Origin of the sequence: Ferdinandcohnia sp. FSL W7-1320 (assembly GCF_038050315.1) — a bacterium.
In the GTDB taxonomy this organism is placed as follows: Bacteria; Bacillota; Bacilli; order Bacillales; family Bacillaceae_L; genus Ferdinandcohnia; species Ferdinandcohnia aciditolerans.
The window spans coordinates 2157988-2215658 of the sequence record NZ_JBBPAM010000001.1; the positions used below are offsets into that span (position 1 = coordinate 2157988).

Below are 57671 nucleotides of genomic sequence, written 5' to 3' on the forward strand. Positions count from 1 at the left end.
ATTTCGAGTAAATTTTTCATGATTTCCCCCTTCACCTAGTCCTTAATTTCTCTGAAGAGCTCATAAGCTTTGTTCCGAGCTTCGATAAGAACGGAATTTCCTTTATCTGTTGTGGTATAATACTTTCTAATTTTTCCTTCTACATTTTTTTCTTCTTTTTCTAATAGACCATCTGACTCCATGCTGTGGAGGATTGGATAAAGTGTTCCAGAACTTATCACATATCCATGCTCTCTTAGTTCTTCGAGCATCCATGCTCCAAAAATAGGGTGTTCTTTTGCATGGTGTAAAATATGAATCTGGATAAACCCTAGAAAAAGCTTTCTCACTATTTTATCTTCCACTATAGTAACCACCAATCATATTAATATAGAAAACCAATATCGGAAAACGATATCGAAATTATAGCATGCAAACAAAGATACCTAAAGTCTATAATGAAAATTTACAAAAACTTAACAATCTGAAACCTTTTTACTAGCCTATACGTATAAAAATAAACGAAAGGATGTGGGGGATATGAGTAAATATTCAATTGCGGAATTTATAAAAAACACGGAACAAGAAGATAAAGGGGAAGGGTTGTTTGAGTTAGAAACTCCCAGAATGCTTGAAGTAAATTTGAATGGCATGATTTGGGCAAAAGCGGGGTCGATGGTTGCTTATAATGGAAAAATTAAGTATGAACGAGAAGGAATCCTTGAACATGGACTTGGAAGTATGTTTAAGAAAGCGTTAACAGGCGAAGGGGCCTCGTTAATGAAAGCCAATGGGCAAGGGAAACTGTACTTGGCTGACGGCGGGAAAAAAATTATTATCCTGCAGCTTCAGAACGAATCAATATATGTAAATGGGAATGATCTTCTTGCCTTTGAACCATCCTTGAAGCATGAAATAAAGCTTATGAAGCGGGTAGCGGGTATGATGGCTGGTGGATTGTTCAATGTTCGCTGTGAGGGGAGTGGAATGCTTGCGATTACGACTCATTATGAGCCACTCACATTGCGGGTAACGCCAGGAAAACCAGTGATTACAGATCCGAATGCAACAGTTGCATGGTCTGGAAATCTTCGCCCTGAGTTCCAAACGGATATTTCGTTTAAAACATTTGTAGGTCGTGGAAGTGGTGAATCGATTCAAATGAGATTTGAGGGAGATGGCTTTGTCATTGTACAGCCGTATGAAGAGGTTTATATGCAGCAATCGAATAGCTGATATTGGAAAAGAAGCATAAGGGATTATACTTAAGTAGTTCAGTTTTTGTGGAGAAATATTCTAAATAGCATAGTAAATAGAGGGTTAAATCGCATACTGATTTAACCGTCTATTTTTGCCTATATATCAGTGTTTTATGTTAGAATATCCATAAAAAAGTAGTTGAAATCGCACGCTAAATAACAATGTGACAATAACTATTGTCAGGATGAAAATTGAGTTGCTAATTGCAATGCTAAATCTACTTGAACTTCATCTTAGGGTTTTTGGATTAAATGTTAAACTTAATAGATAGATTACCTGAAATATTTGATTAATGAGGCATCACTCATTAAAAGGGGAAGAATATGAAAAAGTCTTTAATTACTATAATAGTGTTAATTCTGTTAGCAGTTGGGATTTATTTCGTTATAGGGCTATTTAGTGTAAAACCACCTTCACCAACAATAACTGTCGGAGATAAAAAGGTTGGAGTAGTACAAGGTTCGTATTGTTGGGATGGATTAATTAATTCAGTTTGTGCTGATGCAAGTTCTCCGCCAGAAATCATTAAAAATCAAGACATAAAACCTATTGTTGTATCTCCGCAATCTAAACTGAAAATAGGGTTTAAAAACAAACCGCAAGAGGATACATTAAATGTAAATCAATGGCTTACCAATGAAAAAACAGAAAATGTTTCAATAAATGATAATGTGATTCCGTTGCCAAAAGAAAAAGGCATTTATGTGTACGATGTTTCTGCAAGGTGGGAAAAAGGAAGTTCAAGTTATGTCTTTGTAATTGAAGTTGAGTAAATGTCTTAATTTAACAATACCAATTTAAAAATGCTTGGGAACATCCCAAGCGTTTTTATGTGTTAAATACACTGATATTTATTTTGCAAATTCAGATGCTTTTTGGTAAGTGTTTTACACTGTTATTTTAAGTTTTCTCCACATTATCTGAACTACTTAGATTATACTTACGCTTCTTTTTTTGCATTCATATTTTTATTATGGTCTCCATAGGACATCAACGAGTTCACGTTTGAAAAGGTTTGTGTCGATGTTACAACTTTCAGAGTCTAAACCGTATTGCCAGCCCCATGCAAGTGAACCTTCTGGAGCACTCGGATTATATTTTGGTGCTTTGGTTTCTGCTGTTATTCCGACACTAGGTGCAGCTGTCCAAATATAGTTCTGTTCAAGGATGGCGCCTTTGCTTTTTCCGGCCTCTTGATAGGCTTTAAACAAAGCTTGTTCTGGGTCAAATACGCCATAGATTCCAGATTTATACGAAGAGCCATCGATTGTTTCAAACCATCCTTTAATAAACTCTGAATCAACTGGGTAGGTTGGTTCAATATCTGCAAAAATAGCAACTCCTTCTGGGATACTGATATCACCAGCTAGTTTAATTGCTTCCTTTGCATGCGCGACCCCATTGTCATAACCTGTTGCCTCATTAAAATGATTATAGATTGGTAAGATAAAATCGCCTTCAGCATGGATAATCTCCACCTGCTCAGCTGTCAGTCCTACTGAGATTCCTTCGCGCTCGCCAAGATAACGACCAAATACAACTGGATCACCAAAATTCTCTTTTACACATGCATAAAAATCCTTTGTCGTTTCACTTGCTGAATCAATTCCCCAAACAATTTCTGGGAGTTCATCGCTAGGCTTTGCTTTATCATTGTTGTTTTGTTTTTCATTGTTCTGTTTTTCTTCTTCTTTTTGTTTATCTTCTTCATTTTGCTTATCTTTTTCACTTTGTTTTTCTGAATCTGTTTGCTTAGCAGGTTCATTATTCTTTTCTTGATTTTGTTGTTCCTGGTTATTGGCTGGTGGTTCTTTCTTACCTGTATTGGAAGGAGGGGGAGTTGTCGGTGCTTCGGACGTTGGATTTGATGTTGCGGGTTTTGTGTTGTCTTCGGTTATATAGAAAAACACCGCACAGCTTAATAGGAATCCGATGATTACGGATAGTAGGATATTAAAAATTTTCTCTGTCATGTTATCACCTCACCTTAGATACCCTTTATATATATGTAAGGTGACAGTGTGCGGTGTGGGCTTGGAATTCTGAAGTTTAAACCGAGATTTCCGATACGGAATTTTTATACGTAGCACGGTGAAGTTGCATCATATACCTCAGACATAGAAAAACTTCAACCACTATTAGACTTAAAATGAGCCAAATACCAAAAGAAAGGACAAAATGCCGGATATGCAAAATAATGGCGATATCTGTTTGAAGACGGAATGTAAATGTATCAAACATGGCAAAGGTAAAAATCCGACTCCACTGGGTGACATCGTAAATAAAAATTCCTTTTTTAATTCCAAAATCCTTAAGTCTTAAATAAAGTCGGATGATCTCAATTGTCTCAACAATTAAATAAAGAGCAAAGACGATAATCCAGACCGTGACGATGATAGTAGGATCAACATTTCCGGATACAATGCAGGCAATTCCGGATATGGACAAGGCCCCGTGGAGAATACAGTTTGTGTTATTCCAGTCATCCTTGATGGACCAGTTTTTTCGAATATATCTTTTACCGATAAAATATATCCCAACACAATAAAAAAGGAAACCAATCATTAGCAAGGTTGTGTTCAAGTAGGTTGGTACATCAGGATATATGGTGTTTATTAAAAGGATTAATGATTGTGTACTAACTGTGGTTAGTAGTAGAATACCGTGAACCTTATGATAGGAATTGGTTTTGTGGATTTCGAAAAAGGCTACTATCGAGATAATTATATAAAATAGCCAGAAACCAAAATTTACAAGTGAGACGAGCATCGCTGGAATAAACCAATCGTTATAAATGTAAAGTAAAATCCCGCAAATGGAGGAAGCGGCTACCCAGGTTCCAATCCCAAATCGATTAATGGGATTTTTGATATGGAGTTCAATAAATTTTCCATTCCATATGGTCAATCCTAAAGAAAAAAGAAATGACAGCCATAGTGTAATGTTGATCATCACAATAATTTCACTATAAACATTAAAGCCTGTCGTGAAATAGTTGGATAAAACCCCTCGAGTCATAATTCCAATCGCCATTACAACGGCTAATGTTGAAGTTTTAACGAAAAGATTTGTGTACTTAATATAGATAATTCCAATTAAAATGAGCAGTACCCATAACAAAAACAATATGATCACCTTTTAAATCTAATTAATTACTAATCTATTTTACCATGTTATGCCTGAATGTGAAAAATCCGTTCAATGGATGAACGGATTTATGTATGTTATTAGATTCCAGTTTTAATGCCAAAGCCGACAAGGATTAAACCGGTTGATTTTTGGAATGCTTTGTTGAATTTCGGATTGTTGAACCACTTTTTTGCGTAATCAAGAATTGATACGAGGAGTAAAAACCAGACAATGGCAAGGATGGACATAATAAGGCCCATTATAATTAATTGTTGATTTATGTTCTCCTTCAAATCAATAAACTGGGGCATGATTGTGATATATACGAGAACGGTCTTTGGATTAAGTATGTTACTAAGTAACCCTTGCAAAAATGATTCTTTATGATGCTTTTTTGTAGGTGTAACCTGATTCTTTGCTTGTTCTTGAAGTTCATTCAATGACAAGGAGCTTTTTGTGAAGAAGCTTTTGATTCCTAAATAGATTAAGAAGGCAGCACCTGCATATTTAATAAAACTAAACAGAAACACGGACTTTGCAATTACAACGGATAACCCAAGAACGGCAATAAGTGTCCAAAAAGCGAGTCCCATCGACGTTCCAAGTAAAGTGTAGCGACCAGCTTTCGGACCGTATGTAAGTGTGTTTTTGATGATTAACATCGTGTCCACTCCAGGAATTATAACCATCATAGCTGCAATTGGTAAATAGGCAATTAGGTTATCCATTTTCTGTAGACCTCCATATTCGTTTTAGTGACTACTACAGTAACTACTTAAAGTTATTGTAGCAGAAATGATTGGAATGCATCAATACTTTTTGTTAGTATATTAGTTACAAAGGTAGCGACTAATTTGGAGGAAGTAAATGGATAATATTTTTGATACCTTAAAAAATTTACATTTTACGGAGTATGAGGCGAAGGCATATTTAAGCTTATTGGAAGAATCTCCATTAACAGGCTATGCGGTTGCAAAAAATTCTGGTGTACCTCGTTCGAAAATTTATGAGGTATTGGACAATTTGGTCATGCGTGGCGATATATTGGTCAGTCCAGGTAATACACCACAATATACGCCGGTTCCTGCCAAAGAACTGATCCGTAACCGTCGTACGAAGGCAGAGGAAAATTTTGATAAGGCAGAGAAGTTTTTTGAGAACTTTGAGCGTTCGGTTCATGATCGTGAAAATATTTGGAATATCACAGGAGATACAGAAATTCTTGATAAAGTACGGACATGTATTGAAGCAGCTAACAAACGAATTTTGTTAGAAGTATGGAAAGAGGAGTATGAGGTATTAGCAGATGATTTAAGAGCGGCTGCTAAAAGAGGTGTCAATGTTACGATTATAGCGTACGGAGAGGTTGAATCAGACTTTGCCAATGTGTATTTACATGATATGAGCCTGGATATTACGGAAGAATATGGCGGTAGATGGCTCGTATACAGTGGTGATGATTCAGAGGTCGTAGCTGGAATCGTGTCTTTAGGTAAAGATAGTCGCGCAGCTTGGACGATGCATGTTGGACTAGTCATGCCAATAACAGAGGTTATCATTCATGATTTATATTTGATGGAACTGTTAAACAAGCACCGTGATATCTTAGAAGAAAGCTTCGGCAAAAACCTAATTAGCCTCCGTCACAAATTTTCAATCCACCCGGATTTCAAAAAACATTATGTGAAGTAAAATGGGTATGGAGCGTTGGTCTTGAATCAGCGCTTTTTTTGTGTAAAAAGAATGTGTCTATCGCAAAGGATTTGGATAAAACGGGAAAATGTTAAAGCGAAAATGCCTGATAAGGTTGGGTTTGGATGCAACTGGAAGAGTCCGTGGTATAAAGATGAAATATGGTATGGGTTTTGTATGAAAATGAAAGATGCCATAGCATAAGGTTTAGATATGGAGTGGGTTTTGTGTAAACCTGGAAAAAGCCATAGCATAAGAATGAAATATGGTGTGACTTTTGTATAAATTTGGAAGAATTTATTTTGTAAGGTTTAGATATGGTATGGGTTTTGTATGAAAATGGAAGATGCCATAGCATAAGGACCAAATAGGGATACGTTTTGTATAAAATAGGAAAAATGCGAAGGGGGATCTTCCTTTGGGGACCAAAATCAGCCCCCGCGGTTAGCTAATTACTCATCTTTTTTATCCCTTACTGAGGAGATTCCGTGAATGGTGTTTTTGATGAGGTCTTCAGAGATCATGGTTGCACCTGTGACAAGGATAGCCTGCACAACGGATTGAATAATGAAACCATAATAGAGAAGGCAGGCGATGGTGGCGAATCCTAATTGAATCCATCTGTGTGTCCACCGTGGTATGAAAGGAGTATCTTTAAGGATGAGCCCAATGAAATACAGTACAGGTATTAAGATAAACGCATCTTGCCGAATATAAAATTTAAAATTTAGATCCATTTTTTCACCTTCAACATATCAAATCCTTTTAGGATAAATTATTCCAAATAGAAGGTATTGGTTAGTGTGAAAAGGATATTTAAAAATTATAGAGAATTATTTGACTATAACCCTATCAATATAGTATTACTAAATAGAAGGATGATTGAAAGCGATTACTAAATTATAATTACAGCATCCTGTCCTTCTCTTATTCAGAATGATTTATTTTCAATGCAAGTAAATATGTTTTGAAATTGGAGGAAGTAAATATGTCGAATATTCCATCTATCCTAAACTCCTTAAGGTTACCTGTTATCGGTTCACCAATGTTTATCATTAGTAATCCAAAGCTTGTGATTGAACAGTGTAAGGCAGGGATTGTAGGGTCGATGCCTGCACTGAACGCTAGACCCGCCTCACAACTCGATGAATGGTTGGCTGAGATAACAGAGACGCTGGCTGATTACAATGCGAAAAATCCTGACCGCCCAGCAGCTCCATTTGCTATTAATCAAATCGTACATAGGTCAAACGATCGGCTTGAACATGACATGGACCTATGTGTGAAATACAGGGTACCTATTATTATCACCTCACTAGGGGCTCGTGAAGAGGTGAATGTCGCAGCTCATAGCTATGGAGGAATCGTTTTACATGACATCATTAATAATAAATTTGCACATAAGGCAATTGATAAAGGGGCGGATGGCCTAATTGCCGTCGCTTCAGGTGCAGGAGGTCATGCAGGAAGCAAGAGTCCATTTGCGTTAGTTCAGGAAATCCGTGAGTGGTTTGATGGTCCCTTAGCTTTAGCAGGGTCCATTGCATCCGGGAAGTCGATATTAGCAGCTCAAGCTATGGGAGCAGATTTTGCCTATATTGGTTCACCATTTATTGCAACACATGAGGCACGAGCAGCAGAAGACTATAAGCAAGCTATCGTTGATTGCAATTCGGATGACGTTGTGTATAGTAATTTATTTACGGGAGTTCATGGAAACTATCTTGCGCCATCCATTCGTGCAGCAGGCTTAGATCCTGAAAATCTTCCTGAAAGCGACCCATCAACTATGAATTTTGGTGGTGATGGGAAATCAAAAGCTTGGAAAGATATTTGGGGAAGTGGTCAAGGCATTGGAGTGATTAATGAAGTAACAAGTGCAGGAAACTATATTGAAAAACTGCATCAGGAATATATTGAGGCAAGGGAAAACTTATTGAAGACAAGTCAAGTCTTTGCCTAGTGAGATAAATGAATTCGTGTGCTTATTCCTAAGTTGATTTTTTTATCGGAGTAAGCACTTTTTTTCATGTTTGTTGGAGGGGAGGAGGAATTACAGTGGACATAGCTCAGCATAACAGAAATGCTTGGGATAAGAAGGTAGAAGAGGGGTCTAGATATACTCGATCGGTGAGTAGTGATGTAATCGAAAAGAGTAAAACTGGTGTGTGGGAAATCATTGTTACAACTGAAAGATCTGTCCCCAGGCACTGGTTTCCGAAATCATTAGATGGATTGAAAATACTTTGCTTAGCGTCTGGTGGGGGACAACAAGGGCCAATCTTAGCTGCGGCTGGGGCAGACGTGACTGTTTTTGATCTATCTAAAAAACAATTAGAGCAAGATGCAAAGGTAGCAGAACGTGAAGGATTAACGTTAAAAACAGTACAAGGTGACATGTCTGACCTTAGTGAATTTGAAGATGAGTACTTTGATCTGATTGTTCATCCTGTTTCTAATTTATTTGTTAAAGATGTGCGTCCCGTCTGGAATGAAGCATCTAGAGTATTAAAAACCAATGGTATTTTGATTGCTGGGTTTACGAATCCCTTACTCTGGATTTTTGATGAAAATCAAGAAAATAATGGGATTCTAGATGTAAAACATCCTATACCATCTTCGACCCTGGATTATTTACCAGAGGATGAAGTGCAAGATTATATCAATTCACATCAAACAATCGAATTCGCCCATACGCTGGAAGATCAAATCCAGGGACAAATTGATGCAGGGTTTGTAATATCAGGTTTTTTTGAAGATGATTTTGGAGGAAAAAGAATAGTAGATAAATATATTAAAACATTTGTTGCTACACGAGCTTTAAAGTTGAAATAAACGCTCAGAGACCTCTGAGCGTTTGTTTATACGAACTAATTTATTTCTTAGCTAGTACCCCTCGTTTCACTACGTGTTTTCGTTGGTCCCCATTCAAATAGGCAGTGGCGAGTGCAACTAAGAGCAATATTCCTGTTACCGTGAAAAGCATTTGTGTAGGAAATAGGCCACCTAATACTCCTCCGATAAGTGGGCCAATCATACCTCCAATTTGATTTGCAGTTTGACTTAGGCTGAAAGCTCTTCCGCGGAAATCTTCTGGCGTAATCTTGACGATGAGCCCATTTAAAGCAGGGAAGATCGCGCAGAAGAATACTCCATAGGTAAAACGAATAATTGAGAAGCCCCAGATTTGGGTAAAGACAATCTGCGCTAATGTACCGATTCCAGCCCCCAACAGCCCAATGAATAAAATCCTATGGAAACCCACTTTATCCGCCCATTTTCCCCATACAGGTGCAAACAATGCACTCGCAAGACCTGGTAATGCTATTACAAAACCTGTCAGTAATGTTGTATAGCTTGTGTGGCTTGCAATATCAGCGATGTATAGTGGTAGAATTGGGTCAATAATCATGGTAGAGCAACTGACCATTAAAGTCAGAATTAAAACAAGGAAGAATGGGCGATTGTCGATTGCGATTTTAAAATCTTTTATAACCGAACCTTTTTCCTTGTTCGCTTTGAAGTTTTCTTCTTTTACGAAAAAGATAATTAAAATCGTCGCCAATAAGACAACAACTCCTGCGCTTGCAAAGGCCCAGCGATTACCCCATAGTTCAGCTAACCCCCCACCTAACAGTGGTCCAATAATCATCCCGGTTGCAGCTGCAGATGAAATCATGGAGAGAGCATACCCAACATTTTTCGTTGGTGTATTTGTACCGACAAGGGCAATTGAGCCTGGAATAAACCCACTTAGTAAACCTTGCATGATACGTAAACCTAAGATTTGATAAGGATTTGTAACAAATGCCATTAATGTATAAACGAGAAAAAGGGCAAAGCCAGCCCTTACAATCATTGGTTTACGTCCGTACTTGTCTGCAACTCTTCCCCAAAACGGTGTCGCAAATGCACCTGCAAAAAATGCGGCCCCATAGATTAGCCCTGACCATAATTCTGTGTGGTCGTGTACCCCGATTTCTAACAAAAAGATTGGTAAAAACGGGATAACCATCGAAAATCCTGAAGCGGTAAAAAAGACACCAATCCAAAGAACCCATAAATTTCGTTGCCAATTCGGCATGATTTTTTCCATCTCCTAAAAAAGATACTTGTTTTTTTAATAGATTTATAGTACCACAATTGTAGATTATTTTCATTAACGAAACTTTCGGTTTATGAAATATTTTCGAAGCTAAAAAAAATACTCAAAGTCCCTGAGTATTTTTTAGTGAGGAAAATAAATTTGTAGGATGTGTGTTCCGTTTGTTAATTGAAAAAAATCACGAAAATCCGGGAGAATCTCAATTGTTTGATAGTTTATTAATGAAATCGTTTGTTTCACTTCGTTTTCTTTTATGAAAAGCAGTGTATTACCCTCGACACATAAGCTTGAAAAAAAGAATCCATTACGTTCGATTAATTGTCCATCCTCATACCAATTTATAACGACCTGCTGATTGGCGTATTCCATAAGCATATTTAGAACTTCTTTATTTTTTCCAGACGCGAAAAACATAGCCACCACACCCACATTGGTCAATAAATCGATAGGACACACTTGATTCGTACTTGAGATTTATAGCTTCTGCAAGATAGTGAGAGGGGTTACCGAAATTTGCAGGTGTGACAAGATTGACATAGCAGCCACGTTCAGTCTCCTCAATCGCATTTAACCCTTCTTCAATTACTAAAGAAATATTGTGCTCGTAGTCCCCATGCTCTAAATCAATCGACCAATCCTTCGTCATTTTCATCACCTCAACCATATTATAAAGCTTGAGAATAAACCTGAAGATGATATGAATCACAGCTCAAAACGTCTAATAAGGTTTGTTTCATTTTTATTAAGATTTTTCAGTATAATTACAAACTGGCCATTAATATTAAAAAGACATTTACAAATCAAAGACAATTGCATAAACACCCTCCTTGCGATGCTATAATACGATAACAATAGTTTGGAGGTTTTATGATGGCACATAAGCGAGAGTATTATTTTGATAACGCAAAGTTCATCTTAATATTCCTTGTTGTCTTTGGGCATTTTATTCAGCCTTTTATTGATGATCATAAAATCATCATGACAATTTACCACTTCGTATATTCGTTTCATATGCCTGCTTTTATATTAGTTTCAGGGTATTTTGCAAAGGGATTTAGGAAGGAAGGATATATTAAAAAGACGGCAAAAAAACTGTTGATTCCCTATTTAATTTTTCAGCTTATCTACACGATTTATTATTACTACCTATATAATGGTGAATCACTTTTATTTGAGCCATTTAATCCACAGTGGTCACTCTGGTTTTTAATTAGTTTATTTTGCTGGAATGTGATGCTGTATGCGTACACGAAACTTCCGATGAAATGGTCGTTGACTATCGCAGTTTTAGTGGGGATAGGTGTAGGATATATTCCCTTTGTGGAAAATTACCTAAGTTTATCTCGGACATTTGTCTTTTTTCCATTATTTTTGTTAGGTTTTTATTGTAAAAGAGAACATTTTTCAGCCTTGAAACGCCCGGCAGTGCAGGTGGGATCAGGAATTTTGCTTTTAGCTATTTTTATCGGCTATTATTTCGTTCCAGAGTTCAACACCGGTTGGTTGCTTGGCTCTAAGTCGTACGAAACGTTATCTCATGTGAATCTTGGCGGACTCATTCGATTAGCAGTCTACTTGGTATCAGTTGTTATGACGTTTGCCTTTTTCTCACTTTTACCGAAAAAACAGTTTTTCTTCACAAGCTGGGGCACACATACATTATATGTTTATTTACTGCACGGTTTTGTCATTAAATATTTCAGAAGTAGCGAATGGCTTGACGTCATTAACAATACCGGAAATATTATCATATTAGTAATTGCTTCACTTGTCTTAACGTTGTTATTATCAACGAAAACAATTAGAGCGATTACTCAACCGTTAATTGAACTTCGAATCTCCATCATCAAGAGGTTCTTTAATTTCAAACAAGAAGGCTACTAATAAAAGGGACGTTTCTCTTGGTCCGGTCAGTACCGTAAAACCAGGAGAAACGTCCCTTTGTGTTTTTACCCTTTGTAATTTTGAGCTCTTTTAATGAAGGATTGTTCATCTTCAATCAGGCCACATACACCGCACTGTACTTTGATTTCTGGTCCACGGTATGGAACATGGAAGGGATCAAGGTTTTCAGTGTATTCCTCCATAACTTCACCACTTTGCGGATCCATTTTTACGGATTTAGGCACTTGTTCAATAATATTAAATCTAGAGCGGTTGGTTTTACAATTAGGACATAAATAAGGACTACTCATTCTTACACCTCCTATTTTTTACTTTTTCCAATTAAGGAAATACTATGAGCGTATTTTTTTGAACAGACAGCAGAAATGATATAATGAAATAAAGTAAAAGGAGAAAGGAAGAGGGTATATGGAAAATACACATGAGAAAGTAGAAAAAGCAACCTTCGCTGGTGGCTGCTTCTGGTGTATGGTTAAGCCGTTTGATACACAGCCAGGAATTATTGAAGTTGTGTCTGGTTATACGGGTGGAACGAAAGAAAACCCTACGTATGAAGAGGTTTGTTCGGATACAACAGGACATTATGAGGCCGTTCAAATTACATTTAATCCAGATATTTTTCCTTATGAGAAAATAATTGAACTCTTTTGGCAACAAATTGATCCAACAGATGCAGGTGGCCAATTTTTCGATCGTGGTGATTCCTACCGCACAGCAATTTTTTATCATACGGACGAACAGAAAAAGATTGCTGAAGAATCAAAACAAAAACTAGCTGAAAGTGGAATCTTCACAAAACCAATCGTAACACCAATCCTTCCTGCAAAGGAATTCTATAGAGCAGAAGAATATCATCAGGATTATTATAAAAAGAAGCCTGAACACTATAATCGATATCGCAAGGGTTCAGGCAGAGACAAATTTATTAGAAAACATTGGTCCGCGAAGGAATACGAAGAGGCTAAGAAAAGTCTGACAGAGATGCAGTTCCATGTCACACAAGAACAAGGGACAGAACCTCCGTTCCGAAATGAATACTGGGATAACACAAAAGAAGGCATTTATGTTGATATTGTTTCAGGTAAGCCATTGTTCAGTTCATTGGATCAATATGATGCTGGCTGCGGCTGGCCAAGCTTTACAAAGGCGATTGATGCGAAAGAAATTGTTGAGGAGCTAGATACTTCTCATGGAATGATCCGTACTGAGGTAAGAAGCACTACAGCTGATTCCCATCTTGGCCATTTATTCTATGACGGACCAGGACCAACTCGTATGCGTTATTGTATAAATTCCGCAGCACTTCGTTTCATTCCAAAGGAAGATCTTGTAAAAGAAGGCTATGGGGAGTACGTGAAATTCTTTAACTAAATCGAGAGAATGCATGTCTATACAGCATGTATGAGAAAATGACTATTTTTATATTTGTTGGTTGACTCTGGTAATCTGCGATGATATGATGAAATAGACCATTTTGTTGCGTTATATAAGTTTAAAGAAAGAAAGAACGATAATTTCATTTTAGAATCAGGCTATTCTTCTGAAGTTATATGTGAATTTGTTTTAGATTTATGTAAGTGTACAATGGTTAATTTTTCAATGCACAAATGGTTTGTGTGTTCATTTTAGGAGGCATATTTCATGCAAAATGGTAAAGTAAAATGGTTTAACAGCGAAAAAGGATTCGGATTCATCGAAGTACAAGGTGGAGACGATGTTTTCGTACACTTCTCAGCAATCCAAGGCGAAGGTTTCAAAACTTTAGAAGAAGGTCAAGAAGTTTCTTTCGAAATCGTTGAAGGTAACCGTGGACCTCAAGCGTCTAACGTAGTTAAATTATAATTTAACCCATAAATAAAAACAGTCCTACTGAAGTAGGGCTGTTTTTTTTGTGGTGATTTTCGAAGTAGTGGGTCAGAGGGACAGGTCCGTTGTCCCAGATGGGTTTGTGGTTTGATTAAGGACTTAGAGAGTGCCACAAAATGGGTTTAGCGATACAAGCTAGTGTGCTAGAAAAGTATTTAGTAAATATGATAGTGTCTTCCGTACCGTCCCAAAAGGTGAAGCAGACTTCTGATGGCAAATTACTTGTTACAAAATAGTAAGCAATCGCCTGAAGGTACGAATAACGGCTAATCTTACGAACCCTAGTGTACTAATTAAGATAATTCTTGTTTAACCAACTTGATAAAGTTCTTAGCAGGGGTTGAGACATAGTGATGCTCAAGCCAAATCACACCTAGTGAGGAATGCATTGTTGTATCTTTAATCGGAGCAGAGTATAGATCTCCATCCCCATATACATCAAACACCGATTTTGGCACAATCGTTGCTCCCATGCCTCCTTTAACCATTTCCATCAATACATGCATATCTGAGCACTCCGCAATACTTGTAAATTGAAGCTTTTGTTTAGAAAATGCTTCGTGAATGATATTATAGCTTCCCAAACCTTCAGTACTTGGAATAATGAGTGGCAATTGTGAGATTGATTGCAGCGAAACTATGTCCGTTTTCTGCTTACTCACAAAAACAAAGGGCTCACTAAGAAGGTGTTCATATATGAAACCACGATGTTCAAGCGGTAGTCTTACAAATGCCATTTCAATCGCGCGTGATTTGACCATTTCTGCCAGATAAAAAGAATCATTTTGAACAACTTTAATCGAAACGAGTGGGTATTTTTGGTGGAAGGCACGAAGCATGTCCGAAAATCCAGAGACAGATAACGTGTTTAAACCCACCGCGAGTACACCTTTTGTACCTTCTTCTGTTTCTTGAATTTCATTTTTTATTTCCTCAATACTGTTCACGAGATGCAATGCACGTTGATAGAGAACCTCACCTTTATCCGTTAATTCCATACTTTTGCCAATACGTTCAAATAATTTGACTCCAAGCTCTTCTTCCATCTGCTTTAGTAGCATGCTAAGAGGCGGTTGAGACATATGAAGTCGATTGGCGGCTGCTGTAATATTTTTTTCTTCAGCGATTGCAATAAAATAACGTAACTGCTTAATATCCATCAAATTTCTCCTTCTATATAAAAAATATATAGTTTCTATATATATTATATATTTTCCGAATAGTAGAAGTCTATGTTATGATGAATATCGTTTTTAGTGGACGTGAGAAAGGTGATAAACATGGAACGTTTTTTTAAATTGCAACAACATGGTACGACAATTGGAAAGGAATTTTCTGCAGGATTTATTTCATATATAACCGTTGTCTACATTATTATTGTCAATGCAACAATCCTCGCTGTAGCGGGAATTCCTATGGAAGCGGGTATCATTGCTACTATTTTAACTAGTTTCATAGGATGTGTAGTGATTGGGTTATGGGGGAATACACCGATTCTCCTCATTCCTGGAATGGGATTAAATGCGATGTTTACCTATACAATTGTACAATCCGGAGGATTTACATGGCAGGAAGCATTAGCTATGGTTTTTGTAGCGGGACTCATTTTCGTTGTTATTGCTTTTACACCATTAGCGAAAGTGATTACTTCCTCAATTCCAGCCTCTTTAAAAGAAGCGATTACGATTGGGATTGGAATTCTGTTGATATTAATTGGGTTTGACAACGCAGGGATAATTACTAGTTCAGAACACACTCTGCTTGCTATCGGTGATTTAAGTAGCCCGACAGTGATAATTACTTTTATTGGTTTAATTATTACGGTTTTATTATTTATTAAAAATGTACCCGGTAATCTATTGTTAAGTATTTTGATTACATCGGTATTAGCGATAATGTTTGGGGGATCAAACGTAGAGGGAATCTCCTTATCTACACCAGATTTCAGTGAATACTTTGGTGTGTTTGGTCAATTATCTTGGGCACAAGCAGGGAATATTATTTTTTGGCTAACTTCAATTTCACTTGCAATGGTGCTAGTATTTGAAAATATTGGTTTAATACATGGACATACGAACATGTTAAAACGTCCTGAGAGTAGTAAAAAATCCCTTCAGGCTACAGCCGTTTCTGTTTTATCTTCTGGAGTTTTTGGAACGAGCCCAACTGTTGCTTCAGTGGAGTCAGCTGCTGGAATTACGGCTGGAGGAAGAACTGGACTAACAAGTATTGTAACAGGGGTTATGTTTTTAGTTTCTATTTTATTTATACCAGTGATAAAAGTGGTTCCCGCAAGCGCGGTTTCACCAATTCTAATCTTAATTGGGGTTCTGATGTTGCAAAACATTGTGAACATTTCAATGGATGATTTCACTGAGAGTTTCCCGGCGCTTTTAATTATCGTGTTAATTCCATTAACGTATAGTATTGCGGACGGCATGGCAATCGGCTTTATTATGTACCCTGTCATGAAACTTTTGATGGGCAAAGGAAAAGAAATCCATCCGGCACTATATATGATTGCGATATTGTTTATTAGTAATTTTGTCATTCAATATGTGTACTAAAAAATAGCAGTCCTTTATGGGCTGCTATTTTTGTTTAGAACATTCCATTTTCATTAGGAAAGTTTTCAGGTAGGGATTGTCCAATATCCCACAATTCAACAACCTTATTATTTTCGAAACGAAAGATATGTACAACTGCTGCACCACGATCGTCAGGATTTTGTCTGATGTGGGAGTATACAACAACCTTGTCACCTTCTTCTATGGCAAGTTTCACATCGAAAATCTTATGGGGATTCTTGACAGCATTTTCTTCCATAGCGAGCATAAGACTTTTTGCATCTCCACGAAAATGAGGATTATGGTGACAAAAATCAGTGTCGATGTATCGTTCGTATGCTTCTCTTACATTCCCTGACACAACGAGATTTAGAAAAGATAATGCTTTATCTTTAAGTGAGGAAGGGGGTGTGCTTCTTAGATCCGGATTCATTTTAATCATCCTTTTTAAAAAATTATATCTATTAAAATAAATGGGTGTCAATTATGGGAATTATTATTCACAGGTTGTATGATAAACTTTAAAAAGTTACAGAAGAAGAGGTCTTATGAGCATGCGATATGAAGAAAAGGAAAATTTATATTTTCATATAGACTTGAGTCATCTGAAAATCAAACTGTTATTACATTGCATGGCGAAATCAAGGGGTTAATAGGTTTTGGCAAAGTTTTTGGTAAGGTAATGGCAGGTGAATTTATAAAAGCCAGTGCTAAAGATTTAGATGCATTAAAAAGCTATTTAGAGAGATAAGTATATGGTGTTATAAAATAAGTTGAATAACATTTTTTACTTTTTCCGATAATGAAGAAGGTGTAACAGCAACATAGGTAGAATTACATAATATAGAAAAATTTATGAAATTGTAGGTGGATATGATGGGAAGAATCGTTCATTTTGAAGTACATGTGGATGACATGGAGCGAGCAAAGAAGTTTTATGGGGAAGTGTTTGGTTGGAAATTTGAAGATTGGACGGACTATGCGGGGATGCCTTATTTTGGAGCTGTGACAGGGGATGCAAATGAACTTGGTATTAATGGTGCTTTAATGCAAAGACAAGGTCCTCCTCCTGGAGCAAACCAACCTCTGAATGGTTTTGCCTGTACTATGGGTGTGGCGGATTATGATTCAACTGAACAGAAAATCTTGGCTAATGGTGGGAAGGTTGCGTTGCCGAAATATGCACTTCCAGGTATGGCGTGGCAGGGATATTATATTGACACTGAAGGAAATATCTTTGGAATTCATCAACCAGATGAGAATGCGAAATAAGTCTTAATCGTTCCTTCAAATAATAAAGCCTTTTGCCCAATTATGGGTGAAAGGCTTATTAGTTTGATATGTATTTGTTTAGCGATGCTGGTCGAATAAAATTTGATTCCCGTCTGGATCTTCTATGACAAAATGAGCAGGTCCTTCACTTGATTCATCTGCTTCAGTCAGCATAGTCATTCCTTTTTCTTTTAGCTGCTTTTGAATTTCGCGAACGTCTGTAAACGACTCGAGATTTTGTGCGCTTTGATCCCACCCAGGATTAAAAGTGAGAATGTTCTTATCAAACATTCCTTGGAATAAACCGATTACAGTATCACCATTTTTTAAGATGAGCCAATTTTGATTGATATCCCCACCTAGTGTCTGAAATCCTAGGTTTTCATAAAATTCCTTTGATTTGTGAATGTCTTTTACATTTAAACTGACAGAAAATGCTCCAAGTTTCATTTTTTACCTCCTCATTATGGTTTAATTTAACTATAAAGGAGTACTTGGAAATTCACAAGGATATCAGGGTATGATCCATTCAAATTATGGGATAAAATACCAATTGTAATACACGAGGATCATGCTAGAACTTAAATAGATTTATTGAGAGGATGAACAAATGTGACGTATGAAGAAATTATGGAAAAACTTGAGGAAATAGGTTCCGAGCAAATAAAGCAAATTTATAAGAATCATGGTGTAAGAGAGCCGCATTTTGGAGTTAAAATTGGGGATTTAAAAAAGCTTGTTAAGTTTGTAAAGAAAGATTATGAATTAGCGTTAAAATTATATGATTCTGGTAATCATGATGCTATGTATTTAGCGGGTCTCTCGGTAAATCCCAAGCTAATTTCAAAGGAGACGTTACAAGATTGGGCAACTAAAGCATATTGGTATATGGCTGCAGAATATACTGTTGCACAAGTGGCGGCTGAAAGTAAGTTTGCACTCGAATTGGCAAGGGAATGGATGAGATCTGAGGAAGAAATGATTGCAGTTTGTGGATGGAGTACATACTCAAATTATTTATCAATTACACCAGATGAAGAACTAAATATTCCAGAAATAAGAGACCTGTTGAATCAAGTGAAAAGTACGATCCATGAAGAGCGAAATCGGGTTCGCTATGTGATGAATAGCTTTGTTTTGTCTGTGGGTAGTTATGTAGCGGAGCTAAATGATGAAGCAAAGCAAGTCGCAGCACATATTGGAAAGGTGCATGTAGATGTAGGGAATACAGCATGTAAAGTTCCTCTTGCAACTGATTACATAAAGAAGGTAGAAGCGAAAAATCGAGTAGGTATGAAAAGAAAGACTTGTATTTGTTAACTCCAATACGTAATGGATTCACATATTTTTATAAAACTAGAAGGTGAAAAAGATGGAAAAAACAAGAACGATTGAAGCGGTAGACCAATATATTTCGGAACTACCTGAAGATATTCAGAGCATTACACTTGCTTTAAGAAAAATCATACTAGATGCATCTCCAAACTTAATTGAGGAATATAAGTGGTCGATGCCGAATTACACCTACAATGGATTGGTGTGTTATCTTCAGGCCTCTAAAAAACATGTGAATCTTGGTTTCCATAGGGGTGTTGAACTTCAAGAAAAGGATACAAATCAATTATTACAAGGGTCAGGCAAAGGGGTGAGGCATATTAGGATTAAAAAAATGGAAGAGATTCAGCCTGATGTTTTTAACGAATTAATTAAGGCTGCGATGGATTTGAATGAGAAATAAGCTCAGTGTATCTGATTTCAGCAAATAGAATTCAGGCAGATAACGAGTGGGGGTATCTAACATATGGATTTTGAAGTTATTATCGTTGGTGCTGGATCGATGGGAATGGCAGCTGGCTACTACTTAGCGAAGAAAGGGAAGCGTGTATTATTGATAGATTCCCATAATCCTCCACATACAGAAGGATCACATCATGGAGAAACAAGAATTATTCGCCATGCCTATGGAGAAGGCGAGAGTTATGTTGAGATGGCACTAAGGGCACAGGCCTTGTGGAATAAGCTTCAAGAGCTGTCAGAAGAACAAATTTTTGTAAATACAGGGGTTATTAATGTTGGTCTTCCTGATTCTCCATTTATTCAAAATGTAATGAGTAGTGCCGAGAAATTTTCTTTAAATGTGGAACAGTTATCCGCTGCGGAAATTAATGAAAAATGGAATGGTTTTAGTGTACCAGAGGGTTATATAGGCTGTTATGAGTTGGATTCAGGTGTATTAATGAGTGAGAAGTGCATAAGTGCTTATAAGACAGATGCTTTAAAAAATGGAGCAGTTCTTAAGCCTAATTCACCTGTGACATCCATAAGCATATTTGAGAATCATGTAGAGGTACAAACAGAAAATGATAGCTTTACAGCTGAGTCACTCGTCTTTACTCCGGGTGCGGGTGCTAGAAAAGTTCTTCCACTTATTGGACTAGAATTGCCGTTACAGGAAGTAAGAAAAACCTTTTCGTGGTTTGATACTGATGAGGGTATCTATCATTCTGATACGTTTCCAGCCTTCACATTTGAATTGCCTACAGAAACATTCTATGGTTTTCCTAGTATTAATGAAGCAGGTGTTAAAATTGGGCGTCACGATGAGGGACATCCTAGAAATATGGAGAAACCTATTGAAGAATTTGGAACTCATGAAAATGATATACAGGATGTAACTCGTTTTGCAGAGAACTTTTTAGATAAGGTTGGACTTCACAAGTTGGGGAAGGTATGTACATATACGAACACACCAGATGAAGATTTTATTATTGATAAACACCCAAGTTATGATCATGTCGTGATTGCTTGTGGATTCTCAGGCCATGGCTTTAAGTTTAGTAGTGTAGTAGGGGAAATTTTAAGTACATTAGTAACTGGGGATCGTAATACAAAGTTTGATATTCGTCCTTTCTCAATCAAGCGATTTGATAACTAAGCGATGTTGGTGAACGTTAAAAAGCAGTCCTAAGGGGCTGCTTTTTGTATTAGTTTTGGGACAAGGGACCTGTCCCCGTGTACCAAAATCTAAATTTTTTATAAATTCAAGCAATAGGATTGACAGTTCTACACTAGTCTTATTAATATTATGTTATAAAGACGAAAGTGAATAAAACGTAATGTTACTGATTTAGTGTAGAGGAGTGGGGAGTTTGAAGCTAAGAGCAAAGAGAAGTGAGCTAGTGGAAGTAGCAAAGGGGAATATACCTGCTGATTTGTACATAAAAGGTGGGACAGTCATTAATGTGTATTCTGGTGAATTTTTAAAGCTAAATGTGGCTGTATATAAGGATAGTATCGCGTATGTTGGTGAAAGTGAAGCGATGGTTGGAGAGCATACGAAGGTTATTCATGCTGAAGGAAAGTACGTGTCTCCTGGGTTCATTGAGGCACATTCTCATCCATGGGTTGTCTATAACCCTATCAGCATTACAAGCAAGGTGTTGCCACTGGGTACAACCACATCGGTCAATGATAATTTATTTTTCTATTTACATATGGGAGCGAAAGGTTTCAAGGACATGGTTTATGACTTAAAGTCCCTTCCAGGAAATTTCCTTTGGCTTGTAAGACTTGTTTCACAGGCGGACTATCCAGGTGAACGTGAGTGGTATAATCATCAAGATATTCAGGAATTATTAGCATTGGACGAAGTGGTTGGTTCGGCTGAAGTAACACGCTGGCCGCTCCTTTATAATGGAGATCCGTTTCTTCTAGAAACAATGGATTATGTAAAAGAAATCGGAAAGGTTTCCGACGGCCATACTTCAGGCTGTTCGTATGAAAAATTAAATGCGATTGTCGCTTCAGGCGTGACTGCGTGCCATGAGGCGATTACGGCCAAAGAAGCATTAGACCGCCTTAGATTGGGGATGTGGACGACATTACGAAACAGTTCGCTTCGACCAGATTTAGAAGAAGTGATTAAAATGATTACAGAAGGTAAGGTCAGCACAAGTAGAATTGTGATGACAACAGATGGGCCACATCCTGGCTTTATTGAAAGAGAAGGATTTGTTGATGGACTTGTTCGTCAAGCAGTTGAACTTGGTGTTCCAGTGATGGACGCCATTCAAATGGTAACAATCAATGCAGCTACATACCTTCGCCTTGAGGATTATATTGGGGGCATTGCCCCGGGAAGAAAGGCAGACATCCTCCTGCTTCCAGACCTAGTTGACTTCCGCCCGGACTTAGTTGTTGCAAGTGGCGAAATAGTTGCGGAAAATGGACAATTATTCGCATCGATGCCGGAAATAGACTGGACAAAATATGTGGTGAGAGAAGCATTTGAATTCCCGAAATCTGTGTTAGAAAACCCAGAACTCTATCAATATCCACATCCAGATGAGAATGAACCATTACCAGTTTCATATTTTAAGAGTAATGTCATTACCGCTAGGAAGGATACCATCATCCCATCTGTGAATGGTGTTGCGGATCTTTCAGGTCATGAAGGTCTAATGTATTCAGCATTGATTGATCGAAGAGGAAATTGGGTCAGTAGAGCTGTCCTGGAAAGATTTGCTGTTACCCTTGATGGGATGGCTTCGACGTACAATACGACGACAGAGTTACTTGTTGTTGGAAGAAACCATCAAGCGATGGCAAAAGCAGCAGCACGGGCTTATGAAATGGGTGGAGGTATTGTCATTGTGGATGGAAATGACATCATCCTTGAAATCCCGTTACCACTTACAGGTATGATGACTACGAACCCTTCATTTGATAAAGCCGTGCAATATCATGATGAATTGCTTCAAACACTGCAGGAAAGGGGATTCCCATTCCATGATATACTCTATACTTTATTGTTTTTAACCTGCGACTTCCTTCCGGGTTTACGCTTGGTGCCGTATGGTCTATATGAAGTTAAAAAGGATGACATTTTGCTAAAGGCAGAAGCGTTTGGGTCAGAGGTAACGAAGTAATATAAATAAGCAACCAACAAACACGGAAAGATAAATGTTTGTTGGTTGCTTTTTGTTTAGGTTAATAATTCTCCAAACTCCTCAGCAATAAATTTCAACAAAGCCCTTACTGCGAAAGATTGATACCTGTCTTTTTTGGTAATGACAACAAGCTCCCACATTGGAGGTGATTCGAGTGGAATCATGTTTATTTGAGTTTTATCCATTTTTGAATACGTTGATTTAGGTAAAAGAGTAACCCCCAATTGTGCAATCACAAGTTCCGTTATCAAGTCCCATTGTGAACTCACATAAGCAATTGTAGGAGTGAATCCAGCATTTTGACATTGTTGAATAATCAAATTATGTAAAGCAAATTCTTGATTAAAGAGAATAAAAGGTTCTGTTTCAAGTTGTTCAAGTTTTACGCAATCCTCATTAGATAATCGGTGTCTGGGATGAGTGAATAGCATAAATTCTTCTTTAATAAAGGGGGCGACCCAAAATTTATGGTGGTCGGTCGGATTTACTACAACACCAACGTCTACTTGCCCCTCATCTACCAAATGTTCAATACGCTTGGCACCAAGTTCAATTAATTCTAACGACACTTGCGAATGTTGCTTTCCAAATTCTTGCGCAATAGTTGGAAAGAAGAGTGTTCCAATTAAAGGGGGTATCCCAATTTTGATTTTTCCTGTCGGCAGATTGATAAGATCGTCTAATAAGGTATGTAGTTCGTATGTGGCACCTAGTATTTTAGTTGCTTGCTTATATACGAGTTTACCTGCATCTGTCAAAACTAATTTTCGAGTTGAGCGTTCGAATAATTCAACGTTAAGGTCAGTTTCTAATTTTTTAATGGATTTACTTAAGGTTGGTTGTGATATGTAGGTGTTAACTGCTGCTTTTGTAAAACTACCGTAATCTACAACTTCCATAAAGTAGCGTAAATCTTTTAACTCCATACATGCCTCCTTTTATTCCATTTTGTAATAAAGTTTATTCTTAATATTCATTTTACGGATAAATTGGGTTGTTGTAAAATCTCATTAAGAAGATATTGAAAATTAAGAAAAATTATTGGGGGAGTTCAAATATCCTTAGTTCGGGAGGAAAAATATGAAAACAATATTTATAAGTTTTGAAGAGGCTGTAAGCGCTATTAAAAGTGGAATGACCTTAATGGTAGGTGGGTTTGGCCTTGTTGGAATTCCAGAAAATTTAATTCTTGGCCTAGGGCAGGCGAATGTAAAGGATTTAACAGTGATCTCAAATAACTGTGGTGTAGATGATTGGGGACTCGGGATCCTTTTGCAAAATAAACAAATCAAAAAGATGATTTCCTCTTATGTGGGAGAAAACAAGGAGTTCGAAAGACAAGTGCTAAGTGGCGAATTGGAGGTTCAACTAGTTCCACAAGGGTCATTAGCAGAGAAAATCAGAGCTGGTGGAGCAGGTATCCCAGCATTTTATACCCCGGCAGGAGTGGGAACTCAAATCGCGGAGGGACGTGAAACAAGAGAGTTTAATGGAAAAGAATATTTACTAGAAGAAGGTTTAACAGCCGATTATAGTCTAGTGAAAGCATGGAAAGCAGATAAATTAGGGAATTTAGTTTATCGACAAACAGCTCAAAACTTTAATCCAATCATGGCAGCAGCTGGGAAATATACGATTGCAGAGGTAGAGGAGATTGTAGAAGTTGGCGAACTCGAACCTAACGAAATTCACACACCCAGCATTTATGTTCAGGGACTTGTTATAGGTAAGCATGAAAAACGAATTGAGAGATTAACAATAAGAGATTAGGGGAGGGAAAACAATGTCGAATAACGTGAGAGTGAAGATTGCAAAAAGGGCGGAGCAGGAAATTAAGGATGGTAATTATGTGAATCTGGGGATTGGCATGCCAACAATGGTGGCAAATTATATTGCGGACAATAAACATGTGGTTTTACAATCGGAAAACGGATTATTAGGAATTGGGCCTTACCCTTCGAAGGAAGAGGTAGACCCTGACCTTATCAACGCAGGAAAAGAAACAGTCACGGCGATGAAGGGAGCTAGCTTTTTTAGCAGTGCCGAGTCTTTTGCTATGATTCGCGGGGGACATATAGATATTGCAATCCTAGGTGGTATGGAAGTGGCTGAGAATGGCGATTTAGCCAACTGGATGATTCCTGGCAAGATGATTAAAGGCATGGGTGGAGCCATGGACTTAGTTCACGGTGCCAAAAAGACGATTGTCATTATGGAGCATGTGAATAAACAAGGTCAGCCTAAACTATTGAAGAAATGTAGTCTACCACTTACAGGTCAAAACGTTGTGGATCGCATTATAACAGATCGAGCCGTTATTGATGTTACAGAGAATGGCTTAAAATTAGTTGAGGTAGCAAAGGGGTATAGTGTAAAAGATATAGTAGAAAATACTGAGGCTGAATTAATCATAGATAATGAAGTTAGTCTTGAAGCATATTAGATACGAAAAAGGATAAGGCAACACCTTATCCTTTTTCTGATATTTTAAATAAACATCCCTGCAATAGCAGCACTTAATAAAGAAGCAAGCATCCCTGCAGCAACTGATCGTAATCCCAATTTTGCGATATCTGCGCGTCGTGATGGTGCTAGTCCACCTAAACCACCAAGCAGAATGGCCATCGAACTTAAGTTTGCAAAACCACATAATGCAAAACTGACAACGATGACTGTTTTTTCAGTTAGTTCAGGAATTTGAGGGGCAAAATAAGAATATGCCACGAATTCATTTAGGACAAGCTTCTGACCTATAAAGCTTCCAGCCGTGATTGCTTCTGACCATGGTACACCCACGGCAAATGCAATTGGTGAAAAGATGATTCCTAAGATGCTTTCAAGACTCAAAGCGTTATAACCAAATATACCACCTAGTCCACTTAATATTCCGTTTATTAACGCAATAAGTGCAATAAAGGCGAGTAACATGGCACCAACATTTAAAGCAAGTTGTAAACCATCACTTGCACCCCGGGCTGCAGCATCAATTACGTTAGTCGAATCAGTATCTTTTTGCATTTCATAATCTTTAATGTTTGAATGCTCGGTCTCAGGCATAATAATCTTTGCTAAAATAAGTCCAGCTGGTGCAGCCATGAAACTTGCAGCCAGAAGGTATTCTAAGGGAACACCTAGGAGCGCATACCCTACTAGGACAGAACCCGCAACCGAAGCTAGTCCACCTGTCATTACTGCAAATAGTTCCGAGTTGGTCATTTTAGCTAAGTAAGGACGAATGACCAAAGGTGCTTCTGTCTGGCCAACAAAGATATTTGCAGCTGCAGACATGGATTCAGTCATGGAGGTTCCGAGTAACTTAGATAATGCTCCTCCGATGATCTTGATGAACCATTGCATAATCCCAAGATAATAGAGGATTGAGATTAATGAAGAAAAGAAGATAATAATCGTTAACACGTGTATTGCAAAAATAACACCAAATTCCTCAGTATTCGAAAGCGACCCAAATAGAAAAGAAATTCCTTCATTAGCGTAGTTAACAATATCCTGAACCCTCATTGAAACCCATTTAAGTGCCGCTCTTCCTGTCTCCCATTTTAAAACAATAAAAGCAAAACTCAATTGGATAAGTAATCCAATCAGGATTGTTCTGGGATTAATACTACGCCTGTTACCCGATATTAATAAGCCTATCCCAAGTACAACCAAGATTCCGAATATCCCCCAAAGTATGTTCATTAAATCACCTCTAATGGTAGATTTATCATCATTGATAAAGAATATACGAAATAAAGCTTGTATTAGGATAGACTTTTTGCTGTATTATCTTTAATTAATGTGAAACAGCCTCTATATTATAAGGCCGATCATACCCTGCATATCCAGGAATCGACCATACGCCGATTTTCGCTTTTTTCGCTTGCTCCATGGCTGCAATATAATCATCTAGATACTTTTTGTCTTCATAGATATATCTTACGATTAGAAGTCCTTCTTTTAACATTGTTTCTTGAATGTTTTCACCCGTTAGTAAGAAGCCGTAGACAAGTAGGCGATCGTATTTATCACGACTATTACCTTTACCTAACTCAAGAACAATTTCTTTTCCTTCCACTAAATTATTTAAATAATCACGTGCTTCCTCTGCAAATGGCATAGGGCCACCTTTAATTTCACTTGAATCTACTAGTAAAAAACGAAGGGACTCCTTTTTACCATTTACAATCGCTTTACAAGTGTCACCGTCATAACAAGTTTCTATATGAGCCGTTACAACTTTATCTTCATTAACTCCATCTGGCAGTTTCGTAAGGACTTCAGTTAAATTTTCAATTTCTCCAGCAAATTCTGCAGCATTACCTACCGCATCGCTGAACTCTTCTAATTCGTTTGAACCGACAATTTCGCTAGCTTGCTCAACTTTGTCTGCTAGTTCTTGAATTCCTTGTACATCAACGGTATCCGAACAAGCGGATAGGATTGTAGTACTTAAGAATACGATTAATGTCTTTATTAGTTTCTTCATTGTTTCTCCCTTTTTCTAACTTATCTATGTTACTAATTAATAATATGAAATATCTCGAAAAATTCAAGGGTTGAATGTACCGAACCATATAGAAGGGTATCTTCTTTTATAAGTCACAAAATTTTCATTTGCATACAATAGGGGGGTATCGTACACTTTAATTATGAAGATAAAATGATATTGATAAATTCAAGATATATTGATAATGGGCTTAATTACCCTTTTTTTTTTCGAAAAAATTTATACCTACTATAGCTATTCGCGTAAAAAAGTTAATCTTAATCACTCTTTTTCGTTGACTTGAATACTATAGGGGGGTATAGTAAGATTATAAAGTAAAGGAAGTGATTGATTTGGATAAATTTTTACATGAGCACCCGAGTCAACCAAGATCAAAAGATGAAAAGCAAGCTATTGTTAACCGTTTAAAACGTATTGAAGGTCAAGTTCGTGGCATACAGAAAATGGTTGAAGAAGATCGTTATTGTGTAGATATTTTAGTACAAATAAGTGCCATCCAATCTGCATTAAAGCAAACTGGGTATACGATCACGGAACGACATATGAAACATTGTGTCAGTGATTCTATTAAGAATGGGGAAGGGCAAGAAGCGATTGACGAGTTAATGACTGTTTTAAAACAGTTCTCGAAATAGGGGGTATAGACGATGAGTGAGGCACAGCGTGCAATGCAGCATACAACACTTGGTGTAACGGGAATGACGTGTGCTGCGTGTTCCAACCGTATTGAAAAACAGTTAAATAAAATGGACGGGGTGGAAGCGCAGGTTAATTTAACAACGGAAAAAGCAACCGTTAATTATGACCCGGAAAAGATATCGATTGAGGAAATTACAAAGAAAATTGAAAATATCGGATATGGCGTAATAATGGAAAAAACAGAACTCGATGTTTTTGGGATGACATGTGCGGCCTGTTCAAATCGGATTGAAAAGGTATTGAATAAACAAAAGGGTGTTAAGGTGGCAACGGTCAACTTAACGACTGAAAGTGCCGCCATTGAATATAACCCAGGAATGGTCGATGTCAAAGACTTGATTGAGAGGATACAGAAGCTAGGGTATGACGCGAAACTAAAGGTGGAAGCTGAGGAAAAGCAAACCTACAAAGAAAGAGAGCTTCAATCCAAAAAAATAAAATTAATTATTTCGGCACTGCTGTCAGCACCGTTGTTAATTACGATGCTTGTTCATTTATTTGGAATGACCATACCGGCTATTTTTATGAATCCATGGTTTCAATTTGCATTAGCAACGCCAGTTCAATTTATTATCGGCTGGCAATTTTATGAAGGTGCCTATAAGAACCTTCGAAATGGTGGGGCTAATATGGATGTGCTAGTCGCCTTAGGTACAAGTGCCGCGTATTTTTACAGTTTATATGAAGCACTGAAAACCATCGGGAACGCACATTATATGCCACATTTATATTTTGAAACAAGTGCCGTTTTAATCACATTGATTTTATTCGGTAAGTTTTTAGAAGCAAGAGCAAAGAGTCATACAACAAATGCGATTTCCGAATTGTTGAATCTGCAAGCGAAAGAAGCACGAGTGATTCGTGATGGAAAAGAAATCATGATACCTGTTGAAGACGTTCTTGTTGGAGATCGTGTTCTTGTAAAACCTGGTGAAAAAATACCTGTAGATGGTATCATTGTGAAAGGAAGAACGTCTGTTGATGAATCAATGCTTACTGGTGAATCGATACCGATTGAAAAAGATCCAGGTTCAAAATTAATTGGATCCACGATTAATAAAAACGGCGCTATAGAAATGGAAGCAACAAAAGTTGGGAAAGATACAGCCCTTGCATCCATTATTAAAGTAGTAGAAGAAGCGCAAGGCTCAAAGGCGCCAATTCAACGTCTAGCTGATGTGATCTCAGGTTATTTCGTTCCAATTGTAATTGGCATTGCAATCTTAACCTTTGTTATTTGGATTGCTTTTGTGGAGCCAGGTCAGTTTGAACCTGCATTAGTCGCATCAATCGCTGTACTCGTGATTGCATGTCCGTGTGCTTTAGGTCTTGCCACTCCGACATCCATTATGGTTGGAACAGGTAGAGCAGCTGAGAGCGGAATCTTATTCAAAGGTGGAGAACACTTAGAACGTACACATCAAATTGAAGCGATTGTTTTAGACAAAACCGGAACTATCACAAAAGGTAAACCAGAAGTTACTGACTTTACGGGTGACGATGAAGCGTTGCAGCTATTAGCTAGTGCGGAAAAAGGTTCAGAACATCCACTTGCAGAGGCAATTGTTGCCCATGCAACAGAAAATGATATCGAATTTTTAGAGGTCGAAGATTTTAGAGCTATACCCGGCCATGGTATCGAAGCAAGAATTTCTGGCAAACACGTTCTTGTGGGAAATCGAAAACTGATGATGGATCATCTTATTATTACAACCGGTTCTGAAAAGCAATTAGTCGAATATGAAACACAAGGAAAAACAGCGATGTTGATTGCAATTGATGGAGAATATCGCGGTATGATTGCCGTGGCTGACACAATTAAGGAAACTGCGCCAGAAGCGATTAAGCAATTAAAAGAGATGGGTATTGAAGTCATCATGTTAACAGGTGATAACGAAAGAACTGCGCAAGCGATTGCGAAACAAGTTGGAATCGACCAGGTAATTGCACAAGTGTTACCTGAAGAAAAAGCAGACAAAGTGAAAGAGTTACAAGATAAAGGTAAAAAGGTTGCCATGGTTGGAGATGGCGTAAATGACGCACCTGCTCTTGTCACAGCAGATATCGGGATTGCTATTGGCACAGGAACAGAAGTTGCAATCGAAGCCGCTGACTTAACCATTCTTGGTGGGGAGTTATTGCTAATTCCAAAAGCCATTAAAATCAGTCATCAAACGATTAAAAATATTCGTCAAAATCTATTCTGGGCTTTCGGATACAATGTAGCAGGTATTCCGGTTGCAGCGATTGGATTACTTGCACCATGGATCGCCGGGGCTGCAATGGCATTAAGCTCAGTAAGTGTAGTTTCGAACTCACTTCGTTTAAAACGAGTGAAATTATAAACTAAGTGCTTGGGGCTCACATTATGGTTAATGATTATTGAGCTGAATGCGCAAAGTGCTAGATATTCTTGCACGTTAAAGGAGGTGAAAACATCATGGAAAAGAAAACATTAGACGTACAAGGTATGTCATGCGGTCACTGTAAAGCAGCAGTCGAGGGCGCATTGAAAAACTTAAATGGCGTATCAGCTGCTGAAGTTCACTTGGAAACAGGTAAAGTAGATGTTACTTATGATGAAACTAAAGTAGATGTCAATGCTATGAAAGAAGCAATTGAAGAAGAAGGCTATGATGTTGTAGCATAAAATTACATTACACAGTAAGGGAGTTCGTGGTTGAGACATGAACTCCCTTTTTTGGGACAATGGACCGTCCATCTATACGAGAGGAGGAATATGATGAACAAAATAATAGAGAAGTTGCAGGCTTTTTTGCCTGTAGGAGTGTATGTTCAAGTATCGGAGGATGAAGACGGAATTTTTGATATCCTAGAATCAGCTACAGATGAAATAATCGGGAGCTATTCTTTGAATGAAAAGGGAGAGTTAATAAGCTATTCGTTAGTGGATGATGCCCCAGAGGGAGAACTTAGAAAGGAAGAATTAACAGCGATTGCGAAAAAATTTGTTGACAACTTTTTTCCAGGACAGCAAGAATACGAGTTTTCGGGAATCCTAGATTTAGATAATCCGTACATGGTGACGTATGAAAAGAGAGATGAGAAATATGGTTTGTTTATACATAGCACCGGTTTCACGATAACTATTTCAACATCAGGTCAAATCATGAGTTTTTACAGTACAGATGAAGAATATGAGATTCGTTATTCTGATTTCGTTGTATCTGAAGAGGAAGCTTTGGAAAAATACATTGAAGGACTAGACTTCGAGTTGAATATACAAAAATTTGATCATGAAGTTTATAAGAATGGAGATAACAATTACCACCTTTCGTATAGTGTAATTGAACAGATCATGGAAATCCCTGTTGACGGGTCAGAGTTTCCAAGTATAAAAGAAGAATATCCAACGGATTTGACTATAGAAAAACGAGAGTGCTCAGTTAAGGATGTATACGAATTAGTCGGTCTAACAACTGACTATACACTTTTGCATAAGCAAGTATTGGATGGGAAACGGGTTGAAGTTTGGTCCAAGCAAGTATCTCTAGATTCGTATTCTTTTGATATGGAAGAAGAGTCCAATCATGTGATAAAGCTATGTTTTGGTGAGAAGGATGGGTTCCTTTTACAAGTTAAAAATGGGGAAGAACATGATAATAGTGGGGAAGATATTGGCTTAGAGAATGCCCAAGAGCGTGCAATGGGTCTGTTGTTTAAACTGTATCCTGATGCACATGAACGATTTAGACTTGAGATCTTTGAAACGGAAAATGATGAGTTCGATGATGTATTTGCGGATGAGGAAGAAGCAATCGAGCTTGAAGAAGATTTAAATGAAGCTGAAATGTTTGAAGAGGAGTTTGATGATTGGGATGAGGAATACATTGAAGTTGAGGAAACTTACACCTTCTATGTTCATTTATTCCATCAAGGGCTGCGAGTTGTTAATCATGTGACAGTAATCGAGGTTGGGAGATATACAGGTAAGATAACTCATTTCAACTTGGACGTACCATCCCTTGAATTATATAGTAATCTACCGACCAAGCCTATCATTTCAGTTGATGATGCTAAAGAAATATATAAAAGGCATTTGAAAATGGAACGAATGTTTATCCGTGAGTATGATGAAGACGGGATGTCTGTTTATAGTCTAGCTTATGTAGCAGACTTTCCAAATACAGTTGGTCACGTCCGTGCGATTGACGCAACCAGTGGGGAAGCGATGTATGTGGATGTTGGTGACGCTACTTTTATAAAGTGATTTTAGTAAAGCAGTCTATAGGGCTGCTTTTTTGGTTTGTTCAGGTGTCAAAATTAGTTTACATACATTAGGGGGGTATAGTAAACTATTGATACAAATAGTCTATTAATATTACGTGATATATACCTACCGGGTGTATTAATATAGGGGTGTGTTTAGGATGGATGAAGATGTGAAAAAAATAAAGATTGCCATTAATGGTGGCATTGGATTTGGTGCAAAGTTGAATGCAAAGCAACTTGTAGCAATTTCTAAATATATGAATGAAGATGAAGAGCTTGAACTGACGACATTCCAGCAGCTATACATTGAAATTCCTGAATTTCAAAAGGATGAAATCATTGAAGAATTCGAGCGGGTAGGATTAACTTGTTATCCAGTTGGAAACTTCGTTAAGAGTTTAAGAACGTGCAATTTTTGCAAAGGGGAAGAGGAAGAAGGCATGCCAGTTGCAAAGGAAGTTAATCGCCGTATTGCTGGGAAGCCTGTACCATTTACACTTAGGGTGGCATATACGGGTTGTCCGGTAGGCTGCGGTGAGCCGCTTGTTAATGACATCGGGATCATGAAAATCAGAGATCACTATCATTTATATGTTGGTGGGAAAGCAAAAGGAAAGGATGCTGAGGTTGGTACTTTATTGAAAGAGAACCTAACACCAGAAGAACTCTATGGTACTATCGAAAATATCATTTCTACATATGCAGAGCAGGGTAAAAAGCGGGAGCAATTTTATAAATTCGTTAAGCGAATAGGGATAGACCAACTCACCAGCTAACAACGGGACAGTAGAGGTTGTTGTCCCAAATAATTGTATAAATTGATTATATCTTCATTTATACTTGGGATATATCAAGGTAATATGGAAGTGTTAGTATGAATGATTATTTTAAATCTGATTGTACTCATTGTTTTGGATTATGTTGTGTAGCCTTACCTTATGGGAAATCATCAGATTTTCCCTTTAATAAAGATGGTGGAGAGCCATGTCGCAATTTATGTTCAGATAGCCGTTGTAAAATTCATGAGGGATTAAGGGAAAAAGGGTTTCGTGGATGTGTTTCTTATGAGTGCTTTGGAGCCGGTCAACATGTCTCACAAACAATCTATAAAGGTAATGATTGGAGAGACAATTCAGAGCGAGCCAGTGAAATGTTCGAGGTATTTCCACTTGTACAACAACTACATGAAATGCTTTGGTATCTCAATCAAGCATTAAACTTGAGGGAAACTCAGTCATTTCATCTTAGTATGCAAAGTCTATACAACGAAACGTTACAATTAACGAAGAAAGCCCCTAAAGAAATTATACGGCTAGACATCGTCTCCCATAGAAGAGGGTTAATGAATACTTACAAGAAACTAGTGAAGTATACCGAAAAGATTTAACCGGAAAAAGGAAAGAGAAACAGAAACTGAAGGGTCTTGATTTCGTAGGTGCCAATCTAAAAGGGGCTGATTTGCAGGGTGCTAACTTCCGAGGAACTCTACTAATAGCAGCTAATCTGAGCCATGCTGATTTAAGAAAAGCTGACTTTATTGGTGCTGATCTTCGTGATGCAGACTTAAGTCATGCAAACCTAGATGATGCTCTTTTTCTAACACAGTCTCAAATCAATTCAGCTAGAGGAAATGTACATACAAAAATACCGAATTTTTTAGTTAGACCAGATCATTGGATAAAATAAAAATGCTAGGGACAGTTAACTGTCCCATATTATTTTTTCACTGGTTTCACAACAGAATCAGCCCGATTGTATTTGACTATTTCGAGGAGTTGTTCTGCCATGAATTGTGGACTGTATTTAAACCCGCCATTAATCCATTCTACGACCATCCCTAATATTGCATATGCTTGGTAATTGGCGTGAATCTCCCTATCAATTTTTTGATTGGTGAGTACGTCATGCAAGTCAGTTAAGACGAGATCCTTTAAGACGGTACAAAACTTATTTTGAAAGCCTGTTAAAGTGTGTGTTCTGACGATATGTGTATAAAAATTTGCGTATTTAAAGACATGGTCAAATATTTTTACCGCGGACGTAGATAGTTTTTTAATTTCCAATACTTCAACACCTTTATAGGGTTCCCGATAAGATTCAATCAAGTCAGTGATGACTTCATCCATAATCTCATGTAGAATATCTTCTTTATATTGAAAATGCTTATAAAATGTACCACGATTTAGGTCCGCAACCCGTACAATATCTGATATCGAAATCTTCTTTAAGTCTTTTTCATTCATTAAGGATAGTAATGCATCTTTCATTGCTCGCTTTGACTTTACAATTCGGCGGTCAAGATAGTCATTATTACTAGACATAAACATCCTCCCATGTTTGATAAAACAAAAATACTAGACAAATTCATATATATTTGTTTATTAGTAAACACTTAATCATGGTTTTGCTGATTGTAAGCGTATTATTCTTCTTATTATACTATAGATAGTTGTTGATTAACGTACAACTGTTTATTAAAATGCATTCTATCATAATTGGAGGAATGAACATGAGGCTAGAGAAAAAAGTAGCAGTTGTTACAGGTGCCGCTTCTGGTATGGGAAAATCAATTGCAATTCTGTACGCAAATGAAGGTGCAAAAGTAGTCGTTTCAGATATTAATATTGAAGCTGCTAATGCAACTGTTGATGAAATCAAGATAAATGGCGGAGAAGCTATCGCTGTTATGACCAATGTTGCAAAAGAAGAAGATATTCAACACTTAATTAATTCTGCTGTAACGAAGTATGGAACAGTAGATATTTTAGTAAATAATGCAGGAATTATGGACAACTTTGAACCAGCTGGAGAAATTGAAGACGAGAAATGGGAAAGAATTTTTGCGGTAAATACAACGAGTGTAATGCGCGCAACCCGTAAAGTACTGCCAATCTTTTTAGAGAAAAAGGCTGGGGTTATTATCAACGTAGCATCTGCAGGCGGACTTCAAGGGGCAAGAGCTGGTGCTGCTTATACCGCCTCTAAACATGCGGTAGTTGGATTCACGAAAAACACCGGTTTCATGTATGCTCAAAGTGGGATTCGTTGTAACGCGATTGCACCAGGCGGTGTTGAAACTAATATCAGTGCTTCGATGACTGGCAGAAGTGATTTTGGAATGGGCCGTATTATGCCAGGATTGGCTATCAATCCACGTACAGGTAAACCGGAAGAAATCGCAAGTATTGCACTATTCCTTGCATCAGATGACGCAAGTTTTGTCAACGGAACAGTCATCACCGGGGATGCGGGTTGGACAGCATATTAGGAAATGAAAAAGCTTGGGTCACATATGGTGATCCAAGCTTTTTGGCATATTTTATTCTAATTTGAAACAAGTTTTGTTCCTTCAAGGAAAGACTTTTAAAAGTTTTTCCAACGTATTGATCCGTAACCAGTATGTGGATGTCCTTTAGATTGAATTTTAAAGTACTCATGTTCTAATTCGGGCAGGGATAATTCAAATAGATGTTTTCCATCTTTTTTATACATGTTACACGCAATTAGTTTCCGAATGATCTCATTTTTACGTTTCTCAACAGTTTCTTTTAATATAGCCATAATCATCTCTCTCCTTTCGTAATTGGCTTTCAAAAGACCCAATAACAAGATAAGAAGAGGCTTTTTTATGATTAGGGTAACCTCACTTATCTTTCAAGCTTGTTAGCTTGCAGGATTTAGCACAGTATTCAACGAATCTGTTGCTGAGGTTTCACAGGGCCAGCCCCTCCACCTCTCTTGATAAGTTTTTATAAGTTTGTACAAATGAAACACCCTAGACGTAATGGATGTTATTTATAGTTTAACCATATTATTCCGATGTGTCTACTTGTATTTATGAAATTTTGCAAAATGTAATGATTTCGTAAAAAATAAGGACGCGAAAAGGGGGCATAAAAAAGAGACAAGATTCATAACCCAAGGGGTTAATCAACCTGTCTCTCAATTCCAAATTTGATTTTAAGATGAAACCAAAAGGGTCCTCTGTAGAAATGACTTCGATTTCTGCAGGAAATACTTTGTTTTTCATATGTTTGCCTCTTAAAATAATAGAATAAAAGGCATAGGATGAAATAGACTTCCGTATGACTGTGGGGATAATTAACAGGAGGTACCGCATTGTCCTGTTCTGGGACAAGGAACCTGTCCCTGTGTCCCATTAAGCTTCGCCGACGACTGTAAATCTTTGGTTAAGGTGTTTGGGGTTTTCGATTTCGTCAATTACTGCGATGGCAAAGTCAGCGTAGCTAATGTAGCTTTCGCCTTTTGAGTTAACGAGTAAATTGTCTTTACCAGTTTGATAAGTACCAGTTCTTTTTCCCTCTGAATCAAATACTGCAGATGGACTGATAAATGTCCAAGTGATATCTGCTGTTTCTTTAAGTTCTTGAAGATTTCGTGCTTGACCATTGGCTGTTGGTTTTACAAAGTCTGGAAACTCTGGTGTGTCGATGAGTTGAAGGGTTTTTGCCTCATCAACATAAAGACTTCCTGCACCACCAACAACTATGATTCTTGTATCTGTTCCTTTAACAGCCTCAATTAATGCATGGCCGGCATCTACGTGGGCTTGTTCTTCTCCAAGTGGCGCACCAAAAGCATTAACTACTACATCGAGATCCTCAACATCAGCTTTTATTAATTCAAAAATATTTTTTTCTAAAACAGATACTTGATTGTTCTGTATTTTAGATGCATCCCTAACGATTGCTTTAACTTCATGTCCTCTTTTAACTGCTTCTTTTAAAATTAGGCTTCCTGCTTTACCATTTGCACCAATAATTCCAATTTTCATTATAGTTACCTCCTATGTGGTTTAGCTTGTAATTATATTGATTACATGTAATGATTATAGTTACATGTATAGTTAATGTCAATACATTCAACTTTTAGGTATAATAAACGTACGATTAGGAATGAAAGAAAGGTGACAGCGATGTCCATCAGTAGTAGATTTTCTGTTGGAATTCATATACTTTCCCTCATAAAGTTATCGAAAGAGGGGGAATGTTCATCAGGATTTTTAGCATCAAGTGTAAATACAAATCCAGTAGTTATTAGAAAAATTATGGGAATGCTTAAAAAAGCAAACTTAATTGAAGTACACCCGGGAGTTGCAGGTGCAAAACTCGCAAGAAAATCAACAGAGATTACAATGCTAGATGTCTATAAGGCAGTTGATGTAGTAAGAGAAGGAGAGCTGTTTAGCGTCCATGACAATCCTAATCCGGAATGCCCCGTCGGCAGAAATATTCAAAATGCCATTGAACCCTTATTTGTACAAGCTCAATTCGCTATGGAGAAAATCTTAGCAAACGTAACCCTAGAAGACATTATAAACGGCATCAACGAAGTTGGGACAGAGGGACAGGTACAGCGACCCAAATGAGATATGAATATTTTAGGTTCATAAAGAGGGTGTCAATCCATGTTGGATTGACACCCTCTTTTATTTTTTAGGATAAGCAATATTTCATAACACACTGGGTGTTAATTGAAATGATTGGAGCGGATGGCACAAGACTCCTGCCGGAATAGTGATCCTTGCGAGAACCCGCAGCGAGGTATGAGCGAGGAGGCTTGCGGATCGCCAGCGGAAAGCGAGTGCCAGAAGCGGAAATCACACCTTTTTCCACTGATAAACATTATTAAGTTAATAGCAACAATCTTTTAGAAAAGAGCATTTAATAAAATAAAACACTAAATATGACTGGAGTTTTGTTTAAAAGTGGAAAAAGCTACAACAATAACAGCATATATGCTAGCGATTTTGGTTATTAGTGGAAAAAGCCATTACTTCAAATCCATATATCCTAAGGCTTTTGGACATATATGGAAAATGTTATAACAAAAACACCAAATATGACAAATTCCTCTAATGAAAATAGATATAAAACCATTCTTTACACTTTCTTTATACTTTTCTGGTCTATTAATTTATACCTACAATTTATTCTAAGCTTAACAACACAACATCGAAAGGATGATAGCTATGTCAGAAACGATTCTTAAAGCAACCAATGTTTCAAAAATATATGGTCAACACAAAGCGCTGGATAAAGTGTCGATTGAAATCAAACGAGGTATGATTTACGGCTTAATCGGGGAGAACGGTGCTGGAAAGTCAACCTTCATGCGCATGGTTATGGGATTAATCAAAATCGATGAAGGAAACATCGAGCTGTTTGGGGAAACAGGTTCGAGGGGATTGCAACAAGCGCGTCGAAAAATGGGTCAATCGATTGAAACACCAGCCCTTTATCCGGAATTAACAGCTAGGGAGAATTTACAAGTGCAAGCTGCAAATGGTGGTGTGAGCAACCGAGAGATTGATGATTTATTACGCTTAATGAACCTTAGTCATACAGGAAAGAAAAAAACGAAAAACTTCTCGTTAGGGATGCGCCAACGCTTAGCCATTGCCTCCACACTGATTACAAACCCTGAGTTATTAATTTTAGATGAGCCGATAAATGGCTTAGACCCATCGGGAATAGTGGAAATGCGTGAAATTATCCAACGATTAGTTACAGAACGGGGGATCACCGTTTTACTTTCAAGTCACATACTTGATGAGCTTTCGCAGATCGCTACACATTACGGTATTCTTCATAACGGAAAAATCATTAATGAACTTTCCAAGGAAGAATTAGCACGTGAAACTCGTCAATACATTGAATTAGAAACAACAGAGGTTCAAAAAACAGTTGTCGTACTAGATGAATTAGGAATAAAGGATTACGTGGTTGTAAATAGTTCTGAAATTAACATCTTCGAAAAATTGGATGATGTCGCTGCAATCAATCGTACATTAGTGTTAGCTGGTGTGAATATTTCAAGGATTGGAACAACTAGACAAAAGCTAGAAGATTATTTCTTACAATTAACAGGGGGAAACACTCATGCTTAATCTATTAACAGCAGAAAGAATTAAATTATTACGAAGTAAAAAACTATGGATCGTTATTAGTATTTTAATTTTGCTTCCAATCTACCAGGTCGTGAATAGTAAAATATCTGTGAATTACGGATCAGATTTAGTCCAAGCTAAAGATACAGTGATTAACGGAGCAACAGGTATTTTGATGATGGAGAAAAATGGATTTACCATATTATTTGTGATATGTGCTTTTATAAGTTTCTTTATTGGAGAAGAATTTCAAAATGGAACGATTCGAAATGCATTATCCCTAGGACGCAGCCGCACGCATTATTATTTGTCTAAACTTGTAACGGCTTCCCTACTTTCACTTGTTGGTGTAATTATCATGACAATACTTGGAGTGATAGGTTTTTCGGTTGTGTTCGGGTTTGGTGAAGTTGCGGGTATTACCAATTATTTAAGCTATGCGACAAAAACGTTCGGTACGCTTTATTTATTAATTTTAGCAAACGTGTCAATTTATGTGATGATTGGCTTCCTAACGAAAAACATCGGTATCTCACTCGTGTGGAGTTTTCTTTATACAATCATGACTGCTTTTGTTCCTCCAGTTTTCCTGCAAACTGAACACTTCAAGCATGTCACATTCTGGTTTACAGAAACCTTCTTAAATTATTCAGACTTCGCTAGTCCAGTAGATATTGCGAGATTTCCTGAGATGGTATTGGTAAGTATTATTACAATAATGTTATCATTAGGGTTAGGAATTCTATTTTTTAACAGAACTGATATTAAGTAGGTCGATTTATATGGCAGCCATTTTAATTATTGAAGACGATATGGCAATTCATTCGCTTATTAAGGAAGCATTGGAATTACAAGATTTTCGAACACTCAGTGCATTCTCAGGAACTGAAGGAAAGTTGTTATTTGAACAAAATCAGGTCGATTTAGTTCTTTTAGATTTGATGCTTCCGGGGATGAATGGAGAAGATTTTCTTCAGCAGCTCCGGCAAAACTCTACAGTTCCTGTAATAGTGATTTCAGCAAAAAATGATCAGGATTCGAAATTGCATCTGTTAACATCAGGAGCAGATGATTATATCATAAAACCTTTTGATCTGAAGGAACTTCTTGCACGGATTTACATTCAATTACGTCATGCAGCCAGTACGTCAGTAAGTCAAATGAAAGAAATTCATTATAAAAACATCAGTGTGAATTTAGACACGCGTGAAGTGGAAACCGATGGAGAACAAGTTCATTTGACTGGACGTGAATACGCGATTTTACTCCTGTTTTTAGAGAATCCTCAAAAGGTGTTTAGTCGCGCCAATATTTATGAAAGTATTTGGAATGAACCATTTTTTGATAGTGAAAAAACGATAAACATGCATATTAGTAATTTACGAAATAAACTCAACCATGGGGGAACGAATTACATTAAAACAGTATGGGGAATTGGTTTTAAATTCGATTAACATTATTTGGCAGGTCCCACTTCTGCTGATTAAAGTTAATGCCACCGACAATGCCACGATTTTTCCAAGGGAAAATTTCTTGCAAACTCGAAAAGTTGTGTGGCAAATACTTTTATGCGTATTTGATTGAAAGGAGCGTGGATGGAATGTGGGGATGGATATTTGTCACACTTGCATTGGCGCTTCTTCTTTATCTTTATTTCTTAAAACGAGAACTACGTAAATTAAAACAAGAGATTAAGGACCTTCCAAACCGTTCTGGATTTGGAGGTAGGCTTTCACTTGATTTTCGTGAGAAGGCATTGATGGATGTAGTTGATGAGTTGAACCAAATGATTGATACGTTTGAAGATAAAAATCGTCAGGCAAAGCAGATGGAAGAAAATGTTAAGTTATCTATTGCTGGGTTATCTCATGATATACGAACACCACTTACGTCAATCAAGGGTTATGTTGAACTCTTACATACAACCACGGATGAAACAAAAAGGGCGCAGTATTTAAAAATTATCGATCAATCTGTTAAACGTCTGATAGATATGACCGATCAATTTTATAATCTGGCTCGAATTGAAACAAACCAACGAGAAATAGAGTTATCATCGATTATTCTTTCTAACCTGGTTGAAGAAATCTTTTTGTCCTTCTATGAACAACTTGAGGAAAAGAATATCGAGCTCCAATTTCCAGAACAGATAAATGATAGGCAAATTATTGCTGACAAATTAATGCTCGTTCGTGTTATCCAAAATATTGTTCAAAATATCCTTCGTTATGCCAAAAGTAAAGCGATGATCAGCTATCAGATCGAGAGAAACTTTCTTATTTTTAGTGTGAAAAATGATATCAAATCAGATAGTAAAGTCGCTATAGAAAAAGTATTTACCCGATTCTATACAGAGGTTACGAGTCGCACAAATACCGAGGCAAGCGGATTGGGGCTTTATCTATCTAAGAAGCTAGTTGAAAGGATGAATGGGAAAATGGAAGCAGAACTCAATTCAAATTGGTTTATTCTAACTATTCACCTTCCAATTAATATGGGACAGGTTTCTGCCCTAAATGAATCGAAATAAAAAAGTATCGAGAGTTTTGCAAATAATTTTGCAGACTCTCGATTTTTATTTGTGATTTTTGCATCTATCATTCTGTTGAACTTTTGATTAGAATTGAAAGATAGATTGATATACAGATGGGAAATATTGGTGGGACAAGGGACCTGTCCCTCTGACCCAGGAAGCAACTTTTGTCTGACAGAGGAGTAGTGTTTTATGAATGAGGAGTTTTTGTATATTGTTTTGATTATTGCGCTGGGGTATGTGTTGAAGCGCATTGGTATTTTGCAGGAGAAGGATGGAGAGACGATCTCCAAGCTTATTTTTAAAATCACGCTTCCTGCGTTAGTGCTTGTGACGTTTGATACGGTTGAAATTGAATTGAAGCTTATTTTAATTCCAATTATTGTTCTTGTTTATGGAATTATCATATCTTTACTGGGCATGGTTATTTTTAAAAATGAGAAAAAAGAGCTTAAGGGTTCGTTTTTGATGATGTCGTCCGGATTTAATGTTGGTTTATTTGCGTTTCCACTTGTTTTTGCAATTTGGGGAATCGACGGATTGACGTATTTTAGTATATTTGATGTGGGAACATCCTTAATTGTCTTTGGCATTAGCTATATTTTAGGTAGCTATTTTTCTGAAGAAGGTTTAAGTCTCAAACCGATTTCGATTCTAAAAAAACTTACGAAATCAATCCCATTGATGACGTATTTAATTGCAAGTACTTTAAATTTAAGTCATATTAAATTACCGGAAATCGTCATTAATGTGGCAAGTACCATTTCACAAGCTAATATGCCATTGTGCTTATTACTTTTGGGGCTTTATTTAAATTTTAAATTTGAAAAGCAATTTTTGAAGCCGATGTTGAAATTTTTAACGTTCCGGTATGGAGTGGGCTTGCTGATTGGAGTCACCTTGTTCTTTCTGCTTCCATACGAGGATATGTTTCGATACACCGTATTAATTGGTTTGCTGCTTCCGGTTGCTTCATCAGTCATCCCATTTGCGGTTGAATTCAAGTACAGTAATGAAAGCATTCGGTTAATTGCAACGGTTACTAATATCACAATCTTGGTGAGTATCGTAATTTTATATGTATTTGCCAATCTAATCTAAAAAAGTGGCCCGATTCCGGGTCACTTTTTGTCTTATAAGGACTGAATAAATCAGCCCTTTCTTTGATCTTGTTTTCTCATATCAAACATGCCTGATGAGATCTCATTGAGTTTATTTAGAAATCGGTTAAAGCCAAATCCGACAAAGAAGGCGACACTGACCTGTGCAAAGGGACCATCAATATTGTCGGTGAAATCAATCATTAAAATCCCACTTTGAATAAGGGTGACAGCGATGACAGCCGTACCTGTAGCAAATAGCGGGAAGAAAATATACATGACCCAATGACGAGGATCGATTAATTTATCGTTCATATAATGGGAACAAAACATATACAGATGTCGAAGTGAACCGCCAATGGCTCCGGCGAAGAAATAATATAGGAACATTTTAATGTTTACTTGGATGTGGAGTGTTTCATCAAGTGCACCAACCCACAATACACCGATTGCTAAAAAACTGCCAAAAAATAAAACTGAGAGGTAAAATAAAATAAAGAACTTCAACCAACGTTTCACATTATCACCCCATATCTACAGTTTATGGAATGGTCTTGGAAATGGTGTCTTGAGAGACGAGGTTTGATGGCCCATTTGGGGACGAGAGATCCTTGTCTTAATGGAATATTTATAATTGTTCGTGAATAGGATATGGGGATTCTTTTGTGAGGTGGTGTTTGTGTGAATACAGGGAAAATAGCAAAGCATATAAATCAGCTTGTCTTTTCATTATTACTGTCCGGTTACAAGAGGTGTAAGCCTGACTGGTATAAGCCGTTTCGTGAGCAGCCACACCATTCACTTTGGTTTATTACAAAAGGGAGTGGCGAAGTAACAATCGACGGCACAAAGTATAAGTTGAAACCTGGTAAACTAGTAATTTTTCGGCCGGGGATGATCTGCGAAAAAAAGACATCCTCATCAAATCCGCTTGAATTTTATTTCGTTCGTTTTACATATGCAGTAGCTTTTGAGGATAAAGGGCATTGGAATTTTGAACGTCCTGAAGCAAAATCTTTTCCTTTACAGGGAGTTTTTCCAATTACTAATACGGGAAATATGATTCATGTGTTGGATCAAATCCATCAACTCTCCAAACGAAGAGGTCCGACAGTAGCGATGCAGCGAAAATTGCATTTTCAAGAATTATTGCTGATGATTATTCAAGATTTTCGCTCGCAAAAGATTACAGGAAATTCGACAATGGCCATCGATACCACTATCGATTATATTGTAAATCATTATCATGAACATATGAATCTTTCAGATTTAGCCATGATGGCAGGGTTGAGTACGAGTCATTATGCACGTCTATTTAAGGAATATGTGGGCTATAGCCCGATCGATTACTTAACACATGTTCGCATTGACCGTGCAAAAGAACTATTGGCGATTTCCGATTTTCGAATTAAAGAAATCAGCCAAAGTGTGGGGTATCAGGATGAGTTATATTTTAGCCGCATTTTTAAAAGAATCGTAGGTGTTTCCCCAACTCAATTTAGTGATAACCACAAGATATTTGTAAGTTTAACAAAAAATGACTACCCTATTTCTGATGAAAAGCCGAAATAATGGTAGTCATTTAGCTATAAGTGAAACAGTCTCGTTTTTTGTTTTTTCGTCATTTGTTGTTTGTTTTGACTCATACATAAGCGATAATACGCGCCTTTTTGTTGAAAAAGGCGAGGGTGGGTACCCATTTCTATAATTCTACCTTTATCTAAAACAATGATATTATCTGCATGTTGAATGGTGGAGAGACGATGCGCTATGATAATTGTTGTTCGGTTTTTTGAAATTCGCTTTAGGGTATCCTGCACAACGATTTCGGTTTCTGTATCAATATTGGCAGTGGCTTCATCTAATATTAAGACGTCAGGATTTGCCATCATCGCTCGTAAAAAGGACAGAAGCTGTCGTTGCCCGGTCGATAACACCGTTCCTTGTTCTCCAAGTAAAGTTTCGTATTGTTGTGGTAGGTTTTTAAAGAAGGGGTCAATCCCAACAGATTTTGCTGCTCTTCTTATTTCTTCATCACCGATTGTTTTATTATTTAGGCGAATATTATCAAATACAGTTCCTGAAAACACAAAACTGTCCTGCTGGATAATCCCCACATGCTTTCGCAACTCACTTATTTCTACATCCTTTATTGATACCCCATCTAAAGTGATACTTCCTTTTTGAATATCATAAAAACGATTGATTAATTGTATGATAGAACTTTTCCCTGCACCCGTTGCGCCAACAATACCGATTGTTTCTCCAGGGGAGATGGTGAAACTGACATCCTTTAACACCCAATCTTCTGATTGATAAGCAAACCATACATTTTTAAACTCAATTTTTCCGTTCACCTTGTCTGGCAGTTTAATAGGGTCCGCTTTATCCACTATCGTGGGCTTTGTTTCCAATGTATCAAAAATCCGTTCTGCAGATGCAAGCGCTGCTTGTATTTGATTAAACCTGTCGGCAAGACCTCGTAATGGTTCAAAAAATTGCCGTACATAGTGGGTGAATGCATACACCACGCCAAATGTAAGGGCACCGTCTAATACATTTCTGCCTCCATACCAAATTAATAAAGCCATCGAAATATTACCAAAGAAGCCAATGGATGGATTAAAAATCGAATTCAAAACGGTTTGACGCATCCCGGCCCGATAATGTTCTTGATTCAATTCATTAAATTGCTCTAATTGCTTTTCTTCACGAACAAAGATCTGAATAATACTCATACCTGATAGATTTTCTGCTAAATAGGCGTTCAATCTACTCAAGACAAAACGTACATACCTTTGAGCGTTACGAATGACTTTTTTGAAATAAAACGTAAGTAGGGCGATGAATGGAATCACTGTAAAACTAATTAATGTAAGCTTTACGCTCATTTGTAACATAATCACGATAATCCCAATTAGCAATAAGATTTCACGTATGAGATTTACAATGACTTGAGAATAAAGTTGGTTCAAAGCTTCGACATCATGTGTGATTCGTGTGACAAGTCGCCCGATTGGATTTTTATCATAAAATGAAACCTGCATACAAGATAAATGCTTCATAATTGTTTGCCGGATATCAAAGATGACAGATTGACCAGTAAATTGTAAGGAGTTATTTTGAAAATACGTAAGAACGGATGAACCAATAATCAACACAAAATAAAGCACTCCAAGCCAAATCATGCCGGTATAATCCTGGCCGCGAAATAATTGCTCCGCATCTCCTTGCAAGGATATAACCGGGTAGAAGTTGTCGTTAATGGAAATTTGATTATTCGTAATCTCATAGTTAGTTGGATTCTTTAATCCAGTATTCCAGCCATGGATGAGATAATTTGTTCCTTCGATGGAAACGATACTTGCTTTTTGCACACCAGCGGGTAGTTCACCACCAGATTCAGTTATACGAAAATACGTATGTCCCTCAAAAGTAGTAACTTCTTTCCCTTTAATACCTTGTTCGTCGAGTATATGTAATGCTTGGTCTTTTTCGGATTGGTCGACAAAAACCATAGGTGCATAGATTCCATTAATATGATTGTCAATCGCAATTTTTATTAAATAGGGCTGAGCCAGACTTGCGATAACAATCAAGGTTGTCAACAGAAGAGAGAATACAAAGAGCTTCCAATAAGGTTTTGCAAACGCGAGAATGTTTCGTAATAATTGTTGGTCACTATATTTTTTGAGTTGGTTTGTTACATTCTTCTCGATCATCGATTCCTCCTCTTAATCGCAATCGGTTTCCCATGGGAGTGGGACGGATTGACATTTAGTCCGGTCAACTGCTGGTTATGCATTTTTTTATATACCCCGTCGTTTCTTAAAAGAGTCTGATGTGTTCCCCTTTCAATAATTTTTCCTCCGTCAAGAACAATAATCTGGTCAGCGTGCTGAATTGTGGAAATTCGGTGGCTAATCAGGATTGTTGTGGTATCTTTCATTTTCGTTCTAAGTGTGTGTAAAATATTTTTTTCTGTTTTCGAATCAACAGCAGACAAGCTGTCATCAAAAATCATAATGGGTGCTTCTTTCACCAAGGCGCGAGCAATACTAACACGTTGTCGTTGGCCTCCTGATAATGACAGGCCGCGTTCCCCTAAGGAAGTTTCAAACCCTTGCGGCAAATCGGTAATATCCTGATAAACATGGGCTTGCTTTGCAGCAAGTTCCACTTGGTGATCATTAAATCCCTTTGGATCAAATCCGATATTTTCCTTGATGGATATGGAAAAAAGAAAATGATCTTGTGGAACAAACCCGATTGATTGCCGCAATGTTTTAAGCGGTATATCCCGAATATCTGTATGGTCGATAAAGATGGTTTTTCGAGGTGGATTGTAGATTCGTAGAAGTAGATTAACAAGGGTCGATTTGCCACTACCGATCTTTCCAACAATAGCTAAGGTTGTGCCTTTTGGTATGTGTAAATCAATAGAAGAAAGTGCATGACCTTGTTTATTTTGATACGAAAAAGATAGACCCTTAATCATAATGTCGCCTTGAATAGATGGCATGTTTACAATTCCTTCTTCGTCCTTGATAGAAGGTTTTGTAGAAAGTACCTCTCGTAAACGTAAATCGGCCGCGGATCCTTGTTGAAGTAAATTAATAACTTTACCTAAATTTTCAATAGGACCAACTAAAAGTGATAAATAGGTATTAAAGGCAACAAATTCACCAAGGGATATGGTGTTTTGCATAACCAAAATCGAACCAAACACAATCGAGGTAAGGTAGCTGAGCCCAACGATTCCTTGACTAAGTGAGTTGAAAAGGGAGTTAGACCGAATTAATTGTTGATTTGCCTCTACATTGGTTTGATTGTCCTGTTCGAATTTTTTTAGTTCGGATTTTTCTTGGACATATGTTTTAATGATTCTGATGCCTGAGCAATATTCTTGGACTCGGCTCGTTAAGCTGCCAATAGCTTCTTGTACTAGATTAGAGTGCATCCTAATTTTTATGCGAAATCGATAAGCCAAGTAGGTTAAACCAGGGAGTGGTAAAAGGACTAACAATGTTAAATACAAATCAATGGTCGTCGCCATCATGATGACTGTCACTGTTATTAGTACAGCTGCTTCTAATGTTTGGAACACACCTTGCATACCGATTTGTCTTAAGACATTTACATCATTAACAGCATGTGCCATTAAGTTTCCAATCCGTTGCTTTTGATAATACTCTGTTTGCAAAGTCTCCCAATGAGAAAATAATCGTTCACGAATATTTCGTTCTAACAGTCTTGATAAACGAAAAATATAAATTCTTCCTGTAGACCTGAAGGCAAATACACCAATTCCCACTATGACCATCCAAAAGGCAATCCGGATTAGTTCATCGCTGTTTGTAGAAAAGGTTTGTAGACCATCTGTGAAGACTTCAAGCAACATTGGAACAACAAGTTGCAATATGAGGGATATCGTAACCAAAATGGTACCCATTATATAGCCCCATTTATTTTGAATCAAATGCTCACGGAAAATAGGTTTCACATCCAAATCCATCACCTTCTAAAAAAATGTCGTAAGGTAAGATTACCGCATAACTTTCAAAGGTAACATGGATTTCCCTATCAACTTACATGGATTATCTTGCTATGGAAGGGGGTGGGTTTCACGTGTTTATCTGGGGGATCTCATGTGGGTCGAAGGTGTGGGTCGCAGGGACAGGTCCCGTGTCCCAGTCTGCGAGACACGAAAACTAAAGTGGAAAAAAAGAAATACTGTTGATCCCTGAAAGAAGAATACTTTCACATTTTCCGATTTTAACAACTGTAGCAAAATGGAAAAGGAAACTGGGACGATGTACCTGTCCCTCTGTCCCATCTCAAGTTTAGTACATGCTTGGAGGTACTAAGCCATTTTGAAGTACGGCTGGTAATGTGTCGTGAATGTATGGTGGTGCTGGACGTAGTTTAGGCGCTTTGGCTAATGGTTGAGGGTTTTCTACATATTTAAATACACCTTCACCATCCATACTTGGTCCACTCGCCCATCTACCTGTAGCACTTTCGTTTCCTCGAGAGAAATTGAACAGTACATGAGAAACTTCGCGTTTTTCTAACTCGCGTGGGAATGTACTAGGTACCACAATATTTTCTTTTGATTCGAGTTCATAAATTGCGGCTATCCACTGATTTTGATGCATCGTGTCTCTCGCAAGTAACCATGAAAGCATATCCTTTACACCACGGTCAGTTGTTGATTCATACAATCGAGCAACTTGCAAACGACCTTGAGATTCAGCAGTTAAATTTGCACGGAAGTCGGCTAATAGATTCCCACTCGCTATAATATAATCAGCTGTCCAACGATTGCCTACACTATCGGCTGGCATCGCTCCAAGCCCCGAAACGATTGCGTGTTGTGGGTTCATCCCACCTAGAATTGCCCCAATTACAGGATCTTTCGCAGCAATTTCTTGGTCACCAACTGGAGCGCCGTCAAGGAGTCTTGCAATCATTGTTGCCAACATTTCGATGTGAGCAAGTTCCTCCGTACCTGTATCCATAAGTAAATCCTTATATTTGCCATCAGCCCCTCGAACATTCCATCCTTGGAATAAATATTGAAGTGCAACAGAAATTTCGCCAAATTGTCCACCTAGCACCTCTTGAAGTTGTTTTGCAAAAAGCGCATCGGGACGCTCTGGTTTCGCTCGATACTGTAATTCTTTAATATGATAGAACATCGTTTATCTACCTCCACATATAAAACGAATTCATAGGTCTTGTATAAATTGCCTATGTTAATTAGAGGATGAAGCGGTACCAATTAGGTGTTTACATTAGAAAAAAATGGGTGTATGTCAGTATTTAGTACAAATTGGGGAGGGGGAGTGCACAGTTGTTCATGGGGACAGGTCAGCCACATTTAATAGAAAATGGAAATGGAATAACTGTACAAGAGTTGTAACTTTATCTAGTTTGATTCGTAGGTAAAGGAGCGATATGTTTGGAAATGGATTAATTGTAAGTTTGGGACAATGGACCTGTCCCTCTGTCCCACGAAGGAACTTTCTATCCTAGGACAGGTGTGCTTAGTTTCAGGAAGGAGTAAATAGGTATGAAAAAAGAGGATAATGGGTTGAGACCGTTTTTTCGGTTGATCTTGTCAACGAATATTCCGAAGGCAGCACTGACACTTGGTTTAGTTGGGAGTATTATTACAACTTTTGTGGGGCTGTCGATTCCGTTATTAACGCGAGAGCTTGTGGATGGATTTTCCGGAATCTCGATTAATGGTACTTTAATCGCAATCATTGCAGCTGTGTTTCTTTTACAAGCGGTGATTGATGGTGTATCAACTTATATGCTTGCTGCCGTCGGTCAACGGATTGTTTCGCGATTGCGAGAAAAAATGTGGGAAAAGCTCATCCGATTACCGGTCAGCTATTTCGATAAGCAACAAAGTGGGGAGTCGGTTAGCCGAGTAGTAAATGATACCGGAATAGTAAAGGATTTAATTTCGCAGCATTTCCCGCAATTTATAACTGGTGTTATCTCGATCATTGGGGCAATCATCATTTTGTTAATTATGGATTGGAAAATGACACTTCTCATGCTCGTATCCGTTCCACTTACAATGGTCATCATGATGCCACTTGGAGGTAAGATGGCTAAAATCTCACGAGGATTGCAGGATGAAACCGCCACATTTTCAGGAAAAATTCAACAAACCATTAGTGAGATTCGATTGATGAAGTCTTCAACAGCTGAACGCTTTGAAGCGAAAAAAGGGATTACCGGAGTCCAAAATCTACTAACATACGGGCTAAAAGAGGCAAAGATTTTCGCACTAATTGGTCCACTCATGTACACAATTGTCATGATTGTCATTGTTATTATTATTGGATATGGAGGAATCCGTGTGGCAAATAGATCAATGACCACAGGTTCACTTGTTGCATTCCTACTTTATTTGTTTCAAATTATTTTTCCGATTACATCATTTGCTATGTTTTTCACCCAGTTGCAAAAAGCAAAAGGCGCAACAGAACGGATTATTGATATCATCGAACTTCCATTAGAAGAAGGACAGAAAGGAAAAGATATTGATATTTCAAATTTACCAATTCAAGTTGAAAATGTTTCTTTTTCCTATGAAGAGGAGGAGCCAGTCATTCAAGACGTGTCATTTGAAGCAAAACCTGGCCAAATGATTGCTTTTGCAGGACCAAGTGGTGGAGGAAAAACGACGATGTTTGGCTTGTTGGAACGGTATTACGAACCAACAACTGGTGAAATTCGAATAGGTGACATTCCTATTCACGAGCTATCACTCGAATCATGGCGAAGTCAAATTGGCTATGTATCTCAGGAAAGTGCGATGATGGCGGGAACTATTCGTGAAAATTTATGCTACGGATTGAAGAATGCAGATCAAATCTCAGACGACCGCTTATGGGAAGTGGCAAAAATGGCTTATGCGGATGAATTCATTCGTGCTTTCTCACAAGGATTAGATACCGAAGTAGGGGAACGGGGTGTAAAATTATCTGGTGGACAGAGGCAACGGATTGCGATTGCCCGGGCCTTTTTACGGGATCCCAAAATTCTCATGATGGACGAGGCAACGGCAAGTCTCGATAGCCAATCCGAGAGTATTGTTCAAGAAGCATTATCGCGACTCATGGAAGGTCGCACCACCTTTGTCATTGCTCATCGATTGTCAACCATTGTGGACGCCGATCAAATCATTTTTATTGAAAAAGGAAAAGTCACAGGCAAAGGGACACATCAGGAATTAATTGAGGGCCATGACTTATATAGAAGTTTTGCAGAACAGCAGTTGACATGAGTTTATTGGACAGGTTCTATTGGGAAAATATTCAATAGAACCTGTCCTTTGTATTTATTAAAACTTTTTTTACATTAATAGTGCTTCAAGGGAATTTCGTACGAAAGCAATATTGTAACTCAGAGAAGCAGTGTATAACAAATAACTAGAAAAACGAATTAACGTTATTTTAATACACGATTCACCTCATCAATATACCGATTCGCTTCCTTTGATAGGATATTATCATTTTTCGTAATCCATCCAAATCGAAATGATGTATCAATCGAATCTTCCATATCTATCGCTATAATTTGGTCAGGGGGATGGTTCACATTAAATTTAGTAGATATATCATGTCCAATGGTAACTGCACCTAATTCTATAACAGCTTTATATATTACATCTAGATTAGTAGTTTTAAAGAAAATATCAATTGGGCCGTATAATCTTTGGAAGTTTGTAATAAAATTTTCTACATACTCATCCTTATAAATGACAAATGTTTGTTGTCGTAATAATTCGGGAGTTGTTACTTCTGTGTTAGCCAAAGGGGATTGTTTAGAAACATAAGCTAATATTTTTCCCCGGATAATCGGATTGAAATGAAGATCAGTTATCGAGTCTATATTTGATTTATTAATGGCAATGAAACCAATATCAATTTTATTTGTCCTTACATCATCTACTATTTCAAAGCTCGCTCTCTCATTTACTTCTATTTTTAAAGTAGAACCGCCCCTTTTTAAAGATAAATAAGTGTCTACGATAGGGCTTGTTAAACCTGGTATTACGGAAATCCTTAGTAAATCATTACTATTGTTTAGTTGATTTCTCGCTTCCTCTTTAACTTGGTAAATAGCATGTAATGCTTCTTGTGCTCTTTCAACAATGAAAATCCCTTCCTTTGTTGGGGTAGCACCAGTTCGATTACGATGAAACAGTTTAAGGCTGAGTTCTGCTTCTAATTTCGTAATGGCTTGACTTAGTGCAGATTGACTAATGTTTAATGTTCTCGAGGCTTCTGCCAATGATTTTACCTTTGCAACTTCTACAATATAAGATAGCTGTTCTATATTCATAATTTCACTTCCTTAAGTAATACTTAACATATGATAAATTATATTAACTTTTGCAAAAGTAATCAAAGAGTTATACTAAAAGAGTACTAGTTTATTAGAATATGGAGGGGAAACTATGCAAGCAGCAGTTTGGCATGATATGAAGGACCTACGTGTTGAAGAGATAACAGAGCCAGTCATTTCATCTGGGAAAATGAAGGTGAAAGTAGAGTGGGCAGGTATTTGCGGAAGCGACCTACATGCGTATTTACATGGCTTATCAATGGAAGCGCATCCAATTAGCGGTCAAAAGCCACCGATCACGCTAGGACATGAATTTTCTGGAACAATTGTAGAGGTTGCGGATGATGTAACACGTTATCAAGTTGGTGAAAGAGTTGCAATCGAGCCTCTTCTTTACTGTGGAGAATGCTACGCGTGTAAAAGAGGTTACTATAACCAATGTAGCAAGGTTGGCTTTGTTGGATTAAACCGAGATGGCGGTTTTGCTGAATATGTAATCGTTGATGAAAACATGGTACATGTTCTTCCTGAAAATGTTTCATTTGAGGAAGGAGCTTTGGTTGAACCAACTGCGGTTTCTTTCTATGCAGTAAGAGAAAGTAAATTAAAACCGGGTGATGCTGTTGCTATATTTGGTGCGGGACCAATCGGATTATTAACATTACTTTCTGTTAAAGCAGCTGGTGCAACACAAATTATTGTAGTTGATTTGTCAACAGAACGCTTAGAAAAAGCAAAAGAACTAGGTGCAACTACGGTTATTGATGGAATGCGTGATGATATTGTTGAAACAATTCTTGAATTATCAAACGGTGGAGTTAGTGTTGCCTATGAGTGTGCTGGAGCGCAACCAACGATGACAAGTGCTGTTGCTTCTGTAAAACAAGGTGGACAAGTTATGGCAATAGCTGTATATGCAAAACCTGTTGCAATTGATATGGGACAAGTTATGTTTAAGGCTGCCGATATTACATCTACTCTTGCATACAGACATGTATTTCCAGAAGTAATTGAGATGATTGCGACTGGTAGATTAGACGTAAAATCTGTAATCACTAAGAAAATTGAACTGAAAGACATTGTTGAAGAAGGCTTTAATCAATTAATCAATGATAAAAAGCAAGCAAAAATTTTAGTAAGACCGTAAAGGCAATAATATATTTATTTTACATAAGGGAGAGTGTGTTTGATGACAAACCTATCAGGAAAAGTCGCGATCGTTACTGGAGGAGCTTCTGGAATTGGATATGCAATTGTTCAACGTTTAATAGAATCCAACGTAAAAGTAGCAGTTGCAGATTTGAATGCAGATAAGCTGAAAGAACTTGAAGAAACTTATAAAGGAAATCTAATCGGTTGCGTTACCAATGTGACAAAAGAGAGTGATATCGAGGCTCTAGTAAGGCAAACAGTTGAAACATTTGGTGGACTTGATTACGCCTTTAATGTAGCTGGTGCTTCCAAGGCAGGTGCAATTGTAGACCAAAGTGAAGAAGATTGGGATTTCACAGTTGATCTCTGTTTAAAAGGTGTATTTTTATCTGTAAAGCATGAAGCAAAATTCATGAAGGAGAATGGAGGTGGAGCGATTGTTAACGTTGCTTCATTGAATGCTCATGTTCCGATGTTTTATGGAGCAGCTTATTCATCTGCAAAAGCGGGAGTAGAAATGTTAACGAAGAATGCAGCTTTAGAGTTAGCACAGCATAATATCCGTGTAAATGCCATTCTACCAGGATTAGTTTCGACTCCACTAACAAAAGGATTAACAGATGTTGATGCTATTAATGAAGCATATATGGAGCGTATCCCAATGAGACGTGCTGGTGCACCGGATGAAATGGCAGGACCTGCTTTATTCTTAGTCAGTGATGATGCTTCCTACGTAAATGGAGCAAGCTTGATTGTGGATGGTGCATGGGCAGTAAGTGGATATCCTGATTTGAGTAAATTTATTTAAGAAATGGTTGTGGTGTAAAACAGACGGAATGTATTTCCGTCTGTTTTATACTTTTCAGTTAGATATTTCTTTGCTAAGTCTCTTCTATTTGACCGTCAATGGTGGCTGTTCTTACCATTTGTTAGTTATCATGATGTGAACAAATCTCCAAGTAGATTAAATTTCTCATTACATAAAGAAAATATAAAAGAATACATATTGTTTAATCTACAAAAGGGAGAATTAAACATATTGATTCTACATCTGAACAATTACATAAGTAGAATGGTTGAGGAAGACTATAAAATAGATATGCATTTATTTGATTATATGTAGGTGTTATATCCAAATAATTGTATGTGATTATATTTGTAATAAATTGGTTGTTGATAGGAGTTGATTAAAATGATAATATTAATTTTGTCGTTTCGATACAAATAAATAAAACGACAAATTGCTATCTTGATTTGTTTATCTTATTATGTTAATATAATTTTATGTTCTTCGAATCTATGAAATTAACAATTAAAAAAGTGTTGACTTCATATAAAGAAACATGATATATTAGCAAAGTCGCTTTTGAGCGGCGCTAAAAAGTTCTTTGAAAACTGAACACAATACAAGCGTCAACGTTTAATTCTAAAGTAACAAATTATTGAGCAATCAATACTCTTATTGGAGAGTTTGATCCTGGCTCAGGATGAACGCTGGCGGCGTGCCTAATACATGCAAGTCGAGCGAACTTTTGGGAGCTTGCTCCCAAAAGTTAGCGGCGGACGGGTGAGTAACACGTGGGCAACCTGCCTATAAGACTGGGATAACTTCGGGAAACCGGAGCTAATACCGGATAACATATGAGACCACATGGTCTCATATTAAAAGATGGCTTTTAGCTATCACTTATAGATGGGCCCGCGGCGCATTAGCTAGTTGGTGAGGTAATGGCTCACCAAGGCGACGATGCGTAGCCGACCTGAGAGGGTGATCGGCCACACTGGGACTGAGACACGGCCCAGACTCCTACGGGAGGCAGCAGTAGGGAATCTTCCGCAATGGACGAAAGTCTGACGGAGCAACGCCGCGTGAGCGAAGAAGGTCTTCGGATCGTAAAGCTCTGTTGTTAGGGAAGAACAAGTACCGTTCGAATAGGGCGGTACCTTGACGGTACCTAACCAGAAAGCCACGGCTAACTACGTGCCAGCAGCCGCGGTAATACGTAGGTGGCAAGCGTTATCCGGAATTATTGGGCGTAAAGCGCGCGCAGGCGGTCCTTTAAGTCTGATGTGAAAGCCCACGGCTCAACCGTGGAGGGTCATTGGAAACTGGGGGACTTGAGTGCAGAAGAGGAGAGCGGAATTCCACGTGTAGCGGTGAAATGCGTAGAGATGTGGAGGAACACCAGTGGCGAAGGCGGCTCTCTGGTCTGTAACTGACGCTGAGGCGCGAAAGCGTGGGGAGCGAACAGGATTAGATACCCTGGTAGTCCACGCCGTAAACGATGAGTGCTAAGTGTTAGAGGGTTTCCGCCCTTTAGTGCTGCAGCAAACGCATTAAGCACTCCGCCTGGGGAGTACGGTCGCAAGACTGAAACTCAAAGGAATTGACGGGGGCCCGCACAAGCGGTGGAGCATGTGGTTTAATTCGAAGCAACGCGAAGAACCTTACCAGGTCTTGACATCCTTATGCCATCTCTAGAGATAGAGCTTTCCCTTCGGGGACATAAGTGACAGGTGGTGCATGGTTGTCGTCAGCTCGTGTCGTGAGATGTTGGGTTAAGTCCCGCAACGAGCGCAACCCTTGATCTTAGTTGCCAGCATTCAGTTGGGCACTCTAAGGTGACTGCCGGTGACAAACCGGAGGAAGGTGGGGATGACGTCAAATCATCATGCCCCTTATGACCTGGGCTACACACGTGCTACAATGGATGGTACAAAGGGCAGCGAAACCGCGAGGTTAAGCCAATCCCATAAAACCATTCTCAGTTCGGATTGCAGGCTGCAACTCGCCTGCATGAAGCCGGAATCGCTAGTAATCGCGGATCAGCATGCCGCGGTGAATACGTTCCCGGGCCTTGTACACACCGCCCGTCACACCACGAGAGTTTGTAACACCCGAAGTCGGTGGGGTAACCGCAAGGAGCCAGCCGCCTAAGGTGGGACAGATGATTGGGGTGAAGTCGTAACAAGGTAGCCGTATCGGAAGGTGCGGCTGGATCACCTCCTTTCTAAGGAAACTGAAGTTCTACGAACTTCATAAAAAGACGTTTTGTATTGTGGTCAGTTTTGAGAGTGCTTTTTTGTGCTTTCAATATTGCACTTGCGTCTGCTAGATTAATCGAAGATGATTGATTCCTCAGCGCAAAGCTGCATGAAGATTACTCACTGATGTTTAATCACGATGTGATTGAAGTCAGTAGCTTTGTTCCTTGAAAACTAGATAACGTAACAAAACATTCATTGAAGTAGTAAAAGTTCTTTAAAACTTGAAGGCGCACGAGAAGCAAGAAGTTCGAGGCGACGAGTTTTCGAGCAGCGGAAGTGCACTTTAGGGTGCATGAGCAGCGGAGAAAGCGAGTCAACGAAGAAATTCGCAGCTTATCGAAGCCGAAATAGGTTAAGTTATGAAGGGCGCACGGTGGATGCCTTGGCACTAGGAGCCGATGAAGGACGGTACTAACACCGATATGCTTCGGGGAGCTGTAAGTAAGCATTGATCCGAAGATTTCCGAATGGGGAAACCCACTGCTCGTAATGGGGCAGTATCCTTACCTGAATACATAGGGTAAGAGAAGGTAGACCCGGGGAACTGAAACATCTTAGTACCCGGAGGAAGAGAAAGCAAACGCGATTTCCTGAGTAGCGGCGAGCGAAACGGAAGATAGCCCAAACCAAGAGGCTTGCCTCTTGGGGTTGTAGGACACTCTATACGGAGTTACAAAAGAGCGAAGTAGACGAAGTGACCTGGAAAGGTCCGTCAGAGAAGGTAACAACCCTGTAGTCGAAACTTCGTTCTCTCTTGAGTGGATCCTGAGTACGGCGGGACACGAGAAATCCCGTCGGAAGCTGGGAGGACCATCTCCCAAGGCTAAATACTCCCTAGTGACCGATAGTGAACCAGTACCGTGAGGGAAAGGTGAAAAGCACCCCGGGAGGG

General features: G+C 38.1%; 56 protein-coding genes, 2 rRNA genes, 1 pseudogene and 1 riboswitch (2 of these 60 only partly in view). Of the genes and pseudogenes, 35 read left to right on the forward strand and 24 right to left on the reverse strand.

The genetic code is table 11. The annotated features are described in order from the left end of the window. Together NST91_RS10900 and NST91_RS10905 are read right to left on the reverse strand one after the other, a co-directional pair. Positions 1–20 carry the 5' end (the start) of a chromate transporter gene (locus NST91_RS10900; RefSeq protein ID WP_341331135.1) on the reverse strand. 1147 nt of this gene lie to the left of the window's left edge, so the window shows 20 of its 1167 coding nt (coding positions 1–20); it begins with the start codon at positions 18–20; the stop codon falls past the left edge of the window. Positions 21–35: 15 nt separating this feature from the next. Then, the gene (locus tag NST91_RS10905; RefSeq protein WP_341331136.1) at positions 36–344 is read right to left on the reverse strand and encodes a PadR family transcriptional regulator; all 309 of its coding nucleotides are present in this window, start codon (positions 342–344) and stop codon (positions 36–38) included. Between the two features lie 175 nt (positions 345–519). On the opposite strand from NST91_RS10905, the gene NST91_RS10910 reads away from it, so the two are divergent. Together NST91_RS10910 and NST91_RS10915 are read left to right on the forward strand one after the other, a co-directional pair. Continuing rightward, the gene (locus NST91_RS10910; protein ID WP_341331137.1) at positions 520–1215 is read left to right on the forward strand and encodes an AIM24 family protein; all 696 of its coding nucleotides are present in this window, start codon (positions 520–522) and stop codon (positions 1213–1215) included. 347 nt (positions 1216–1562) lie between these two features. Beyond that, complete coding sequence (locus tag NST91_RS10915) at positions 1563–2012, forward strand: hypothetical protein (RefSeq protein ID WP_341331138.1); 450 nt, start codon at positions 1563–1565, stop codon at positions 2010–2012. Between the two features lie 198 nt (positions 2013–2210). On the opposite strand, the gene NST91_RS10920 is transcribed toward NST91_RS10915, so the two are convergent. From NST91_RS10920 to NST91_RS10930, 3 genes are all read right to left on the reverse strand, one after another. After that, positions 2211–3212, reverse strand: coding sequence for a glycoside hydrolase domain-containing protein (locus NST91_RS10920; RefSeq protein WP_341331139.1), 1002 nt, complete (start codon positions 3210–3212; stop codon positions 2211–2213). A 76-nt stretch (positions 3213–3288) separates the two neighbouring features. Then, positions 3289–4365 carry a TDT family transporter gene (locus tag NST91_RS10925; protein WP_341331140.1) on the reverse strand — a complete coding sequence of 359 codons (1077 nt, stop codon included), beginning with the start codon at positions 4363–4365 and terminating at the stop codon, positions 3289–3291. Between the two features lie 101 nt (positions 4366–4466). Then, complete coding sequence (locus tag NST91_RS10930; RefSeq protein WP_121448285.1) at positions 4467–5096, reverse strand: homoserine/threonine efflux transporter; 630 nt, start codon at positions 5094–5096, stop codon at positions 4467–4469. 139 nt (positions 5097–5235) lie between these two features. On the opposite strand from NST91_RS10930, the gene NST91_RS10935 reads away from it, so the two are divergent. Continuing rightward, a complete protein-coding gene (locus NST91_RS10935) occupies positions 5236–6060 on the forward strand; it encodes a helix-turn-helix domain-containing protein (protein ID WP_121448286.1) in 825 nt (274 codons plus the stop codon). Between the two features lie 452 nt (positions 6061–6512). Here the strand turns inward: NST91_RS10935 and NST91_RS26295 are convergent, their stop codons facing one another. Continuing rightward, positions 6513–6797, reverse strand: a complete 285-nt coding sequence (locus NST91_RS26295; RefSeq protein ID WP_445724486.1) for a phage holin family protein — start codon at positions 6795–6797, stop codon at positions 6513–6515. A 251-nt stretch (positions 6798–7048) separates the two neighbouring features. On the opposite strand from NST91_RS26295, the gene NST91_RS10940 reads away from it, so the two are divergent. Both NST91_RS10940 and NST91_RS10945 read left to right on the forward strand, forming a co-directional pair. Further along, positions 7049–8023: an NAD(P)H-dependent flavin oxidoreductase gene (locus NST91_RS10940; RefSeq protein ID WP_341331141.1), complete on the forward strand. Its 975-nt coding sequence runs from the start codon at positions 7049–7051 to the stop codon at positions 8021–8023. A gap of 95 nt (positions 8024–8118) precedes the next feature. Continuing rightward, positions 8119–8895: a class I SAM-dependent methyltransferase gene (locus NST91_RS10945; protein WP_341331142.1), complete on the forward strand. Its 777-nt coding sequence runs from the start codon at positions 8119–8121 to the stop codon at positions 8893–8895. Between the two features lie 40 nt (positions 8896–8935). Here NST91_RS10945 and NST91_RS10950 read toward each other — a convergent pair whose 3' ends face one another. The 3 genes from NST91_RS10950 to NST91_RS10960 form a co-directional block, all read right to left on the reverse strand. Continuing rightward, positions 8936–10144: an MFS transporter gene (locus NST91_RS10950; RefSeq protein WP_341331143.1), complete on the reverse strand. Its 1209-nt coding sequence runs from the start codon at positions 10142–10144 to the stop codon at positions 8936–8938. A 144-nt stretch (positions 10145–10288) separates the two neighbouring features. Continuing rightward, complete coding sequence (locus NST91_RS10955) at positions 10289–10579, reverse strand: hypothetical protein (RefSeq protein WP_341331144.1); 291 nt, start codon at positions 10577–10579, stop codon at positions 10289–10291. Then, positions 10554–10811, reverse strand: coding sequence for a CGCGG family putative rSAM-modified RiPP protein (locus NST91_RS10960; protein ID WP_341331145.1), 258 nt, complete (start codon positions 10809–10811; stop codon positions 10554–10556). Before NST91_RS10960 ends, NST91_RS10955 begins: the two co-directional genes overlap by 26 nt. Before the next feature lie 224 nt (positions 10812–11035). On the opposite strand from NST91_RS10960, the gene NST91_RS10965 reads away from it, so the two are divergent. Further along, complete coding sequence (locus NST91_RS10965; protein WP_341331146.1) at positions 11036–12049, forward strand: acyltransferase family protein; 1014 nt, start codon at positions 11036–11038, stop codon at positions 12047–12049. Between the two features lie 65 nt (positions 12050–12114). On the opposite strand, the gene NST91_RS10970 is transcribed toward NST91_RS10965, so the two are convergent. After that, a complete protein-coding gene (locus tag NST91_RS10970; RefSeq protein WP_121448294.1) occupies positions 12115–12360 on the reverse strand; it encodes a DNA alkylation repair protein in 246 nt (81 codons plus the stop codon). Positions 12361–12478: 118 nt separating this feature from the next. Here NST91_RS10970 and msrA point away from each other — a divergent pair, with 118 nt between their 5' ends. Together msrA and cspD are read left to right on the forward strand one after the other, a co-directional pair. Then, complete coding sequence (msrA, locus tag NST91_RS10975; protein ID WP_341331147.1) at positions 12479–13441, forward strand: peptide-methionine (S)-S-oxide reductase MsrA; 963 nt, start codon at positions 12479–12481, stop codon at positions 13439–13441. 270 nt (positions 13442–13711) lie between these two features. Continuing rightward, positions 13712–13912, forward strand: a complete 201-nt coding sequence (gene cspD / locus NST91_RS10980; protein WP_010283803.1) for a cold-shock protein CspD — start codon at positions 13712–13714, stop codon at positions 13910–13912. Between the two features lie 317 nt (positions 13913–14229). Here cspD and NST91_RS10985 read toward each other — a convergent pair whose 3' ends face one another. Then, on the reverse strand, positions 14230–15096 hold the full coding sequence (locus NST91_RS10985; RefSeq protein WP_341331148.1) for a LysR family transcriptional regulator: 867 nt from the start codon (positions 15094–15096) through the stop codon (positions 14230–14232). Between the two features lie 120 nt (positions 15097–15216). Here NST91_RS10985 and NST91_RS10990 point away from each other — a divergent pair, with 120 nt between their 5' ends. After that, positions 15217–16503: an NCS2 family permease gene (locus NST91_RS10990; RefSeq protein WP_341331149.1), complete on the forward strand. Its 1287-nt coding sequence runs from the start codon at positions 15217–15219 to the stop codon at positions 16501–16503. Between the two features lie 34 nt (positions 16504–16537). Here the strand turns inward: NST91_RS10990 and NST91_RS10995 are convergent, their stop codons facing one another. Beyond that, positions 16538–16936 carry a nuclear transport factor 2 family protein gene (locus NST91_RS10995; RefSeq protein ID WP_341331150.1) on the reverse strand — a complete coding sequence of 133 codons (399 nt, stop codon included), beginning with the start codon at positions 16934–16936 and terminating at the stop codon, positions 16538–16540. Positions 16937–17379: 443 nt separating this feature from the next. Between NST91_RS10995 and NST91_RS11000 the strand changes: the two genes are divergently transcribed. Continuing rightward, the gene (locus NST91_RS11000; RefSeq protein WP_341331151.1) at positions 17380–17775 is read left to right on the forward strand and encodes a VOC family protein; all 396 of its coding nucleotides are present in this window, start codon (positions 17380–17382) and stop codon (positions 17773–17775) included. A gap of 78 nt (positions 17776–17853) precedes the next feature. Here the strand turns inward: NST91_RS11000 and NST91_RS11005 are convergent, their stop codons facing one another. Continuing rightward, positions 17854–18225 (reverse strand): VOC family protein, encoded by a 372-nt coding sequence (locus tag NST91_RS11005; RefSeq protein ID WP_341331152.1) that lies wholly within the window; start codon positions 18223–18225, stop codon positions 17854–17856. 162 nt (positions 18226–18387) lie between these two features. Between NST91_RS11005 and NST91_RS11010 the strand changes: the two genes are divergently transcribed. From NST91_RS11010 to NST91_RS11025, 4 genes are all read left to right on the forward strand, one after another. Beyond that, entirely contained in the window at positions 18388–19095 is a 708-nt protein-coding gene (locus NST91_RS11010; protein WP_341331153.1) for a DNA alkylation repair protein, read from the forward strand. Positions 19096–19147: 52 nt separating this feature from the next. Beyond that, positions 19148–19513, forward strand: coding sequence for a DUF1801 domain-containing protein (locus NST91_RS11015; protein WP_341331154.1), 366 nt, complete (start codon positions 19148–19150; stop codon positions 19511–19513). Positions 19514–19576: 63 nt separating this feature from the next. Beyond that, positions 19577–20710: an N-methyl-L-tryptophan oxidase gene (solA, locus tag NST91_RS11020; RefSeq protein ID WP_341331155.1), complete on the forward strand. Its 1134-nt coding sequence runs from the start codon at positions 19577–19579 to the stop codon at positions 20708–20710. A gap of 214 nt (positions 20711–20924) precedes the next feature. Continuing rightward, a complete protein-coding gene (locus NST91_RS11025; protein ID WP_341331156.1) occupies positions 20925–22703 on the forward strand; it encodes an adenine deaminase C-terminal domain-containing protein in 1779 nt (592 codons plus the stop codon). A gap of 56 nt (positions 22704–22759) precedes the next feature. On the opposite strand, the gene NST91_RS11030 is transcribed toward NST91_RS11025, so the two are convergent. Next, on the reverse strand, positions 22760–23650 hold the full coding sequence (locus tag NST91_RS11030) for a LysR family transcriptional regulator (protein WP_341331157.1): 891 nt from the start codon (positions 23648–23650) through the stop codon (positions 22760–22762). 154 nt (positions 23651–23804) lie between these two features. Here NST91_RS11030 and NST91_RS11035 point away from each other — a divergent pair, with 154 nt between their 5' ends. Further along, complete coding sequence (locus NST91_RS11035) at positions 23805–24494, forward strand: CoA transferase subunit A (protein ID WP_341331158.1); 690 nt, start codon at positions 23805–23807, stop codon at positions 24492–24494. 13 nt (positions 24495–24507) lie between these two features. Continuing rightward, complete coding sequence (locus tag NST91_RS11040) at positions 24508–25167, forward strand: CoA transferase subunit B (RefSeq protein WP_341331159.1); 660 nt, start codon at positions 24508–24510, stop codon at positions 25165–25167. Between the two features lie 44 nt (positions 25168–25211). Here NST91_RS11040 and NST91_RS11045 read toward each other — a convergent pair whose 3' ends face one another. Both NST91_RS11045 and NST91_RS11050 read right to left on the reverse strand, forming a co-directional pair. Then, positions 25212–26423 carry a NupC/NupG family nucleoside CNT transporter gene (locus tag NST91_RS11045; protein ID WP_341331160.1) on the reverse strand — a complete coding sequence of 404 codons (1212 nt, stop codon included), beginning with the start codon at positions 26421–26423 and terminating at the stop codon, positions 25212–25214. A gap of 94 nt (positions 26424–26517) precedes the next feature. Beyond that, positions 26518–27210, reverse strand: coding sequence for a thermonuclease family protein (locus tag NST91_RS11050; protein ID WP_341331161.1), 693 nt, complete (start codon positions 27208–27210; stop codon positions 26518–26520). A 353-nt stretch (positions 27211–27563) separates the two neighbouring features. Between NST91_RS11050 and NST91_RS11055 the strand changes: the two genes are divergently transcribed. The 6 genes and pseudogenes from NST91_RS11055 to NST91_RS11080 all read left to right on the forward strand — a co-directional run bounded on the left by NST91_RS11055 (position 27564) and on the right by NST91_RS11080 (position 33849). Beyond that, on the forward strand, positions 27564–27866 hold the full coding sequence (locus NST91_RS11055; RefSeq protein WP_341331162.1) for a metal-sensing transcriptional repressor: 303 nt from the start codon (positions 27564–27566) through the stop codon (positions 27864–27866). 12 nt (positions 27867–27878) lie between these two features. Next, on the forward strand, positions 27879–30275 hold the full coding sequence (locus tag NST91_RS11060; RefSeq protein WP_341331163.1) for a heavy metal translocating P-type ATPase: 2397 nt from the start codon (positions 27879–27881) through the stop codon (positions 30273–30275). Between the two features lie 95 nt (positions 30276–30370). Beyond that, a complete protein-coding gene (copZ, locus tag NST91_RS11065) occupies positions 30371–30580 on the forward strand; it encodes a copper chaperone CopZ (RefSeq protein ID WP_341331164.1) in 210 nt (69 codons plus the stop codon). Positions 30581–30673: 93 nt separating this feature from the next. Then, positions 30674–32161 (forward strand): YcdB/YcdC domain-containing protein, encoded by a 1488-nt coding sequence (locus tag NST91_RS11070; protein ID WP_341331165.1) that lies wholly within the window; start codon positions 30674–30676, stop codon positions 32159–32161. Between the two features lie 160 nt (positions 32162–32321). Then, positions 32322–32939, forward strand: coding sequence for a nitrite reductase (locus tag NST91_RS11075; RefSeq protein ID WP_341331166.1), 618 nt, complete (start codon positions 32322–32324; stop codon positions 32937–32939). A 98-nt stretch (positions 32940–33037) separates the two neighbouring features. Next, positions 33038–33849 (forward strand): annotated as a pseudogene (locus NST91_RS11080) (pentapeptide repeat-containing protein). 29 nt (positions 33850–33878) lie between these two features. Here NST91_RS11080 and NST91_RS11085 read toward each other — a convergent pair. After that, positions 33879–34484: a TetR/AcrR family transcriptional regulator gene (locus tag NST91_RS11085; RefSeq protein ID WP_341331167.1), complete on the reverse strand. Its 606-nt coding sequence runs from the start codon at positions 34482–34484 to the stop codon at positions 33879–33881. A 188-nt stretch (positions 34485–34672) separates the two neighbouring features. Here NST91_RS11085 and NST91_RS11090 point away from each other — a divergent pair, with 188 nt between their 5' ends. Then, the gene (locus NST91_RS11090; protein ID WP_341331168.1) at positions 34673–35431 is read left to right on the forward strand and encodes an SDR family oxidoreductase; all 759 of its coding nucleotides are present in this window, start codon (positions 34673–34675) and stop codon (positions 35429–35431) included. 95 nt (positions 35432–35526) lie between these two features. Here NST91_RS11090 and NST91_RS11095 read toward each other — a convergent pair whose 3' ends face one another. Both NST91_RS11095 and NST91_RS11100 read right to left on the reverse strand, forming a co-directional pair. Beyond that, positions 35527–35724, reverse strand: a complete 198-nt coding sequence (locus tag NST91_RS11095; RefSeq protein WP_341331169.1) for a Fur-regulated basic protein FbpA — start codon at positions 35722–35724, stop codon at positions 35527–35529. Positions 35725–35807: 83 nt separating this feature from the next. Next, a riboswitch (SAM riboswitch) is annotated at positions 35808–35911 on the reverse strand. A gap of 411 nt (positions 35912–36322) precedes the next feature. Continuing rightward, positions 36323–36958: an NAD(P)-dependent oxidoreductase gene (locus NST91_RS11100; RefSeq protein WP_341331170.1), complete on the reverse strand. Its 636-nt coding sequence runs from the start codon at positions 36956–36958 to the stop codon at positions 36323–36325. Positions 36959–37099: 141 nt separating this feature from the next. On the opposite strand from NST91_RS11100, the gene NST91_RS11105 reads away from it, so the two are divergent. The 6 genes from NST91_RS11105 (at position 37100) to NST91_RS11130 (ending at position 42707) form a co-directional block, all read left to right on the forward strand. Further along, positions 37100–37552, forward strand: a complete 453-nt coding sequence (locus NST91_RS11105; protein ID WP_341331171.1) for an Rrf2 family transcriptional regulator — start codon at positions 37100–37102, stop codon at positions 37550–37552. 603 nt (positions 37553–38155) lie between these two features. Next, positions 38156–39073, forward strand: a complete 918-nt coding sequence (locus NST91_RS11110) for an ABC transporter ATP-binding protein (RefSeq protein ID WP_341331172.1) — start codon at positions 38156–38158, stop codon at positions 39071–39073. After that, positions 39066–39845 carry a DUF2705 family protein gene (locus NST91_RS11115; protein WP_341331173.1) on the forward strand — a complete coding sequence of 260 codons (780 nt, stop codon included), beginning with the start codon at positions 39066–39068 and terminating at the stop codon, positions 39843–39845. The genes NST91_RS11110 and NST91_RS11115 overlap by 8 nt, the downstream gene beginning before the upstream one ends. 10 nt (positions 39846–39855) lie before the next feature. Beyond that, entirely contained in the window at positions 39856–40527 is a 672-nt protein-coding gene (locus NST91_RS11120; RefSeq protein WP_341331174.1) for a response regulator transcription factor, read from the forward strand. A gap of 146 nt (positions 40528–40673) precedes the next feature. Further along, positions 40674–41603 (forward strand): sensor histidine kinase, encoded by a 930-nt coding sequence (locus NST91_RS11125; protein WP_341331175.1) that lies wholly within the window; start codon positions 40674–40676, stop codon positions 41601–41603. Positions 41604–41798: 195 nt separating this feature from the next. Beyond that, complete coding sequence (locus NST91_RS11130) at positions 41799–42707, forward strand: AEC family transporter (protein WP_341331176.1); 909 nt, start codon at positions 41799–41801, stop codon at positions 42705–42707. A gap of 50 nt (positions 42708–42757) precedes the next feature. On the opposite strand, the gene NST91_RS11135 is transcribed toward NST91_RS11130, so the two are convergent. Next, positions 42758–43225 carry a hypothetical protein gene (locus tag NST91_RS11135; protein WP_341331177.1) on the reverse strand — a complete coding sequence of 156 codons (468 nt, stop codon included), beginning with the start codon at positions 43223–43225 and terminating at the stop codon, positions 42758–42760. Positions 43226–43387: 162 nt separating this feature from the next. Here NST91_RS11135 and NST91_RS11140 point away from each other — a divergent pair, with 162 nt between their 5' ends. Then, positions 43388–44278, forward strand: a complete 891-nt coding sequence (locus NST91_RS11140) for an AraC family transcriptional regulator (RefSeq protein ID WP_341331178.1) — start codon at positions 43388–43390, stop codon at positions 44276–44278. A gap of 14 nt (positions 44279–44292) precedes the next feature. Here NST91_RS11140 and NST91_RS11145 read toward each other — a convergent pair whose 3' ends face one another. The 3 genes from NST91_RS11145 to NST91_RS11155 all read right to left on the reverse strand — a co-directional run bounded on the left by NST91_RS11145 (position 44293) and on the right by NST91_RS11155 (position 49407). Then, positions 44293–46428 (reverse strand): ABC transporter ATP-binding protein, encoded by a 2136-nt coding sequence (locus NST91_RS11145; protein ID WP_341331179.1) that lies wholly within the window; start codon positions 46426–46428, stop codon positions 44293–44295. Beyond that, positions 46425–48209, reverse strand: a complete 1785-nt coding sequence (locus NST91_RS11150; RefSeq protein WP_341333528.1) for an ABC transporter ATP-binding protein — start codon at positions 48207–48209, stop codon at positions 46425–46427. Before NST91_RS11150 ends, NST91_RS11145 begins: the two co-directional genes overlap by 4 nt. A 340-nt stretch (positions 48210–48549) precedes the next feature. Beyond that, the gene (locus NST91_RS11155; protein ID WP_341331180.1) at positions 48550–49407 is read right to left on the reverse strand and encodes a manganese catalase; all 858 of its coding nucleotides are present in this window, start codon (positions 49405–49407) and stop codon (positions 48550–48552) included. A 374-nt stretch (positions 49408–49781) separates the two neighbouring features. Here NST91_RS11155 and NST91_RS11160 point away from each other — a divergent pair, with 374 nt between their 5' ends. Continuing rightward, on the forward strand, positions 49782–51515 hold the full coding sequence (locus NST91_RS11160; protein ID WP_341331181.1) for an ABC transporter ATP-binding protein: 1734 nt from the start codon (positions 49782–49784) through the stop codon (positions 51513–51515). Between the two features lie 164 nt (positions 51516–51679). Here the strand turns inward: NST91_RS11160 and NST91_RS11165 are convergent, their stop codons facing one another. Continuing rightward, a complete protein-coding gene (locus NST91_RS11165; RefSeq protein ID WP_341331182.1) occupies positions 51680–52576 on the reverse strand; it encodes a LysR family transcriptional regulator in 897 nt (298 codons plus the stop codon). Between the two features lie 115 nt (positions 52577–52691). Between NST91_RS11165 and NST91_RS11170 the strand changes: the two genes are divergently transcribed. The 4 genes from NST91_RS11170 to NST91_RS11185 all read left to right on the forward strand — a co-directional run. Next, a complete protein-coding gene (locus NST91_RS11170; protein WP_341331183.1) occupies positions 52692–53726 on the forward strand; it encodes a 2,3-butanediol dehydrogenase in 1035 nt (344 codons plus the stop codon). Between the two features lie 42 nt (positions 53727–53768). Next, positions 53769–54539, forward strand: coding sequence for an SDR family NAD(P)-dependent oxidoreductase (locus tag NST91_RS11175; RefSeq protein WP_341331184.1), 771 nt, complete (start codon positions 53769–53771; stop codon positions 54537–54539). Positions 54540–55190: 651 nt separating this feature from the next. Next, a 16S ribosomal RNA gene (locus tag NST91_RS11180) occupies positions 55191–56742 on the forward strand. 387 nt (positions 56743–57129) lie between these two features. Then, positions 57130–57671, forward strand: a 23S ribosomal RNA gene (locus tag NST91_RS11185) (it continues 2389 nt past the right edge of the window). Together the 16S and 23S rRNA genes form the textbook arrangement of a ribosomal RNA operon.

What these genes read in the sequence shown, in the direction of transcription:
- NST91_RS10910 (WP_341331137.1), top strand. Translation starts at nt 520, where the DNA reads ATGAGTAAATATTCAATTGCGGAATTTATAAAAAACACGGAACAAGAA.
- NST91_RS10915 (WP_341331138.1), top strand. Translation starts at nt 1,563, where the DNA reads ATGAAAAAGTCTTTAATTACTATAATAGTGTTAATTCTGTTAGCAGTT.
- NST91_RS10920 (WP_341331139.1), bottom strand. Translation starts at nt 3,212, where the DNA reads ATGACAGAGAAAATTTTTAATATCCTACTATCCGTAATCATCGGATTC.
- NST91_RS10930 (WP_121448285.1), bottom strand. Translation starts at nt 5,096, where the DNA reads ATGGATAACCTAATTGCCTATTTACCAATTGCAGCTATGATGGTTATA.
- NST91_RS10935 (WP_121448286.1), top strand. Translation starts at nt 5,236, where the DNA reads ATGGATAATATTTTTGATACCTTAAAAAATTTACATTTTACGGAGTAT.
- NST91_RS26295 (WP_445724486.1), bottom strand. Translation starts at nt 6,797, where the DNA reads ATGGATCTAAATTTTAAATTTTATATTCGGCAAGATGCGTTTATCTTA.
- NST91_RS10940 (WP_341331141.1), top strand. Translation starts at nt 7,049, where the DNA reads ATGTCGAATATTCCATCTATCCTAAACTCCTTAAGGTTACCTGTTATC.
- NST91_RS10950 (WP_341331143.1), bottom strand. Translation starts at nt 10,144, where the DNA reads ATGCCGAATTGGCAACGAAATTTATGGGTTCTTTGGATTGGTGTCTTT.
- NST91_RS10955 (WP_341331144.1), bottom strand. Translation starts at nt 10,579, where the DNA reads ATGTTTTTCGCGTCTGGAAAAAATAAAGAAGTTCTAAATATGCTTATG.
- NST91_RS10960 (WP_341331145.1), bottom strand. Translation starts at nt 10,811, where the DNA reads ATGACGAAGGATTGGTCGATTGATTTAGAGCATGGGGACTACGAGCAC.
- NST91_RS10965 (WP_341331146.1), top strand. Translation starts at nt 11,036, where the DNA reads ATGGCACATAAGCGAGAGTATTATTTTGATAACGCAAAGTTCATCTTA.
- NST91_RS10970 (WP_121448294.1), bottom strand. Translation starts at nt 12,360, where the DNA reads ATGAGTAGTCCTTATTTATGTCCTAATTGTAAAACCAACCGCTCTAGA.
- msrA (WP_341331147.1), top strand. Translation starts at nt 12,479, where the DNA reads ATGGAAAATACACATGAGAAAGTAGAAAAAGCAACCTTCGCTGGTGGC.
- cspD (WP_010283803.1), top strand. Translation starts at nt 13,712, where the DNA reads ATGCAAAATGGTAAAGTAAAATGGTTTAACAGCGAAAAAGGATTCGGA.
- NST91_RS10985 (WP_341331148.1), bottom strand. Translation starts at nt 15,096, where the DNA reads ATGGATATTAAGCAGTTACGTTATTTTATTGCAATCGCTGAAGAAAAA.
- NST91_RS10990 (WP_341331149.1), top strand. Translation starts at nt 15,217, where the DNA reads ATGGAACGTTTTTTTAAATTGCAACAACATGGTACGACAATTGGAAAG.
- NST91_RS10995 (WP_341331150.1), bottom strand. Translation starts at nt 16,936, where the DNA reads ATGAATCCGGATCTAAGAAGCACACCCCCTTCCTCACTTAAAGATAAA.
- NST91_RS11000 (WP_341331151.1), top strand. Translation starts at nt 17,380, where the DNA reads ATGGGAAGAATCGTTCATTTTGAAGTACATGTGGATGACATGGAGCGA.
- NST91_RS11005 (WP_341331152.1), bottom strand. Translation starts at nt 18,225, where the DNA reads ATGAAACTTGGAGCATTTTCTGTCAGTTTAAATGTAAAAGACATTCAC.
- NST91_RS11015 (WP_341331154.1), top strand. Translation starts at nt 19,148, where the DNA reads ATGGAAAAAACAAGAACGATTGAAGCGGTAGACCAATATATTTCGGAA.
- solA (WP_341331155.1), top strand. Translation starts at nt 19,577, where the DNA reads ATGGATTTTGAAGTTATTATCGTTGGTGCTGGATCGATGGGAATGGCA.
- NST91_RS11030 (WP_341331157.1), bottom strand. Translation starts at nt 23,650, where the DNA reads ATGGAGTTAAAAGATTTACGCTACTTTATGGAAGTTGTAGATTACGGT.
- NST91_RS11035 (WP_341331158.1), top strand. Translation starts at nt 23,805, where the DNA reads ATGAAAACAATATTTATAAGTTTTGAAGAGGCTGTAAGCGCTATTAAA.
- NST91_RS11040 (WP_341331159.1), top strand. Translation starts at nt 24,508, where the DNA reads ATGTCGAATAACGTGAGAGTGAAGATTGCAAAAAGGGCGGAGCAGGAA.
- NST91_RS11045 (WP_341331160.1), bottom strand. Translation starts at nt 26,423, where the DNA reads ATGAACATACTTTGGGGGATATTCGGAATCTTGGTTGTACTTGGGATA.
- NST91_RS11050 (WP_341331161.1), bottom strand. Translation starts at nt 27,210, where the DNA reads ATGAAGAAACTAATAAAGACATTAATCGTATTCTTAAGTACTACAATC.
- NST91_RS11060 (WP_341331163.1), top strand. Translation starts at nt 27,879, where the DNA reads ATGAGTGAGGCACAGCGTGCAATGCAGCATACAACACTTGGTGTAACG.
- copZ (WP_341331164.1), top strand. Translation starts at nt 30,371, where the DNA reads ATGGAAAAGAAAACATTAGACGTACAAGGTATGTCATGCGGTCACTGT.
- NST91_RS11070 (WP_341331165.1), top strand. Translation starts at nt 30,674, where the DNA reads ATGAACAAAATAATAGAGAAGTTGCAGGCTTTTTTGCCTGTAGGAGTG.
- NST91_RS11075 (WP_341331166.1), top strand. Translation starts at nt 32,322, where the DNA reads ATGGATGAAGATGTGAAAAAAATAAAGATTGCCATTAATGGTGGCATT.
- NST91_RS11085 (WP_341331167.1), bottom strand. Translation starts at nt 34,484, where the DNA reads ATGTCTAGTAATAATGACTATCTTGACCGCCGAATTGTAAAGTCAAAG.
- NST91_RS11090 (WP_341331168.1), top strand. Translation starts at nt 34,673, where the DNA reads ATGAGGCTAGAGAAAAAAGTAGCAGTTGTTACAGGTGCCGCTTCTGGT.
- NST91_RS11095 (WP_341331169.1), bottom strand. Translation starts at nt 35,724, where the DNA reads ATGGCTATATTAAAAGAAACTGTTGAGAAACGTAAAAATGAGATCATT.
- NST91_RS11100 (WP_341331170.1), bottom strand. Translation starts at nt 36,958, where the DNA reads ATGAAAATTGGAATTATTGGTGCAAATGGTAAAGCAGGAAGCCTAATT.
- NST91_RS11105 (WP_341331171.1), top strand. Translation starts at nt 37,100, where the DNA reads ATGTCCATCAGTAGTAGATTTTCTGTTGGAATTCATATACTTTCCCTC.
- NST91_RS11110 (WP_341331172.1), top strand. Translation starts at nt 38,156, where the DNA reads ATGTCAGAAACGATTCTTAAAGCAACCAATGTTTCAAAAATATATGGT.
- NST91_RS11115 (WP_341331173.1), top strand. Translation starts at nt 39,066, where the DNA reads ATGCTTAATCTATTAACAGCAGAAAGAATTAAATTATTACGAAGTAAA.
- NST91_RS11120 (WP_341331174.1), top strand. Translation starts at nt 39,856, where the DNA reads ATGGCAGCCATTTTAATTATTGAAGACGATATGGCAATTCATTCGCTT.
- NST91_RS11125 (WP_341331175.1), top strand. Translation starts at nt 40,674, where the DNA reads ATGTGGGGATGGATATTTGTCACACTTGCATTGGCGCTTCTTCTTTAT.
- NST91_RS11130 (WP_341331176.1), top strand. Translation starts at nt 41,799, where the DNA reads ATGAATGAGGAGTTTTTGTATATTGTTTTGATTATTGCGCTGGGGTAT.
- NST91_RS11145 (WP_341331179.1), bottom strand. Translation starts at nt 46,428, where the DNA reads ATGATCGAGAAGAATGTAACAAACCAACTCAAAAAATATAGTGACCAA.
- NST91_RS11155 (WP_341331180.1), bottom strand. Translation starts at nt 49,407, where the DNA reads ATGTTCTATCATATTAAAGAATTACAGTATCGAGCGAAACCAGAGCGT.
- NST91_RS11160 (WP_341331181.1), top strand. Translation starts at nt 49,782, where the DNA reads ATGAAAAAAGAGGATAATGGGTTGAGACCGTTTTTTCGGTTGATCTTG.
- NST91_RS11165 (WP_341331182.1), bottom strand. Translation starts at nt 52,576, where the DNA reads ATGAATATAGAACAGCTATCTTATATTGTAGAAGTTGCAAAGGTAAAA.
- NST91_RS11170 (WP_341331183.1), top strand. Translation starts at nt 52,692, where the DNA reads ATGCAAGCAGCAGTTTGGCATGATATGAAGGACCTACGTGTTGAAGAG.
- NST91_RS11175 (WP_341331184.1), top strand. Translation starts at nt 53,769, where the DNA reads ATGACAAACCTATCAGGAAAAGTCGCGATCGTTACTGGAGGAGCTTCT.